This is a genomic window from Aeromicrobium wangtongii, from assembly GCF_024584515.1.
GTDB classification, from domain to species: domain Bacteria; phylum Actinomycetota; class Actinomycetes; order Propionibacteriales; family Nocardioidaceae; genus Aeromicrobium; species Aeromicrobium wangtongii.
Map to the genome: position 1 here is coordinate 1,064,338 of NZ_CP102173.1, position 57,058 is coordinate 1,121,395.

General features: G+C 69.7%; 53 protein-coding genes and 1 tRNA gene (2 of these 54 running past the window's edge). 35 read left to right on the forward strand and 19 right to left on the reverse strand.

What is annotated here, in order from left to right:
• From NQV15_RS05405 to NQV15_RS05445, 9 genes are all read left to right on the forward strand, one after another.
• On the forward strand, positions 1-573 hold the 3' portion of the coding sequence (locus NQV15_RS05405) for a Gfo/Idh/MocA family protein (protein ID WP_232398587.1). The gene continues 579 nt to the left of window position 1, outside the view; only the last 573 of its 1,152 coding nucleotides appear in the window; the start codon falls outside the window, past its left edge; its stop codon occupies positions 571-573.
• Entirely contained in the window at positions 570-1,565 is a 996-nt protein-coding gene (locus tag NQV15_RS05410) for a Gfo/Idh/MocA family oxidoreductase (RefSeq protein ID WP_232398588.1), read from the forward strand. The genes NQV15_RS05405 and NQV15_RS05410 overlap by 4 nt, the downstream gene beginning before the upstream one ends.
• Positions 1,562-2,350: a TIM barrel protein gene (locus tag NQV15_RS05415; protein WP_232398589.1), complete on the forward strand. Its 789-nt coding sequence runs from the start codon at positions 1,562-1,564 to the stop codon at positions 2,348-2,350. Before NQV15_RS05410 ends, NQV15_RS05415 begins: the two co-directional genes overlap by 4 nt.
• Positions 2,351-2,390: 40 nt before the next feature.
• Positions 2,391-3,584, forward strand: coding sequence for a phytanoyl-CoA dioxygenase family protein (locus tag NQV15_RS05420; RefSeq protein WP_232398592.1), 1,194 nt, complete (start codon positions 2,391-2,393; stop codon positions 3,582-3,584).
• Complete coding sequence (locus tag NQV15_RS05425) at positions 3,577-4,350, forward strand: SDR family oxidoreductase (RefSeq protein ID WP_232398593.1); 774 nt, start codon at positions 3,577-3,579, stop codon at positions 4,348-4,350. Before NQV15_RS05420 ends, NQV15_RS05425 begins: the two co-directional genes overlap by 8 nt.
• Positions 4,351-4,483: 133 nt before the next feature.
• Positions 4,484-5,059, forward strand: a complete 576-nt coding sequence (locus NQV15_RS05430) for an ATP-dependent Clp protease proteolytic subunit (protein WP_232399793.1) — start codon at positions 4,484-4,486, stop codon at positions 5,057-5,059.
• Positions 5,056-5,658 (forward strand): ATP-dependent Clp protease proteolytic subunit, encoded by a 603-nt coding sequence (locus NQV15_RS05435; RefSeq protein ID WP_232398594.1) that lies wholly within the window; start codon positions 5,056-5,058, stop codon positions 5,656-5,658. The genes NQV15_RS05430 and NQV15_RS05435 overlap by 4 nt, the downstream gene beginning before the upstream one ends.
• A 141-nt stretch (positions 5,659-5,799) precedes the next feature.
• Positions 5,800-7,071 carry an ATP-dependent Clp protease ATP-binding subunit ClpX gene (gene clpX, locus NQV15_RS05440; protein WP_232398595.1) on the forward strand — a complete coding sequence of 424 codons (1,272 nt, stop codon included), beginning with the start codon at positions 5,800-5,802 and terminating at the stop codon, positions 7,069-7,071.
• A 58-nt stretch (positions 7,072-7,129) separates the two neighbouring features.
• Entirely contained in the window at positions 7,130-8,281 is a 1,152-nt protein-coding gene (locus tag NQV15_RS05445) for a saccharopine dehydrogenase family protein (protein ID WP_232398596.1), read from the forward strand.
• 213 nt (positions 8,282-8,494) lie between these two features.
• Here NQV15_RS05445 and valS read toward each other — a convergent pair whose 3' ends face one another.
• Positions 8,495-11,098, reverse strand: a complete 2,604-nt coding sequence (gene valS, locus NQV15_RS05450) for a valine--tRNA ligase (protein ID WP_232398597.1) — start codon at positions 11,096-11,098, stop codon at positions 8,495-8,497.
• Between the two features lie 11 nt (positions 11,099-11,109).
• A complete protein-coding gene (locus tag NQV15_RS05455) occupies positions 11,110-13,230 on the reverse strand; it encodes an MMPL family transporter (protein ID WP_232398599.1) in 2,121 nt (706 codons plus the stop codon).
• Positions 13,231-13,358: 128 nt separating this feature from the next.
• Here NQV15_RS05455 and NQV15_RS05460 point away from each other — a divergent pair, with 128 nt between their 5' ends.
• The 4 genes from NQV15_RS05460 to NQV15_RS05475 are packed head-to-tail and all read left to right on the forward strand — an operon-like array spanning position 13,359 to position 16,594.
• Positions 13,359-14,696, forward strand: a complete 1,338-nt coding sequence (locus NQV15_RS05460) for a bifunctional folylpolyglutamate synthase/dihydrofolate synthase (protein ID WP_232398601.1) — start codon at positions 13,359-13,361, stop codon at positions 14,694-14,696.
• 5 nt (positions 14,697-14,701) lie between these two features.
• Entirely contained in the window at positions 14,702-15,049 is a 348-nt protein-coding gene (locus tag NQV15_RS05465; protein ID WP_232398604.1) for a DUF4233 domain-containing protein, read from the forward strand.
• A gap of 29 nt (positions 15,050-15,078) precedes the next feature.
• Positions 15,079-15,723: a metallophosphoesterase family protein gene (locus NQV15_RS05470; protein ID WP_232398606.1), complete on the forward strand. Its 645-nt coding sequence runs from the start codon at positions 15,079-15,081 to the stop codon at positions 15,721-15,723.
• Position 15,724: 1 nt separating this feature from the next.
• Entirely contained in the window at positions 15,725-16,594 is an 870-nt protein-coding gene (locus tag NQV15_RS05475) for a hypothetical protein (protein WP_232398608.1), read from the forward strand.
• A 24-nt stretch (positions 16,595-16,618) separates the two neighbouring features.
• Here the strand turns inward: NQV15_RS05475 and NQV15_RS05480 are convergent, their stop codons facing one another.
• From NQV15_RS05480 to NQV15_RS05500, 5 genes are all read right to left on the reverse strand, one after another.
• Positions 16,619-17,782 carry an ABC transporter ATP-binding protein gene (locus tag NQV15_RS05480; RefSeq protein WP_232398609.1) on the reverse strand — a complete coding sequence of 388 codons (1,164 nt, stop codon included), beginning with the start codon at positions 17,780-17,782 and terminating at the stop codon, positions 16,619-16,621.
• A gap of 4 nt (positions 17,783-17,786) precedes the next feature.
• A complete protein-coding gene (locus NQV15_RS05485; protein WP_232398611.1) occupies positions 17,787-18,632 on the reverse strand; it encodes a carbohydrate ABC transporter permease in 846 nt (281 codons plus the stop codon).
• Position 18,633: 1 nt separating this feature from the next.
• Positions 18,634-19,578, reverse strand: a complete 945-nt coding sequence (locus tag NQV15_RS05490; RefSeq protein WP_232398613.1) for a carbohydrate ABC transporter permease — start codon at positions 19,576-19,578, stop codon at positions 18,634-18,636.
• The gene (locus NQV15_RS05495) at positions 19,575-20,888 is read right to left on the reverse strand and encodes an extracellular solute-binding protein (protein ID WP_232398615.1); all 1,314 of its coding nucleotides are present in this window, start codon (positions 20,886-20,888) and stop codon (positions 19,575-19,577) included. Before NQV15_RS05495 ends, NQV15_RS05490 begins: the two co-directional genes overlap by 4 nt.
• A gap of 101 nt (positions 20,889-20,989) precedes the next feature.
• Positions 20,990-22,654, reverse strand: coding sequence for a glycoside hydrolase family 13 protein (locus NQV15_RS05500; RefSeq protein WP_404801326.1), 1,665 nt, complete (start codon positions 22,652-22,654; stop codon positions 20,990-20,992).
• A gap of 107 nt (positions 22,655-22,761) precedes the next feature.
• On the opposite strand from NQV15_RS05500, the gene ndk reads away from it, so the two are divergent.
• Entirely contained in the window at positions 22,762-23,169 is a 408-nt protein-coding gene (ndk, locus tag NQV15_RS05505; RefSeq protein ID WP_232398618.1) for a nucleoside-diphosphate kinase, read from the forward strand.
• A 38-nt stretch (positions 23,170-23,207) separates the two neighbouring features.
• On the opposite strand, the gene NQV15_RS05510 is transcribed toward ndk, so the two are convergent.
• A complete protein-coding gene (locus NQV15_RS05510; protein ID WP_232398621.1) occupies positions 23,208-24,149 on the reverse strand; it encodes a hypothetical protein in 942 nt (313 codons plus the stop codon).
• A 153-nt stretch (positions 24,150-24,302) separates the two neighbouring features.
• The gene (locus NQV15_RS05515) at positions 24,303-24,929 is read right to left on the reverse strand and encodes a hypothetical protein (protein ID WP_232398623.1); all 627 of its coding nucleotides are present in this window, start codon (positions 24,927-24,929) and stop codon (positions 24,303-24,305) included.
• A gap of 70 nt (positions 24,930-24,999) precedes the next feature.
• Here NQV15_RS05515 and NQV15_RS05520 point away from each other — a divergent pair, with 70 nt between their 5' ends.
• Both NQV15_RS05520 and NQV15_RS05525 read left to right on the forward strand, forming a co-directional pair.
• Positions 25,000-26,931 (forward strand): TIGR03960 family B12-binding radical SAM protein, encoded by a 1,932-nt coding sequence (locus tag NQV15_RS05520; RefSeq protein WP_232398624.1) that lies wholly within the window; start codon positions 25,000-25,002, stop codon positions 26,929-26,931.
• Between the two features lie 107 nt (positions 26,932-27,038).
• Positions 27,039-27,281 carry a hypothetical protein gene (locus tag NQV15_RS05525; RefSeq protein WP_232398626.1) on the forward strand — a complete coding sequence of 81 codons (243 nt, stop codon included), beginning with the start codon at positions 27,039-27,041 and terminating at the stop codon, positions 27,279-27,281.
• A gap of 6 nt (positions 27,282-27,287) precedes the next feature.
• Here the strand turns inward: NQV15_RS05525 and NQV15_RS05530 are convergent, their stop codons facing one another.
• On the reverse strand, positions 27,288-28,514 hold the full coding sequence (locus tag NQV15_RS05530) for an MFS transporter (protein WP_232398628.1): 1,227 nt from the start codon (positions 28,512-28,514) through the stop codon (positions 27,288-27,290).
• A gap of 41 nt (positions 28,515-28,555) precedes the next feature.
• On the opposite strand from NQV15_RS05530, the gene NQV15_RS05535 reads away from it, so the two are divergent.
• From NQV15_RS05535 to NQV15_RS05615, 17 genes are all read left to right on the forward strand, one after another.
• The gene (locus NQV15_RS05535) at positions 28,556-29,320 is read left to right on the forward strand and encodes a TIGR03936 family radical SAM-associated protein (protein WP_232398630.1); all 765 of its coding nucleotides are present in this window, start codon (positions 28,556-28,558) and stop codon (positions 29,318-29,320) included.
• Between the two features lie 167 nt (positions 29,321-29,487).
• Positions 29,488-32,058, forward strand: a complete 2,571-nt coding sequence (locus NQV15_RS05540) for an Rne/Rng family ribonuclease (RefSeq protein WP_232398632.1) — start codon at positions 29,488-29,490, stop codon at positions 32,056-32,058.
• A gap of 95 nt (positions 32,059-32,153) precedes the next feature.
• A complete protein-coding gene (gene rplU / locus NQV15_RS05545) occupies positions 32,154-32,459 on the forward strand; it encodes a 50S ribosomal protein L21 (RefSeq protein ID WP_232398634.1) in 306 nt (101 codons plus the stop codon).
• An 11-nt stretch (positions 32,460-32,470) separates the two neighbouring features.
• Entirely contained in the window at positions 32,471-32,749 is a 279-nt protein-coding gene (rpmA, locus tag NQV15_RS05550; protein WP_232398636.1) for a 50S ribosomal protein L27, read from the forward strand.
• 177 nt (positions 32,750-32,926) lie between these two features.
• Positions 32,927-34,465 (forward strand): GTPase ObgE, encoded by a 1,539-nt coding sequence (gene obgE / locus NQV15_RS05555; protein WP_232398638.1) that lies wholly within the window; start codon positions 32,927-32,929, stop codon positions 34,463-34,465.
• Positions 34,466-35,554, forward strand: a complete 1,089-nt coding sequence (gene proB / locus NQV15_RS05560) for a glutamate 5-kinase (RefSeq protein ID WP_232398640.1) — start codon at positions 34,466-34,468, stop codon at positions 35,552-35,554. It begins immediately after the preceding gene.
• A gap of 44 nt (positions 35,555-35,598) precedes the next feature.
• Positions 35,599-36,846, forward strand: a complete 1,248-nt coding sequence (locus NQV15_RS05565; protein ID WP_232398641.1) for a glutamate-5-semialdehyde dehydrogenase — start codon at positions 35,599-35,601, stop codon at positions 36,844-36,846.
• 40 nt (positions 36,847-36,886) lie between these two features.
• Positions 36,887-37,039 (forward strand): hypothetical protein, encoded by a 153-nt coding sequence (locus NQV15_RS05570; RefSeq protein ID WP_232398643.1) that lies wholly within the window; start codon positions 36,887-36,889, stop codon positions 37,037-37,039.
• Complete coding sequence (gene nadD / locus NQV15_RS05575; protein ID WP_255669810.1) at positions 37,036-37,668, forward strand: nicotinate-nucleotide adenylyltransferase; 633 nt, start codon at positions 37,036-37,038, stop codon at positions 37,666-37,668. Before NQV15_RS05570 ends, nadD begins: the two co-directional genes overlap by 4 nt.
• 16 nt (positions 37,669-37,684) lie before the next feature.
• Positions 37,685-38,038, forward strand: a complete 354-nt coding sequence (rsfS, locus tag NQV15_RS05580; protein WP_232398645.1) for a ribosome silencing factor — start codon at positions 37,685-37,687, stop codon at positions 38,036-38,038.
• Positions 38,035-38,679, forward strand: coding sequence for a histidine phosphatase family protein (locus NQV15_RS05585; protein WP_232398647.1), 645 nt, complete (start codon positions 38,035-38,037; stop codon positions 38,677-38,679). Before rsfS ends, NQV15_RS05585 begins: the two co-directional genes overlap by 4 nt.
• Before the next feature lie 76 nt (positions 38,680-38,755).
• Positions 38,756-38,828: transfer RNA gene (locus NQV15_RS05590), tRNA-Ala, on the forward strand.
• A gap of 72 nt (positions 38,829-38,900) precedes the next feature.
• Positions 38,901-39,647 carry a DUF5819 family protein gene (locus tag NQV15_RS05595; protein WP_232398649.1) on the forward strand — a complete coding sequence of 249 codons (747 nt, stop codon included), beginning with the start codon at positions 38,901-38,903 and terminating at the stop codon, positions 39,645-39,647.
• On the forward strand, positions 39,644-40,633 hold the full coding sequence (locus NQV15_RS05600; RefSeq protein ID WP_232398651.1) for an HTTM domain-containing protein: 990 nt from the start codon (positions 39,644-39,646) through the stop codon (positions 40,631-40,633). The genes NQV15_RS05595 and NQV15_RS05600 overlap by 4 nt, the downstream gene beginning before the upstream one ends.
• Before the next feature lie 114 nt (positions 40,634-40,747).
• Entirely contained in the window at positions 40,748-42,340 is a 1,593-nt protein-coding gene (locus NQV15_RS05605; RefSeq protein WP_232398653.1) for a choice-of-anchor G family protein, read from the forward strand.
• 83 nt (positions 42,341-42,423) lie between these two features.
• Positions 42,424-43,170, forward strand: a complete 747-nt coding sequence (locus NQV15_RS05610; protein ID WP_232398655.1) for a DUF5819 family protein — start codon at positions 42,424-42,426, stop codon at positions 43,168-43,170.
• Between the two features lie 8 nt (positions 43,171-43,178).
• On the forward strand, positions 43,179-44,225 hold the full coding sequence (locus NQV15_RS05615) for an HTTM domain-containing protein (protein ID WP_232398657.1): 1,047 nt from the start codon (positions 43,179-43,181) through the stop codon (positions 44,223-44,225).
• 16 nt (positions 44,226-44,241) lie between these two features.
• Here NQV15_RS05615 and NQV15_RS05620 read toward each other — a convergent pair whose 3' ends face one another.
• Both NQV15_RS05620 and NQV15_RS05625 read right to left on the reverse strand, forming a co-directional pair.
• Positions 44,242-45,408, reverse strand: coding sequence for an MFS transporter (locus NQV15_RS05620; protein WP_257125098.1), 1,167 nt, complete (start codon positions 45,406-45,408; stop codon positions 44,242-44,244).
• Between the two features lie 187 nt (positions 45,409-45,595).
• Complete coding sequence (locus NQV15_RS05625) at positions 45,596-47,536, reverse strand: M13 family metallopeptidase (RefSeq protein ID WP_232399795.1); 1,941 nt, start codon at positions 47,534-47,536, stop codon at positions 45,596-45,598.
• A 108-nt stretch (positions 47,537-47,644) separates the two neighbouring features.
• On the opposite strand from NQV15_RS05625, the gene NQV15_RS05630 reads away from it, so the two are divergent.
• Positions 47,645-49,066, forward strand: a complete 1,422-nt coding sequence (locus tag NQV15_RS05630) for a bifunctional cytidylyltransferase/SDR family oxidoreductase (RefSeq protein ID WP_232398660.1) — start codon at positions 47,645-47,647, stop codon at positions 49,064-49,066.
• A 4-nt stretch (positions 49,067-49,070) separates the two neighbouring features.
• On the opposite strand, the gene NQV15_RS05635 is transcribed toward NQV15_RS05630, so the two are convergent.
• Positions 49,071-49,451: a LapA family protein gene (locus NQV15_RS05635; protein WP_232398662.1), complete on the reverse strand. Its 381-nt coding sequence runs from the start codon at positions 49,449-49,451 to the stop codon at positions 49,071-49,073.
• Between the two features lie 78 nt (positions 49,452-49,529).
• Between NQV15_RS05635 and NQV15_RS05640 the strand changes: the two genes are divergently transcribed.
• A complete protein-coding gene (locus NQV15_RS05640) occupies positions 49,530-49,919 on the forward strand; it encodes a hypothetical protein (RefSeq protein ID WP_232398663.1) in 390 nt (129 codons plus the stop codon).
• Positions 49,920-49,937: 18 nt separating this feature from the next.
• Here the strand turns inward: NQV15_RS05640 and NQV15_RS05645 are convergent, their stop codons facing one another.
• The 6 genes in view from NQV15_RS05645 to NQV15_RS05670 are tightly spaced (at most 60 nt apart) and all read right to left on the reverse strand, a layout consistent with a single transcriptional unit that may run on beyond the window.
• Complete coding sequence (locus NQV15_RS05645) at positions 49,938-51,239, reverse strand: variant leucine-rich repeat-containing protein (RefSeq protein WP_232398665.1); 1,302 nt, start codon at positions 51,237-51,239, stop codon at positions 49,938-49,940.
• A gap of 60 nt (positions 51,240-51,299) precedes the next feature.
• The gene (locus tag NQV15_RS05650; RefSeq protein ID WP_232398667.1) at positions 51,300-52,253 is read right to left on the reverse strand and encodes a phosphatase PAP2 family protein; all 954 of its coding nucleotides are present in this window, start codon (positions 52,251-52,253) and stop codon (positions 51,300-51,302) included.
• Complete coding sequence (locus NQV15_RS05655; protein ID WP_232398669.1) at positions 52,250-53,722, reverse strand: hypothetical protein; 1,473 nt, start codon at positions 53,720-53,722, stop codon at positions 52,250-52,252. Before NQV15_RS05655 ends, NQV15_RS05650 begins: the two co-directional genes overlap by 4 nt.
• A 4-nt stretch (positions 53,723-53,726) precedes the next feature.
• A complete protein-coding gene (locus tag NQV15_RS05660; RefSeq protein ID WP_232398671.1) occupies positions 53,727-54,953 on the reverse strand; it encodes a CDP-glycerol glycerophosphotransferase family protein in 1,227 nt (408 codons plus the stop codon).
• A complete protein-coding gene (gene glf, locus NQV15_RS05665) occupies positions 54,943-56,121 on the reverse strand; it encodes a UDP-galactopyranose mutase (protein WP_232398674.1) in 1,179 nt (392 codons plus the stop codon). The genes NQV15_RS05660 and glf overlap by 11 nt, the downstream gene beginning before the upstream one ends.
• Positions 56,111-57,058 carry the 3' portion of a glycosyltransferase gene (locus NQV15_RS05670; protein ID WP_232398676.1) on the reverse strand. 45 nt of this gene lie beyond the right edge of the window, so the window shows 948 of its 993 coding nt (coding positions 46-993); its start codon lies off the right edge, out of view; its stop codon occupies positions 56,111-56,113. Before NQV15_RS05670 ends, glf begins: the two co-directional genes overlap by 11 nt.

Consider the following 57,058-nt stretch of genomic DNA (forward strand, 5'->3'; position numbering starts at 1 on the left):
AGCCACGCGGCCGATCTGGTCCAGCACGTCATCGCCGACTTCGACGAGCTCGTGGTCGACCGGGCCACGTTCATCCCGCAGCGGCGTGCGGCGATCCCCGGCGCGATGCACTACGAGAAGGGCGCCGGTGACCTCGGCGACGTCGAGAACGAGGACTACGTCAACGCGCTCTACCGGCTCAAGGACGGCTCGCGGGGCATCCTGGAGTCCAGCCGCACCGCCGTGGGCGAGCAGAACACCTACGGATTCGAGGTGCACGGCACCAAGGGCGCCCTCGCGTGGGACTTCCGCCGCATGAACGAGCTGCGCGTCTGCGCCGGTCAGGACTACCTGAACGGCTTCTACGCCACGGAGTACGCCGGACCGGGCGACGGCGAGCTCAGCTTCTTCCAGCCCGGCACCAACAACCCCATCGGGTTCGACGACCTCAAGGTCATCGAGGCGCGCCGTCTGGTCGAGTCGATCGCGACCGGCAAGCCGGTCGGCGCCACGATCCACGACGCGCTGGCCGCCGCCAAGATCCTGGACGCCATGGTGCTGTCCTCCGACGAGCGAAAGTGGGTCACCCTGTGAACCAGCGACTGAGAGTCGGCGTCGTCGGCGCCGGAGCGATGGGCGCCTCCCATGTCGGGACGCTCGCGGCCGGTGTCCCGGCCGCCCAGGTCACGCGCGTGTTCGACCTGGACACCGCGCGGGCCAAGGACGTGGCGAGCGCGGCGGGCGGCGAGGCAGCAGAATCCGCCGACGCCCTGATCGCCGACCCCGAGGTCGATGCGATCGTCATCGCGTCACCGGACTTCACACATGCCGATCTCGCGATCGCGGCCATCGAAGCCGGCAAGCACGTCATGTGCGAGAAGCCGCTCGCCGTCACGGCCGACGACGCCCGACGTGTCGTCGACGCCGAGGTGGCGGCCGGCCGGCGCTTCGTCCAGGTCGGCTTCAACCGCCGGTTCGATCCGGGCTTCCAGGATCTCAAGTCATCGATCATCGACGGATCGTTGGGCGAGGTGCGGGTCCTGCACGGCATCCACCGCAATGCGTCGAACGCGACCAGCACCGACGATGCCGGGCTCGTGACGGGATCGATGATCCACGAGTTCGACACCTTCCGCTGGCTGCTCGACGGCGAGATCATCGGCATCCGGGTGGAGTCGCCGGTCACCGAGGGTTTCCGCGATCCGCAGGTCGCCACGCTGTGGACCGACGGAGGGCAGATGATCACGGCCGAGGTATTCGTCAACGCTGGCTACGGCTACGACGTCCGGGTCGAGGTCGTCGGCACGGGCGGATCGGCGTCCCTCGAGCCCCGCACGCCGGTCATTCGCCGGATCTCGGGCCAGGGCGGCAGCGCCATCGGCAGCGACTTCGTGGCGCACTTTATCGAGTCGTACCGGCTCGAGCTGGCCGCGTGGGCGGACGCCGCCCTGCGTGGCGACGTCGTCGGCGCGAGCGCGTGGGACGGCTATGTGGCCAACCTGGTCGCCGGCGCCGGTGTGGCCGCGCTGGGCTCGGGCGCCCGGGAGACCGTCGACGTGCCGGAGCGTCCGGAGCTGTACGGGTGAGCTTCCAGCTGGCCGTCTGCTCCGAGATGGTCTTCACGGACCTGCCGCACCTCGAGCGCGTGGAGCGCATCCACGCGGCCGGGTTCGCGGCGGAGATCTGGGACTGGACGACCAAGGACGCCCCCGCGCTCGTCGCGACCGGGGCGGACTTCACGTCGATGACCGGATACGTCACGGGTGACCTGATCACGAGCGAGGGCGCCGACGACCTGCTCCGCACGGCCGAGCGGTCGATCGCCTTCGCACAGGCGATCGGGTGCCCGTCGCTGAACCTGCACGGCACGGGCCTCGGCGAAGGTGGTCTTCCTGTTCGCCCCGTCGAGGTGGTGACCGGTGACATGTGGCTGGCAGCCGGACGGACACTGTCGCGCATCGCCGAGCTGGGGGAGACCCACGGCGTGACGTTCGTGCTGGAGAACCTCAACACCGAGGTCGACCACCCCGGGACGCCGTTCGCGAGGGCCGCTGACACCGTGGCGCTGGTCGCAGCGGTCGACAGCCCGCACCTCAAGCTGAACCTGGATCTGTACCACGCTCAGATCGGCGAGGGGAATCTCGTCCAGCTCCTCCAGCGCGCCGCGCCGCACCTCGGCGAGGTGCAGGTCGCGGACGTCCCGGGACGCTGTGAGCCGGGCACCGGCGAGGTGCGCTGGCCGTTCGTGGCACGCGCGCTGGCCGATGCCGGCTACGAGGGCGTCGTCGCGATGGAGGCCTTCGCGATCGACCCGTCGGTCGAGGGCAGCGACCGGGCCCTCGAGGCCTTCCGCGAGGCCTTCACCGTCTGACCACCCGGCGTCGATCCGCCCGGACCCGAGGAGAGAACGCATGAAAGACACGATCCATGGCTTCCCTGCCCGGCCGCTGCGGCTGAGCGAGGCCGACTGCAGCGTCGACGAGTTCGCGGACGTCCTGGCCAGCACGACCGACCTTGCCGACTACCCGCATGCGGAGGGGGTCGAGCAAGGCGTCCTCGTGTTCGAGGCCGCAACGCTGCGGGCCGCCGCCGCGACGCCTGACGGAGCGATCGAGGTCGAGGGCGAGCTCGCCCGGGCGCTGAGCGACGGGCCCGGCATCGTCGTGCTCAAGGGCGCCTTCACCGATCACGACGTCGTCGACCGCGTCACGGCCGTGTTCGACGCGATCATCGAGGACGAGCGCCGCGCCGGCACCACGCCCGGCGACCACTTCGCGAAGCCCGGCGCCAACAGTCGTGTGTGGAATGCGCTCGAGAAGCTCGCGCTGCGCGACCCTGCCGCGTTCGCCGACTACTACGGCAACGACGTGATCGCGATGATCTCGCGCGCCTGGCTCGGGCCCGGCTACCAGGTGACGTCACAGGTCAACGTGGTCAGGCCCGGCGGGGTCGCCCAGGACCCGCACCGCGACTACCACCTCGGCTTCCTCGCGAACGACGTCGTCGAGCAGTACCCCGCGCACGTACACCTGCTGTCGCCCGTCCTGACGCTCCAGGGGGCCGTCGCGCACTCCGACATGCCGGTCGAGAGCGGCCCCACGATGTACCTGCCGCACTCGCACAAGTACGTCCCGGGCTACCTCGCCTGGCGCCTGCCGGAGTTCCGCGAGCACTTCGCCGAGCACCACGTACAGCTGCCCTTGGCCAAGGGCGATGCCGCGTTCTTCAACCCCGCCCTGTTCCACGGCGCCGGCAACAACGTGTCGTCCGACATCCAGCGCATGGCGAACCTCCTGCAGGTCTCGTCCGGCTTCGGCCGGGCCATGGAGGCGGTCGACCGTGGCCGGATGTCCAAGGCCGTCTACCCCGTCCTGGTCGCCCGCAAGGAGTCCGGAGTGGATGCCGCGACGCTCGGGCACGCCATCGCCGCCACCGCGGAGGGCTACCCGTTCCCCACCAACCTCGACCGTGACCAGCCCATCGGCGGTCTGACCCCGCTGTCGCAGGCCGATGTGCTGCACGAGGCGCTGGCCGGCGGGTGGACGTCCGAACGTCTCGACGCCGCGATCGACGCGTACACGGAGCGGCGCCGGACCGATGGCTGAGCCGCTCCTGGCCGACAAGGTCATCCTGGTCAGCGGAGGCACCCAGGGCGTCGGCGGCGGCATCGCCCGCGCGGCTGTCGCCGAGGGGGCGTCCGTCGTCGTCTCGGGCCGCCGCCGCGGCGTCGGCGAGGCTTTCGCCGACAGCCTCGGCGGCGATGCGATGTTCGTGGCGTGCGATGTCGCCGACGTCGAGCAGGCCCGTGCCGCCGTCGCCGCGACGATCCAGCGGCACGGACGCATCGACGGTCTGGTCAACGCCGCCGGGCTCACGAGCCGCGGATCCCTCCTGGACACGACGCCCGAGCTGTTCGACGCCCACGTCGCGGTCAACCTGCGCGGACCGTTCTTCCTGATGCAGGCCGCGGTCGCCGACATGGTGCGGCGGGGTGCGCCGGGCACCGTCGTCAACGTCATCACGATGTCGGCGCACGGCGGGCAGCCCCCCCTGGCGCCGTACTCCGCGACGAAGGCCGGGCTCGCGGGGCTGACCCGCAACGCCGCGCACGCCCACCGCTGGGACCGGGTGCGGATCAACGGCATCAACATCGGCTGGACCCAGACCGAGGGGGAGGACGCCGTGCAGCGCGAGTTCCACGACGCCGACGACTCGTGGCTCGAGCGGGCGAATGCGTCCCAGCCGATGGGCCGGCTCGGCCAGGTCGACGACATGGCAGCGTTGGCCGTCCTGCTGCTGTCCGACCGCAGCGGTGTCGTGACGGGCTCGATCATCGACTGGGACCAGAACGTCGTCGGAGCCTCCGACTGAGCCCGGGCGGGCATCGACGGCCGGACCGTCACGCTGTCAGCGAACAGCCGTGTCTTCGCGTGTGTTCGTCGGGCCCGCCGTCTAGGTTGGGGACGTGAACACATCTGACAGCTCCAGCCCACTGTCGCCGAGGATGGCCGGCGAGGCCGGCCCCTCGGATCTCGACGGACACATCTACCAGCGCCTGCTCAAGGAGCGCATCGTGTTCCTCGGCTCCGAGGTGCGCGACTCCAACTCCAATGCGATCTGCGCCCAGATGCTCCTGCTCAACGCAGAGGATCCGCAGGCCGACATCTACCTGTACATCAACTCGCCGGGTGGCTCGGTCGACTCCGGCATGGCCATCTACGACACGATGCAGTTCATCTCCAACGACGTCGCGACGTTCGGCATGGGCCTGGCCGCGTCGATGGGCCAGTTCCTGCTGGCAGCCGGCACCGCGGGCAAGCGGTACGCCCTGCCCCACGCGCGCATCATGATGCACCAGCCCTCCGGCGGCATCGGCGGCTCCGCCTCGGACATCAAGATCCAGGCCGAGCAGAGCGTGCTGCTCAAGAAGCAGCTCAACCAGCTGCAGTCGCTGCACAGCGGCCAGTCCATCGAGCAGATCGAGCTCGACTCCGACCGTGACCGCTGGTTCACGCCGGAGCAGGCCAAGGAGTACGGCCTGATCGACCACGTCGTCGCGAGCGCAGGAGACATCTCATGAGCTACTACATCCCGCAGTGGGAAGAGCGCACGTCGTACGGCTTCCGTCGCATCGACCCGTACACGAAGCTGTTCGAGGACCGCATCATCATGCTGGGCACCCCGATCAGCGACGATGTCGCCAACGCGGTCATGGCCCAGCTCATGTCGCTGCAGGCGATGGACCCCGACCGGGACATCAGCATCTACATCAACAGCCCCGGTGGCTCGTTCACCGCGCTGACGGCGATCTACGACACGATCCGCTATATCAAGCCCGATGTGCAGACGCTGTGCCTGGGCCAGGCGGCCTCGGCCGCCGCGATCCTGCTGGCCGCCGGCACCCCGGGCAAGCGCCTGGCGCTGCCCAACAGCCGCATCCTGATCCACCAGCCGTACACCGAGGGCACCGGCGGCCAGATCTCCGACCTGGAGATCCAGGCCAACGAGATCTTCCGCATGCGTGAGCTGATGGAGAAGATGCTCTCCGATGCGACCGGCAAGCCGATCGAGGAGATCAGCAAGGACGTCGACCGCGACAAGATCCTGACGGCGCAGCAGGCTGTCGAGTACGGCCTGGTCGACGAGGTCCTGGACACCTTGAAGGTCCCCGCGGTCTGACCTCCGGGTCGCGCAACTCGCACGATGACATCCGGTGCGTGACCGAGACGATGAAGGCTTTCGCCGCTACGGTGGGAACTACGTCTTCTCGGTCACGCTCCGGGCCCCTTGCACGACACCCGGTAGGAAAGGGAATCCCCCATGGCACGCATTGGTGAAACCGCCGATCTGCTCAAGTGCTCGTTCTGCGGAAAGAGCCAGAAGCAGGTCAAGAAGCTCATCGCGGGCCCGGGTGTGTACATCTGCGACGAGTGCATCGACCTGTGCAACGAGATCATCGAGGAAGAGCTCGCCGAGGGTGCTGAGCTGAGCCTGGGCGAGCTGCCCAAGCCGCAGGAGATCTACGACTTCCTCAACGGCTACGTGATCGGCCAGGACGGCGCGAAGAAGTCGCTGGCCGTCGCGGTCTACAACCACTACAAGCGGGTCCAGGCGCAGGCGGCGTCCGGGCGCGGCAAGGACGACCAGGTCGAGCTGGCCAAGTCCAACATCCTCATGGTCGGCCCCACCGGCTGCGGCAAGACCTACCTGGCGCAGACCCTGGCCCGCATGCTCAACGTCCCGTTCGCCATCGCCGATGCGACGGCGCTGACCGAGGCCGGTTATGTCGGCGAGGACGTCGAGAACATCCTGCTCAAGCTCATCCAGGCCGCCGACTACGACGTCAAGAAGGCCGAGACGGGCATCATCTACATCGACGAGGTCGACAAGATCTCGCGCAAGAGCGAGAACCCCTCCATCACCCGTGACGTCTCCGGCGAGGGCGTGCAGCAGGCGCTGCTGAAGATCCTCGAGGGCACGACGGCCTCGGTTCCTCCGCAGGGCGGGCGCAAGCACCCGCACCAGGAGTTCATCCAGATCGACACCACGAACGTGCTGTTCATCGTCGGTGGCGCGTTCGCGGGCCTCGACCAGATCATCGAGCAGCGCAGCGGCAAGATGGCACTGGGCTTCAGCGCCGCGCAGCAGGACATCGGCAAGACCGCCGAGCCGCACAAGCTGTACTCCAAGGTGCTGCCCGAGGACCTGCTCAAGTTCGGCCTGATCCCCGAGTTCATCGGCCGTCTGCCGGTCATCGCGGCGGTCGACAACCTCGACAAGGATGCCCTCGTGGCGATCCTGACCGAGCCGCGCAACGCCCTGACCAAGCAGTACGTCCGGCTGTTCGAGATCGACGGCGTCGAGCTGGAGTTCAGCCAGGACGCGAGCGAGGCGATGGCCGATCTCGCCCTGGCGCGGGGCACCGGCGCACGTGGTCTGCGCTCGATCATCGAGGCCGTCCTCGAGCCGGTGATGTACGAGATCCCCAGCCGCGACGACGTCGCCAAGGTCATCGTCAACGCCGCGACGGTGGCCGGCCACGAGGGCCCGCAGATCCTCACCCACGACGAGGCGGCCAAGAAGGCCTCCTGACCATCGGAGCCGGTCTTCTGGGGTCGCGCGAGGGCCACCGGCCGATAGGTTGGGGGCCATGGCTTCCGTCGACATCGCCCTGCTCGGTGCCACCGGTTTCACCGGTGCCCTGACCGCCGACTACCTCTCCACACACCTGCCGGACGGCGCGACATGGGCCGTCGCCGGGCGGAACCAGGCCAAGCTCGAGGCGGTCGCCGATCACGTCGAGGCCCAGGGTGGAGTCCGACCCGAGATCATCTCGGCCGACACCGGCAATGCCGACTCGATGGCAGCGCTGGCCCGCAGCACGCGGGTCCTGGTCACCACGGTCGGCCCGTACGTCCAGCTCGGTGAACCGGCCGTCAAGGCCGCCGCCGAGGCCGGCATCGCCTACGTCGACCTGACCGGAGAGCCGGAGTTCGTCGACCAGATGTGGCTGAAGTACCACGCCGTCGCCGAGCAGACCGGGGCCAAGCTCGTGCACGCCTGCGGCTTCGACTCCATCCCGTACGACCTGGGGGTGCTGTTCACGGTCGAGCAGATGCCCGAGGACGTGCCGATCGACGTCAAGGGCTACATCCGGGCCGGGGGCACCGCGTCCGGCGGGACCTTCCACTCGGCCGTCGGAGCCTTCTCCCGCCTGCGTGAGGCCCGCAAGGCCGCTGCCGAGCGCAAGCGGCTCGAGCCGCGCCCCGAGGGCCGCAGGATCCGCGGTGGCGGCTCCCTGGGCCGCGGCGCGGCGGGGAAGGGCTGGGCGATGCCGCTGCCGACGATCGACCCGCAGGTCGTCCTGCGATCGGCCCGCTCGCTGGACCGCTACGGGCCGGAGTTCACCTACTCGCACTTCGCCCAGTTCAAGAAGCTCCCGATGATGGCGGCCACCCTCGCCGGTGGCGCCGTCGTGCTGGCCGCCGCCCAGCTGGGGCCCACGCGCAGCGCGCTGTTGAAGCTCAAGGCGCAGGGCGATGGTCCGGACGAGGCCAAGCGGGCCTCGTCGTGGTTCAACCTGCGGCTCATCGCCCAGGGCGGCGGCCGCACCGTCACGACCGAGGTCAGCGGGGGAGACCCCGGGTACACCGAGACGGCCAAGATGCTCAGCGAGTCCGCGCTGTGCCTGGCCTTCGACGACGTCCCGAAGGTGTCTGGTCAGACGACGACCGCGGTCGCGATGGGGGACGCGCTGATCGAGCGCCTGCAGGCCGCCGGCATCACCTTCCGCACCCTCTAGCCCCCGCCCCTTGAGCTTGTCGAAAGGGAACGCCCCTTGAGCTTGTCGAAAGGGAACGCCCCTTGAGCTTGTCGAAACGCATCGCCCCTTGAGCCTGTCGAAAGGGCCTTTCGACAAGCTCAAGGGGCGGTGAGACGGTTAGGCCCCTTTCGACAGGCTCAAGGCTCAAGGGGCGGTTGCGCTCAAGGGGCGGTTGCGCTCAAGGGGCGGGGTTCACTCCGCCGGGGTGGGCACCGCTTCCACCGTGAAGCCGGTCGCGGCGTCGTCGGCGGTGAACGTCGGCTCGGCGGTGACCCGGCCGGCGGCGCGCACGTCGTCGAAGGCCGCTGCCAGCAGCTCCAGGTCGGCAGCAGTCGCGCTGACCGTCAGGGTGCCGATCTCGGTCTTCTGGCTGACCTTCGCGACCGACTTGGCACCGCGGATGTCTGCCAGCACGGTGGCTGCGACGGTGAGCACCGCCGGATCCTGCTCCGCCGTCACGAGGTCGACCGAGCTGTCGGGCCACTGGGCGCGGTGGATGGAGCCTTCCTGCCACCACGACCAGACCTCTTCGGTGACGTACGGCAGGAAGGGAGCCAGCAGGCGCAGCTGGACCGACAGGGCCAGCACGAAGGCGCTCTTGGCCGACGCCCCACCGGCGTCATCGCGGCGCGCCCGCTCCTTGACCAGCTCGAGGTAGTCGTCGCAGAAGTCCCAGAAGAACTTCTCGGTGACCTCCAGGGCGCTGGCGTAGTCGTACGCCTCGAACGCCGTGGTTGCCTCCGCGACGACGCCGCGCAGACGGGTCAGCATGGCCAGATCGATCGGTTCGACGACCTTCGACGGGTCGAGGTAGGACGCGTCCGCGCCCAGGCCGTACTGCTCCTCGGGGGCGAGCACGAACTTGCTGGCGTTGAGCACCTTCATCGCCAGGCGGCGCCCGACCTTCATCTGGGCCTCGTCGAACGGCGAGTCGGCGCCCGGCCTGGCCCCCGCGGCCCGCCAGCGCACGGCGTCGGCGCCGTACTTGTTCAAGATCTCGTCGGGCACGACGACATTGCCCTTGGACTTGCTCATCTTCTTGCGGTCCGGGTCGACCACGAAGCCCGAGAGGGCCGCGTGGGTCCACGGCACGCAGCCGTGCTCGAGGTGGGAGCGGACGACCGTGGAGAACAGCCACGTGCGGATGATGTCGTGCCCCTGCGGACGGAGGTCCATGGGGAACGTCTTGGCGAACAGCTCGGGATCGCGCTCCCAGCCGCACACGATCTGCGGTGTCAGGGAGGAGGTGGCCCAGGTGTCCAGGACGTCGGGATCGGCCATGAAGCCGCCCGGCTCGCCGCGCTGGGAGTTGTCGAAGCCCGGAGGAGCCTGCGATGCCGGATCGACCGGCAGGCTCGCCTCATCGGCCAGGATGGGGTCGTCGTAGACCGGCTCGCCGGCGTCGTCGAGGCGGTACCAGACGGGGAAGGGGATGCCGAAGAAGCGCTGGCGCGAGACCAGCCAGTCGCCGTTGAGCCCGTCGATCCAGTTCGTCAGGCGCGACTGCATGTACTCGGGAACCCAGTCGATCTCGTCGCCGCGGGCGATCAGGGCCTTGCGCAGGTCGGCGGAGCGGCCGCCGTTGGCGATGTACCACTGCCGCGTCGACACGATCTCGAGCGGCTTGTCGCCGCGCTCGTAGAAGTTGGCCATGCGCTGGGTGGCCTTGGGCTCGCCGTCCAGGTCGCCGGACTCCTTCAACGCCGCGACGGTCAGCTCGCGTGCGGTGAACGTCGTCTTGCCCGCCAGGCTCGCGTACAGCTCGAGCCCGGACGGATCGCTGATCCACGCCGGGGCGTCGGGCAGGATGCGTCCGTCGCGGCCGATGATCGTCCGGTTCGGCAGCTGGAGCTCACGCCACCAGATGACATCGGTCAGGTCACCGAACGTGCAGCACATGACGATGCCCGAGCCCTTGTCGGGCTCGGCGGCGCCGTGGGCCAGGACGGGGATGTCGACGCCGAACAGCGGCGAGCGCACCGTGGTGCCGAACAGGTGCTGATAGCGCTCGTCGTCGGGGTGCGCGATCAGCGCGACGCAGGCGCCGATCAGCTCGGGCCGGGTCGTCTCGATGTGGACGGGACCGTCGGCGCCGTGGAACGCGACCCGGTGGTACGCGCCGGGGTACTCCCGCGCCTCGAGCTCGGCCTGGGCGACGGCGGTCTGGTAGGTCACGTCCCACAGCGTGGGGGCGTCCTGCTGGTACGCCTCGCCACGCGCGAGGTTGCGCAGGAACGCGCGCTGCGACACGGTCTGCGACTCATCGCCGATCGTCGTGTACTTCTGCGACCAGTCGACGCTCAGGCCGAGCGTCCGCCACAGCGACTCGAAGACCTTCTCGTCCTCCTCGACCAGCTGGTTGCACAGCTCGACGAAGTTGCGGCGGCTGATCGGGATCTGGCGCTTGGGGTCGGGCTTCTCGGGGGGAGTGAACGACTCGTCATACGGCAGCGTGGGATCGCACCGGACGCCGTAGTAGTTCTGCACCCGACGCTCGGTCGGCAGGCCGTTGTCGTCCCAGCCCATCGGGTAGAAGACTTCCTTGCCGCGCATGCGCTGGTAGCGCGCGATGAGGTCTGTGTGCGTGTAGGAGAACACGTGACCGACGTGCAGGGAGCCCGAGACCGTGGGTGGGGGCGTGTCGATCGAGAAGATCTGCTCCCGGGACTTGGTGCGGTCGAAGGCGTACGTGCCCTGGTCGGCCCACCGTGCCGACCACGTCGCCTCGAGTCCCTCGAGGACGGGCTTCTCCGGGACGCCGGTCGCAGGGGCAGATGTGCCGAGTTCGCTAGTCACAACAGACAAGTCTAGGTGCGAGCAGCTTCACGCGGCGTGCTGGTCCTGTCCACCTCCTCGTGGACTTGGCCGTCGGTGCGGCCCAGAGCGCTCGGCCACCAGATGTTGCGCCCGAAGTCGAGGTTGAGCGCGGTGACCAGCACCGACCGGACGATGATGGTGTCGAGCAGCACCCCGACCGCGACCGCGAAGCCGAGCTCGGCCAGGAACACGACCGGCAGGGTGGCCAGGGCGGTGAAGGTGCCGGCCAGGACGAAGCCTGCCGAGGTGATCACCCCACCGGTCGCCGCGAGCCCGATGAGGGCCCCCTTGCGGGTGCCGTGCTTGAGGGACTCCTCCCGCACCCGGGTCATCAAGAAGATGTTGTAGTCGATGCCGAGCGCCACGAGGAACACGAAGGCGAACAACGGGAAGGACGAGTCGGTCCCCTCGAACCCGAACACGTGCCGGAACGTCAGTGCGCTGATGCCCATCGCAGCCGCGAAGGACACCACGACCGTCACGAGCAGCATCAGCGGCGCCGCGATCGAGCGCAGCAGCACGGCCAGGATCAGCAGGACCACGCCCAGGATGATGGGAATGATCAGCCGGTTGTCGGCGCCGGAGGCGGCTTGGACGTCCTTGTTGACCGCGGTGTTGCCTCCCACCAGTGCATCGGCGCCCGCGACGTCGTGCACCGCATCTCGCGCCCGGTCGATCGTGGCGAAGGCGTCGGCCGAGTCGGGGGCCGAGGTCAGCGTGCCCTCGAGATAGGCGACGGGGCTGCCGGCCGGGCTCAAGACCTGGACCGAGCTCGCGTCGATGCCCTCGACCCCGGAGAGCGCGTCCTTGACCGCGTCGGCGCGCGAGCCCTCGGCGATGACGGCGACGGGGGAGCCGGCGCCGCCCGGGAAGTGCTTCGCGAGCTCACGCTCCGCCAGCACCGACGGCTGCTCCTTGGTGAAGCTCTGCGCGTTGGTGAGCCCGTTGGCGTCGAGCTGGACGACGCCGAACGACAGGGCGACCAGGACCAGGGTCGTCGTGACCCAGACGGCGCGGGGGGCCTTGGCGATCCGTCGGCCGACCCGCGCCCAGATGCCGTTCTCGCTCTTGATCGGGTCGCCGAAGCGGGGCACGAACGGCCAGAAGATCCACCGTCCGAGGATGAGCAGCAGCGCCGGCAGCAGGAGCATCATGACCAGCAGGGCGCAGGCGATGCCGACGGCGCCGACCGGGCCGAGGCTGCTGGTCGAGTTCATCTCCGCGAACAGCAGGCACAGCAGGCCGATGATGACCGTGGCGCCGCTGGCCAGGATCGCCGGGGCCGCGCGGTGCAGGGCGTGGGCCATCGCCTCGTGCCGGTCCTCGTAGCGGTGCAGCTCCTCGCGGTACCGGGCCACGAGCAGCAATGCGTAGTCGACTCCCGCGCCGAGCACCAGCACGCTGAGGATGCCCGCACTCTGCGCGTTGACCGTCAGGTCGGCGTGCTTGGCCAGCAGGTAGACCAGGCCCTGCGCGCTGAAGACCGCGCCCACGCCACACAGCAGGAAGAGGATCGCCAGCTGCAGGCTGCGATAGGTGACGAGCAAGATGATGAACACGATCGCGACGGCCGCGAGCAGCAGGATGCCGTCGATGCCGGCGAAGGCCTCGGCCTGGTCTGCGCCGAGTGCCGCGGGACCGGCGATGCGCACGTCGAGGCCGCCGGCGTCCCGGTCGGCGATCGATCTGATGTCGTCGACCCGGTCGGGCAGGTCCTCCCACCCGTCGCTGCTCATACGGATCGTCACGAGGACCTGCAGGGCCTTGCCGTCGTCGGCCGGGATCGGTCCCGTCACCTCGGTGACCGAGTCGACCCCCTTGATCCGGGCTGCGTCGGCCGTCGCCTTGGCGACGTCGGCAGGGGTGATGCCCGCGTCACGCACGTAGAGCACGACCCCCGGGATGTCGTTGGGGTCGGAGAAGGCCTTCGATCTCTCGATCACCTTGGTGGACTCGGCGTCGCCGGGCAGCCAGGATGCGGCGTCGTTGTCCTGGACGCTCGTGAGCTTGGCGCCGAGGGAGGCCAGCGCGAAGATCATCACCAGGCCGAGGGCCGTCACCACCCACTTCGCCCAGCGGTGCGTGGCCCATCCCGCGATGCTTCGGTTCATGTGCCCTCCTAGGGACAGCCCCGAATGATGGTCATTTGTGATCTTCACCACTATGCCGCGCGGCGCCGACATTTTGAACATCGGTGGTGACCCTGAGCCGTCCCTGAGGTGCTGCGATACTGGGCGGGATGACACCTACGTACGCGGAGGTCGAGCGCGCGCTCCTCGGCCGGTGGCCCGAGACCCGTCTCGAGCCCTCACTGGACAGAATCACGGCGCTGTGCCGTCTGCTGGGTGACCCCCAGGACGCCAGCCCGGTCATCCACCTGACCGGTACCAACGGCAAGACATCGACGAGCCGGATGATCGACACCCTGCTGCGCGCCCTCGACCTGAGGACGGGGCGCTTCACCAGCCCGCACCTCCAGTCGATGACCGAGCGCATCTCGCTGGACGGCGTGCCGCTGACGCAGGAGCAGTTCGTCGATGCGTTCGCCGATGTCGCCGCCTACGCGCAGATCGTGGACGACTCCTCGGATCATCCGCTGTCGTTCTTCGAGATGACCGTGGCGATGGCCTATGCCGCGTTCGCGGACGCCCCCGTCGACGTCGCCGTCGTCGAGGTCGGCATGGGCGGCTCGTGGGACGCCACGAACGTCGCGACCGGCCAGGTCGCCGTCGTGACGCCGATCGGCGTCGACCACGCCGCCTACCTGGGGGATCGTCCCGAGATCATCGCGGTGGAGAAGGCCGGGATCATCAAGCCCGGCTCGCACGCGGTGATCGCCGAGCAGACGCCGGAGGTCATGGACGTCCTCATGCGCCGCGTGCTGGACGTCGGTGCGATCGCGCTGCGCGAAGGTGTCGACTTCGGGGTCAACGACCGGGTCACCGCGATCGGCGGCCAGCAGATCAGCCTGCAGGGCCTCTCCGGTGGCTACGACAACATCTTCCTGCCGCTGCACGGGGCGCACCAGGCCCACAACGCGGCCTACGCGCTGGCCGCGGTCGAGGCGTTCACCGGCAGCAAGCAGCTCGACGGCGACCTGGTGCGCGCGGCCTTCGCCGCGGTGAGCTCACCCGGGCGCCTGGAGGTCGTGCGCCGCAGCCCCACGGTGCTGCTGGACGCGGCCCACAACCCGCACGGCGCGACCGCGGCGATCGAGGCGATCCAGGACGCGTTCTCGTTCAGCCCGCTGATCGGTGTGGTGGGGGTCATGGGCGACAAGGACGTCGAGGAGATGCTGCGCATCTTCGAGCCGGTCATGGCCGAGATCGTGGTGACGCAGAACAGCACCGCCCGGGCCATGCCGGTCGAGGAGCTGGCCGAGATCGCCGGCGACATCTTCGGTGAGGAGCGGGTCGTGGTGGCCAAGCAGCTGCCCGATGCGCTCGAGCGGGCCGTCTCGATGGCCGACGGCGGCGAGGGCGGTGACGACTCCATCGGCAGCGGGGGAGTCCTGGTGACCGGATCGGTCGTCACGGTGGGCGAGGCCCGCGTCCTGCTGGGCGGTCAGGTCTCATGAGGGGCATGTGCGCGGCGATGCTGTCGCTGGAGGCGATCATCCTCGGCCTGAGCGTGCCGGTCATGATCTCGGTCGAGGACGTCCACAAGACCGCCGCTCTGGTGCTGGGGCTGGGACTGGCACTGCTGTGCATCCTGGTCGCCGGCTCCCTGCGGCGTCCCCAGGCCTATCTGGTCGGGCACGCGATCCAGGTCGCGGCGATCGCCATGGGCTTCCTGGTGCCGATCATGTTCTTCGTCGGACTCATGTTCGCCGCGCTGTGGTTCGGCGCGTTCTTCCTGGGGCGCAAGATCGAGGACGACAAGGCGCGCTGGGCCCGCGAGGCCGCCGAGGCGGACGACGAACCACGGTGACCGGCGTCTCCCGGGAGTAGGCTCAGCAGATGGTCCGGGTCCTGGCAGTCTCCGACGAGGAGGTCCCCGCGATGCGGTCGCGGGTGCGCGACCTGCAGGTCGACCTGGTCCTGGGGGCGGGTGACCTGCCGTGGGACTACCTGGAGACGCTGGTGGAGCTCGTCGGGGCACCGGCTCTGTTCGTGCCCGGCAACCACGAGCCCCACATCGGCCGCGGGACGCCCACCGCGCCCCGCGGGATGGTCAGCGTCGACGGCTCGGTCCAGACGGTCGCCGGGCTGCGCATCGCCGGTCTCGGCGGGTGCGTGCGCTACAACGACGGCGAGCACCAGTACACGCAGCGCGAGTACCACCAGCGCGCCCGCCGGCTGCTGGCGCTCGCCGGCGGCACCGCGCCGGTCGACGTCCTGCTGACCCACGCCCCGCCCCTCGGCCTGGGCGACGAGGACGACCCCAGCCACGTGGGCATCGAGGCACTGCACGAGGTGCTGGAGGTGCTGCGACCGACGTGGCACCTGCACGGGCACATCCACCCGTTCGGGATGCTCAAGGCCGACCGGCAGGTGGGGCCGACGACGATCCGCAACGTCATCCCGTGGCGGGTCATCGACATCGAGCCCCAGGCGGTGGTGAGCTCGTCCTCGTCGGTCGGACGATCGGGTCAGGAGGACTGAGATGGTCAGCAGCTCCGGTTCACCGCGTGTCGACGCCGAGAGCGACTACATGCGGGCCAGGCGCCACCAGGTGCTGTCCGCGCTCGCAGCGCGGCTGCGCAACGACACCGAGGACGTCCAGGCGATGTCGTTCGACGAGGTCGTTGCGGCGCTCGGGCGGCGCGGTGAGCACTACGTGGGCACGAAGGTCATCCCGCTGGACGCGATCGTCGGCTCGGTCGACAAGGCCCGCGACTTCGATCGCCGGTTCCGGCCGACCTCGCGGACGAGCCGGGAACGGTGGGAGCGGCTGGCCCGGGCCAGCCGCACCGGCGAGGTCATCCCGCCGATCGACGTCTACCAGATCGGTGACTACTACTTCGTCCGCGACGGCCACCACCGTGTCTCGGTCGCCCGCAGCCTCGGGGTGGACCTCATCGAGGCGCGGGTGACGGCGATCGAGACCTTCCTCGCGCCGGTCGGGATCGACGACCGGGCAGACCTGGAGCTGAAGTACTGGCGACGCATCATGCTGCAACGGGTGCCGTTCACCGGCGAGGCCCGCGCCGCGGTCGCCGTCGACGAGCCGACCGACTACGGCGTCATCGCCGAGACGGTCGAGGCCTGGGCCACCCGCACCATGCACGCCGAAGGCGCGTACATGGACAAGCAGACGATGGCCAAGCGGTGGTACGCCGAGGAGTTCAAGCCCGTGGTGAAGATGATCGAGGAGGCCGGAGTCCGCGGGGACGACGAACGGCCTGCCGCGGCGTACCTGCGGATCGCGGGGGAGCGCTACCGCCTCATCCGCGAGCACGAGTGGAACGCCGAGGTCATGGCGGCCGTCAGCAAGGGCCGCCGCAAGCGTCGCCGCCCCGACACCACCCGCTGAGCTCCCCTCCGGTCTGGCCGGCGGTCAGAGGCCCACTGTCAGGTTCTCGCCGCTGGACGGGTCGAACAGGTGCATCTTGTCGGTGTCGATGAACAGCGTGGCGTCGTCGTCCTCCTTGACCGTGCTCGACGCGTCGAGCGAGACCACCAGCTGGGTGCGCAGGGAGTCGCTGTCGGACTCGCGGGCCAGCTCCCTGAGCTGGTCCTGCACCTTCGCCTCGGCCTCGAACGGGACGTAGGCGTACTGCTGGTCGCCGAGCCACTCGCGGACGTCGATGTGGGCCTTGAAGGTTCGGGAGGTGTCGACCTCGTCATGGTGCAGGACCGAGACGTCCTCGAAGTGCTCGGGACGGATACCGGCCATCAGCAGGCCCTTGCCGGCCGTGCGCTCGGCCTTGGCGGCCGGCAGCGGGAACGTGCCGAAGGGCAACTGGATCTCGCTGCCCTCGACCGTCGCCGGCAGGAAGTTCATCGGCGGGGAGCCGATGAATCCGGCGACGAACAGGTTGACCGGCTGCTCGTACAGCTCGCGGGGCGTGGCGAGCTGTTGCAGGATGCCACGCTTCATGACCGCCACCCGGTCGCCGAGCGTCATGGCCTCGGTCTGGTCGTGGGTCACGTAGACCGTGGTGATGCCGAGCTGCTTCTGCAGCCGCGCGATCTCGGTGCGCATCTGGCCGCGCAGCTTGGCATCGAGGTTGGACAGCGGCTCGTCGAACAAGAACGCCTGGGCGTCGCGCACGATCGCGCGTCCCATCGCGACCCGCTGGCGCTGGCCGCCGGACAGGTTGGCGGGCTTGCGCTGCAGGTGCTCGTCGAGGTCGAGGGTCTTGCTGGCCGCGCGGACCTTCTCGTCGACCTCCTTGTCCGGCATCTTGGCCAGGCGGAGCGGGAACGCGATGTTCTCGTAGACGGTCAGGTGCGGGTACAGCGCGTAGTTCTGGAAGACCATCGACAGGTTGCGGTCGCGCGGGGCCAGGTCGTTGACCCGTTTGCCGCCGATGATCATGTCGCCGGAGGTGATGTCCTCCAGGCCCACGATCATCCGCAGCAGCGTGGACTTTCCGCAGCCGGACGGGCCGACCAGGATCATGAACTCGCCGTCGGCGACGTCGATGCTGACGTCGTTGACCGCCGGGAACCCGTCTCCGTACTTCTTGACGATGTGCTTCATCTCGATGGCTGCCATGAGATCAACCCTTCACTGCGCCGGCGGTCAGGCCGGCGACGATCTTGCGCTGGAAGAACAGGACGAGGATGACGATGGGAACCGTGGCGACCACGGCACCCGCGGCCAGCAGTGACGCCGGCCGGTTGAACGGATCGGCCCCGACGAAGAACGACAGGGCGGCGGGGATGGGACGGGCGCGTTCGGTCGACGTCAACGAGATGCCGAACACGAAGTCGTTCCAGGCGAAGAAGAACGTCAAGATGGCCGCGGTGAACACACCGGGTGCCGCCAGCGGGACGATGACCTTGCGGAACGCCTGCCACGCGGTGGCGCCGTCGACCTGGGCGGCCTGCTCCATCTCCCACGGGATCTCCCGGAAGAAGGCGGACAGCGTCCAGATCGCCAGCGGCAACGTGAAGGACATGTAGGGAATGATCAGGCCGAGCCAGGTGTCGTAGATGCCGAAGGTGCGCCACATGTCGAACAGCGGGCCGACCAGCGAGACCACCGGGAACATCGCGATGACCAGCGCGGTGGTCAGCACGAACTTCTTGCCCTTGAACTCCAGGCGTGCGATGGCGTACGCCGCGAGGGTCGCGATGATCACCGACAGGAGCGTCGCGATGAGCGAGATGCCCACCGAGTTGATGATCGCCCGGCGGAACTGCTCGTCCTGCAGGACGTCGGTGTAGTTCGACCAGCCGGCCCCTCCGCCCTTGGACGGGAAGAAACCAGGGCTGCCGTTGGTGACGGCCTGCTGGGACTTGAACGACAGCGAGATGATCCACGCCACGGGCAGCAGGCACCAGATGAGGATCAATGCGCAACCGACGATGGTGCCGATGTTGGCCTTGAGGCTCTTGCCCATGTCAGCTCTCCTGCCGTGCGTCGGCCAGATTGACCCGGAACAGCTTGACGATCACCGCGGCCACCACCAGCACCGACAAGAACAGGAGCACCGACAGCGCCGAGCCGATGCCGAGCTGGAACTGCTCGATGACCTGTCGGTAGGTCAGGAACGAGATCGACTCCGTGCCGTTGGCGCCGGCGGTCATCACGAAGATGTTGTCGAAGATGCGGTACGCGTCGAGGGCGCGGAACAGCACGGCGACCATGATCGCGGCCCGCATGTTGGGCAGGATCACCTTGTAGAGGCGCTGCCACCAGGTGGCGCCGTCGACCTTGGCCGCCTCCAGCATGTCGTTGGACACCTGGGCCAGACCGGCCAGCAGCAGCAAGGACATGAACGGCGTGGTCTTCCAGATCTCCGAGGCCATGATGGCCACCATCGAGCTCCAGTACTGGCCGAACCAGTTGAAGTCGTCACTGGTGAACGGCAGCCAGCTGTTGACGAAGCCATTGGTGTTGGAGAACGCGAACTGCCACGCGAAGCCCGAGACCACGGTGATGACGCCGTAGGGGATCAGGATCGAGGTGCGGATGACGCCCCGCGCGAAGATCACCTTGTGCATGACCATCGCGAAGGCGAAGCCGATGACCAGCTCGACGGCGACCGTGACGATCATGATCATCACGGTGTTGCCGGTGTCGCGCCAGAACAGCGGATCGCTCAGGGCGGTGGCGTAGTTGGCCAGCCCGACGAACTCGCGGGCGTCCGGGTCGGTCAGCGAGTAGTTGAACAGCGACAGGTAGAGCGCGCGCAGCATCGGGAACGCGGTCACCAGCAGCATCAGCACCAGCGCCGGCGCGACCAGCTTGCGTGCCAGTCTGTTCTCGGCCCGCGAGCGGTCCGAGTCCGGCGGGCGGGCGTCGTCGGCCGGGTCGACGGCCGTCTGTACGTAGGTCGTGGTCACAGCAAGGCCTTCCCCTTCAGAATCTGGTTGAGGAAGTCAGCAGACTTCTTGGGTGTGCCGGCGGTGACGGACGTCGGCGAGTGCCAGCGCGACTGCAGGGCGCTCGAGATCTGGCTGTAGAACGCGCTCTTGGGGCGCGGGCCGCCGGAGTCGACACTCTGGCTGAACAACGACAGCAGATCCGGGGGGTATGCCTCCTTCAGCTCGTCGGAGTCGTACACCGACTGCCGCGAGGGCATGAGGCCCTCGTTGATGGCGAGCTCGGACTGAGCCTTGGCGTCGGTCACGCAGACCGCCGCCCGCTGGGCGAACTCCGGGTGCTTGGAGTACGCACCGACGCCGATGTCGATGCCGCCGATGGGCGGCCGGGACTCCTGGCCCTCGACGGTCTCGGGATACTTCGCCCACCCCAGGTCCTCGAACTCGGCCTTGTCCTTGGGGCCGCCGGGCTTGCCGATCAGCCCTTCGTAGTTCTTGTAGACGAAGGTCCAGTTGGTCATGAACTCCCCGGCGCCCTGGGCCGGGAACATCGCACCGAGGCTCGTCCCCTCGTTGGACGTGGTGAAGTCGGGCTGCTTGGCGGTCGACTTGGCCAGCTTCTCGATCACGGCCGCGGCGTCCTTGCCGGCCTGCGAGTTGATCGTGACCTTGGCATCGCGCCCGGCCTCGACTGTCGAGGGATCCAGGATGTTGCCGCCGGCGCCCTGGATCAGCGAGTTGATCCACACGACGTACGCCTCGTACTTGTTGGCCTGCACGCCGATCGTGCCGTCGTGGTCGGCCGCGGCGTCGATGATCTGGTCCCAGGTCACCGGCTGGTTCATGTCGAGACCGGCGGCCTTGGCGAGGGACTTGCGGTACCAGAGCACCTGGGTGTTGGCCCACTGCGGCGCGGCGACGACCTCGTCGTCCCAGGTGGCCGTCTCCGCGGCACCCTTGAGGACATCGCTGTCCAGGACCTGGTCGGCCTGCTCGCCCTCGAACGGCAGGAGCCACTTGGCGTTGGCGAACTCCGCGACGAACACCGGGTCGAGGCTCATCAGGTCGGTCGAGCTGTCCTCGGCGGCCAGCCGGCGGGCCAGCTGCGTGCGCTGGTCGGTCGCGCTGGACGGCAGCAGCTGGACCTTGATCGTGTACTCGTTGGTGCTGCACCTCTTGGCCAGCGCGTTCAGCGTGTCCTGGCCGTCGGGGTTGACGTACCAGTTCAGCGACGGCTTGGCGCTGTCCCCGCCGCACGCGCTCAGCACGCTCATGCTCAGGGCCGCCAGGGCGATGCCTGTGGCAAGTCTGCGAATCGGTCGAACGGTCATGCTGCTCCCCTTCACGGCGAGCCCGGAACCACGACGTGACGCGGATCACAGGGCCGAGTCGAAGGTAACGCTGCCGCGGTGCCAGTGCAACTGCTCGTCGCTCAGCCGTTGAGCCAGACTGTCTCGTCCGGGTCCACCTGGCCTGCGGTGCCGGGGGTTCCGGTCCTGGCCAGGATCTGCGCGCCGGCCGGCAGGGGAAGCGGCGAGCCGCCCGGATTGGCCAGGACGGTCACCGCCCCCTCGTCCGACTCCACCCTGAAGGCCAGCACGTCGTGGGGCTGGTCGTCGAGCCACACGAGCCTGCCCCGTCCGAGCCGGTGCTTGCGGCGCAGGGCGAGCAGCTGGCGGTACAGCTCGAGCGTCGACCCGGGGACGTCGCGCTGCCGGTCGACGGCCAGATCGGCGTACTCGGGCGGCTGGGGGAGCCATGACCGCCCGCCGGGCCCGAACCCGTACGAGGGCGCGTCGCCCTCCCACGGGATCGGCACCCGGCACCCGTCACGTCCCTTCGACTTCCCGTCGGTCCGGGCGAACGTCGGGTCCTGCCGTGCCTCGTCCGGCAGCTGCGTCGCCTCGGGCAGACCCAGCTCCTCGCCTTGAAACAGGTAGGCGGACCCGGGCAGGGCCAGCATCACGGCGGTGGCCGCGCGCGCCCGCCGCAGGCCGAGGGCGGCGTCGGGCTGGGGATCGTCCGCGCCGATGCCCTCGATCCGCTGCAGCCCGGGTCGTTGCGGGTAGCCCAGCCGGGTCGCGTGCCGGACGACGTCGTGATTGGACAGCACCCAGGTCTGCGGTGCGCCGACGGCGTCCGCCTGGGCGAGTGAGTCGGTGATCGCCGCCCGCTGGTCGGCCGTCAGCCACGGGGTCATCAGGTACTCGAAGTTGAACGACTGGTGCAGCTCGTCGGCGCGGACGTACTGGGCCAGCGCGGGGCCGGGCAGCACCCACGCCTCGGCGCACAGGATGCGGTCGGCGTCCTGGCCCTCGATCGCGTAGGAGTCGGCCAGCCGGCGCCAGCTGCGGTAGATCTCGTGGACGCCGGGCTGGTCCCACATCGGAGCCAGCGCGGTCGCGTCGACGTTCGCGTCCAGCGTCAGGTCGGTGTCGGGCAGGTTCTCGTACTTGACCAGCCCGTGCGCGACGTCGATGCGGAATCCGTCCACGCCGCGGTCGAGCCAGAAGCGAAGGACGTCCTCCAGCTCGTCACGCACCTCGGGGTTGGTCCAGTCGAAGTCGGGCTGGGACCGGTCGAACATGTGCAGGTACCACTGCCCGGGGGAGCCGTCCGCCTCGGTGATGCGCGTCCACGCCGGACCGCCGAACATGCTGGTCCAGTTGTTCGGCGGCAGACGTCCGCCGTCCGAGCCGTCGCGGAACAGGTACCGCGCCCGCTCCGGGCTGCCCGGCGGGGACGCCAGTGCCGCCTGGAACCACGGGTGGTCGCTGGAGGAGTGGTTCGGGACGATGTCGACGATGACGCGCAGACCCAGCTCGTGGGCCCGGGCGGTCAGGGCGTCGAAGTCGGCCAGGGTCCCGAACAGCGGGTCGACGTCGCGGTAGTCGGCCACGTCGTAGCCGCCGTCACGCTGGGGGGACGTGTAGAAGGGCGAGAGCCACACCGCGTCGACGCCCAGGTACGTCAGGTGGGGGAGTCGCTGGGTGATGCCGGGCAGGTCGCCGATCCCGTCACCATCGGAGTCGGCCCACGAGCGGGGATAGATCTGGTAGATGACCGCATCGCGCCACCACTGCTGTCCTGGGCGCACCACATCGTCCCCTTCCGGGCGCCCGAAGTGCGCCGTCACGTCCAACGTACGCAGGGCCGCCACGGGCGTCCACGTGTGTATCGGCTGGCGCAGGCTAGATTTGATCCATGGCCCAACGCACACTCGTCCTGATCAAGCCCGATGCCGTCCGTCGTGGACTCGTGGGGCAGATCCTGTCCCGGTACGAGGAGAAGGGCCTGACGCTCGTCGCGATGGAGCAGCGCACGATCGACGCTGCCATGGCGGACGCCCACTACGCCGAGCACGTCGAGAAGCCCTGGTACCCGCCGCTGCGCGAGTTCGCGACGTCCGGACCGCTGGTGGCGCTCGTGCTCGAGGGTGACGAGGCGATCTCGGTCGTCCGCCGGCTGAACGGCGCGACCGACGGACGCCAGGCGGAGCCCGGCACGATCCGCGGCGACATGTCGCTGTCCAACCGCGAGAACATGGTCCACGCCTCGGACTCCGAGGAGTCGTCCGCCCGCGAGACCGCCCTCTGGTTCCCCGACCTTTGAGCCTTCGACCGATCTTTCTGCGTTTCGGTAGCCGCAGGTCATCCCGCTCGGGGACGGAACTTTCTGCGTTTGCGCTGCTCTGACGGCGTCAACGCCGAAAGATCGGTCCGCGGGCCGTCCCAGCCGAGGGCTCGGGCCATCCGCACCAGCTGATCGGCGACGGTGCGCTGCTCGCGGCGGGTCGCGTACGACGAGAAGATCAGCAGGCGGTCGCCACCGATGACGATCTCGTTGGCGCGGACGAGATCGGCGCTCCACCGCTCGACGGCGTGATGGGGGATGCCGTGCACCTCGGCCGACATGCCGAGCCCGTCCCACGACGCGTCGAGATAGTGCCGGCCGGTCGGTCCGCGCACGACGCGCTGACGGCTCGGACGGGGCAGCCCCGCGAACTGGCAGATCTCGCCGAAGTCGCGCTCCGGCAGCGACTGGACGCCGCCTGCGGCGTCGAGGATCGACTCCACGATCAGCGCACGGTGTCGGCACGGGCCACGCCGGGACAATGCCTCACGCAGGTGCCGGGTCGTGGTGAGCCCCTGCTGGACCCCGGCGATGACGATGGCCCGGGCGCGCCGCTCGTTCGACGTCCAGCTGGCGGCGTCGACCAGGCTCCGGGCGGTGCGGGTGCGCCGGGGGTCGTGCTGCGGGTGCACGTCGCGGTCGTCGAGCCGGGTGCTCCACCGCACCTCCAGCCCCGGCAGTGACGGTCGCCGGGCACCGGACGGGAGGACGATCTGCGGCCGTTCTGCCTCGAAGCCGTCGAATCCGTCCAGGCCGAGAGCGGTGAGCCCGCCCAACGCTGCACCCGGCGCGGCGGAGGCGAGGGCGACGGCCAGGTGCTGGTCGGGAGTGATGGGCCCGTTGTGGAGCAGGACGACGCCTCGGCAGGGCTTCTGCCACAGCCCGCGGTCCACGTTGTTGCGGACCTTGCCGAGCCCGAAGCGGGCCACCGCATCCGACATCCTGAGCACATCGTCCATCGCCCCACGGTGCGCGGGGCAGGACGCTGCCGCCGGCCGGAACGCGTGCCCTGTGGACGAGTCGCGCGGCCACCCATCCTGTGGGGGGACGGATCTTTCGGCCTTTGCGGTGCCGGGGCTACCGAAACGTCGAAATATCGGTCCCCGCGGGGATCAGGCGAAGGTCTCGGGGACCAGGCAGTGGACGACGTCGTGGAACTGTCCTCGGACCTCTTCGGGCAGCCAGATGACGTGATTGGACACCGAGGCCATGTCGACGTCATCGGTCAGCGTGACGACGTCGACGACCTGGCGCGGGTTGTCGCGGTCCCGCTCCTCCAGCTGCACCAGTGAGATCCGCATCGTCACGCCGAAGGGATTGGGGTTCACGACGCCGATGCCCCAGAAGTCGGCCGGGTCGTCGGTGGCCTTCTGCTCCAGGTCGATCATGACGGTCTTGACGTCCTGCTCGAGGGCCGGGTAGTCGATCTCCTCGACCGCGGCCAGCTCGACCTCGACGCCGCGGACCTGCCGGGCGCCCTGCCCGTCGAAGCGCAGCACGTCCACCAACGTCCCGCCGGCCGGGAGGACGGCACGGCCCAGGTGGGAGCCGTTCACGGTGATGACCGAGACGTGCGGCAGCTCGTGGCCGTACATGTTGCGCGGCGTCAGGCGCAGCGTCGGCTGCACGGAGACCTCGGTGTTGTTGGTGATCGTGAGGGTCTGGTCGAGGGACCCGTCCGTCGCGATCGGCGTGTACCGGACGGTGAACGGTGGGGGCTGGCGCTGACGTCGTCTCACGCCGCCGAGCCTAGCGGGCGCCGGCGGGACGGTTTTCGTGTGTGGGGACGCAACGCCTACCCTTGAAGGTATGCCTGTCGACTCGTTGTTCCCGCGCCTGGAGCCCCTTCTCCCGTCCGTCGGGAAGCCCATCCAGTACGTCGGTGGTGAGCTCAACGCCACCAGCAAGGACTGGGACGTGGCCGAGGTCCGCTGGGCGCTGATGTACCCCGACGCATACGAGGTCGGCCTGCCGAACCAGGGCGTCCAGATCCTGTACGAGGTCCTCAACGAGCGCGACTGGATCCTGGCCGAGCGCACCTACGCGGTCTTCTCCGACATGGAGAAGGTCATGCGCGCCAACGACATCCCGCAGTTCACCGTCGACGCGCACCGCCCGGTCCGCGCCTTCGACCTGATGGGCATCTCGTTCTCGACCGAGCTGGGCTACACCAACTTCCTGACCGCGATCGACCTGGCCGGCATGCCGTTGCACGCAGTCGACCGCGGCGACGACGACCCGATCGTGATCGCCGGCGGGCACTCGGCATTCAACCCCGAGCCCATCGCCGACTTCATCGACGCCGCCGTGCTCGGCGACGGCGAGGAGATCGTGCTGGCCATCAGCGCGGTCGTGCGCGAGTGGAAGGCCGAGGGACGCCCCGGCGGCCGCGACGAGGTGCTCCTGCGGCTGGCCAAGTCCGGCGGTGTCTACGTGCCGAAGTTCTACGACGTGAGCTACCTGCCCGACGGCGGCATCCAGAGCGTCGTGCCCAACCGTCCCGGCGTCCCGTGGCGCGTCGCCAAGCACACGCTGATGGACCTGGACGCCTGGCCGTACCCGAAGAATCCCCTCGTGCCGCTGGCCGAGACGGTCCACGAGCGGTTCAGCGTCGAGATCTTCCGCGGCTGCACGCGCGGCTGCCGGTTCTGCCAGGCCGGGATGATCACCCGCCCGGTGCGCGAGCGCTCGATCGAGGGCATCGGCCAGATGGTGCAGAACGGCCTGGAAAAGACCGGCTTCGAGGAGGTCGGCCTGCTGAGCCTGTCCAGTGCCGACCACACCGAGATCGGCGAGGTCGCCAAGCAGCTCGGTGACCGCTACGAGGGCACCAACACGTCGCTGTCGCTGCCGTCGACGCGCGTCGACGCCTTCAACATCACGCTGGCCAACGAGTTCAGCCGCAACGGCCGGCGCTCCGGCCTGACGTTCGCCCCCGAGGGCGGCAGCGACCGGCTGCGCAAGGTCATCAACAAGATGGTCTCCGAGGACGACCTGATCCAGACGGTCGCCGCGGCGTACTCGCACGGCTGGCGCCAGGTGAAGCTGTACTTCATGTGCGGTCTGCCCACCGAGACCGACGAGGACGTCATGCAGATCGGCGAGCTGGCCAAGCGCGTCATCCAGACCGGGCGCGAGGTCTCCGGCCGCCACGACATCCGGTGCACCGTGTCGATCGGCGGATTCGTGCCCAAGCCGCACACCCCGTTCCAGTGGGCCTCGCAGCTCGACCACGAGACGACCGACGACCGGCTGCAGAAGCTGCGCGACTTCGTCCGCGCCGACAAGCGCTACGGCAAGGCCATCGGCTTCCGCTACCACGACGGCAAGCCCGGAATCATCGAAGGACTCCTGTCCCGCGGTGACCGCCGCGTCGGCCGGGTCATCGAGGCGGTGTGGCGCGACGGAGGACGCTTCGACGGCTGGAGCGAGCACTTCTCGTACGAGCGCTGGGCCGACAAGACCGCCGAGGCGCTGGCCGACGAGCCGGTCGACCTGGACTGGTACACGACCCGCGAGCGCGAGTACGGCGAGGTGCTGCCCTGGGACCACCTGGACGCGGGCCTGGACCGTGACTGGCTGTGGGAGGACTGGCAGGACGCGATCGACCCGAACGGCGCGATCGAGGTCGAGGACTGCCGCTGGACGCCGTGCTTCGACTGCGGCGTCTGCCCGCAGATGGACACGGAGATCCAGATCGGCCCCACGGGCCGCAACCTGCTGCCGCTCAGCGTCGTCTGAGCCGGGCGGGACTGAGGTAGCCGGGCGCGGTCTGAGGTACCGCGCCCGGGACGAAGTTAGGGACCGCGCCCGATGTGGCGGCGGTGCCTCAGCGACGAGTGTCGGTGATGTCGAAGGAACTCCTCGAAAGGACCGACATCATGTACAACGACTTCACCGTCCAGCTGGAGCAGCAGCGCCGCGAGCACGAGCTCGCCGAAACCCTCGAACACCGCCGGGTCGCCGCCGAGCGAGCCGTCCAGCAACAGGGCAGCCGCCTCGGGCTCCTCGCCTTCTGGGCCAGGAGTGCTCGCGCCAACCGCGCCAACCGTGCCGCCGGCGGTCTTCCGGTCGGCCCGGTCAGGTCCTGATGGGGCTCAGGCCCGGTCCGGTGTCCTCGGTGCGCCGGCCAGCGTGTCCTCGAGCATGACCGGCCGGGCCACCACCGTCCCGAACACCGCGATGAGCCCACCCAGCACGATCAGCCCGATGAGGGAGGCGTCCCAGGAGCCGGTCAGGTCGTGCAGCGCGCCCACCCCGAACGGCCCGAGCCCTGCGATCAGGTAGCCGAAGCCCTGGGTCGCGACCGACAGGGCGGCGGTGCCGGCCGTCGTGCGGGTGCGCCGGGCGATCATCGTCAGGGTCCACGTGAACGCGCCGCCCCCCAGGCCCAGCAGCACCGCCCACAGCCACGGAACCGTCGAGGGCGCCAGCAGCACCCCCAGCCAGCCGGACACGGTCACCGCGGAGAACGCCCAGGGCAGGTACGGGCGGTCGCCGATGCGTCCGATCAGCCAGGGCAGCGCCAGCGTCAACGGAATCCCCACGCCGCTGATGACCCCCAGCAGGGTGCCGGCGTAGCCGTCCGAGACCCCGCTGTCGGTGAGCATCTCGGCGAACCAGCCGAACTGGGCGTAGGCGCCCGCGGACTGCGAGGTGAACAGCAGCACCATCGACCACGCCACCGGCGAGCGGGCGATGGCGCGCAGCGGCAACCGTTCGGTCGAGGGCGGCCCGGCATGCACATCGCGTCGCAGCATCAGGAGCCACGGAACCAGGGCGATCGCGGCCAGGGCGGCCCACAGACCGATGCCCGGTCGCCAGCCCCCGAAGGCGTCCGACAGGGGGACGGTCGCGATCGACGCCGTGGAGGCCCCCGCCATGAGGGCCGCCCCGTACAGCGAGCTGACCAGGGGGATGCGGTCGGGGAAGTGCGCCTTGACCAGCGGCGGGAGGATCACGTTGCCCACCGCGGCGCCGGCCAGCGCCACGACGCTGCACAGGATGAACACGGTCCCGTCGTGGACGACCGAGCGCACCACCAGTCCCACCAGGATCATCGCCAGCACGAGCGTCGCCGCGTGGTGCAGCCCCAGTCGGCGGACCGCGGCGGCCGATCCGACGCCGAAGACGGCGAAGCACACGACCGGCAGGGTCGTCAGGATGCCGCCGACGGTCGCGCTCATGCCCAGGTCGTCGCGCAGTTGCTCCAGGACCACGCCGACGCTGGCGACCGCGACCCGCAGGTTCGCCGCGAGCAGGACGATCGCGGCGCCGACCAGCAGGCGGCCGCCTGCGGAGGGCTGCGGGGGAGAGGTCGTCACCGGGCCCATTGTGCCGTTGTTCGCGCGGGTAACATCGACGGGTGACGACCCTCGAGGGAACCCCGAATCCCGAAGCACCGAACCCGCAGCTGCCGATCGTGCAGAAGCTGCGCATCCGTTACGCCAAGCGCGGTCGCCTCCGGTTCACCAGCCACCGCGACTTCGCCCGCGCGTTCGAGCGGGCGGTCCGCCGCGCCGGCATCCCGATCGGCTTCTCGTCGGGCTTCACCCCGCACCCCAAGATCTCGTACGCGAACGCCTCGCCCACCGGTGCGGCCAGCGAGGCGGAGTACCTGGAGATCGGCATGACCAGCCCGTGCGACGCCGACGAGGTCCGCCGGCTGCTCGACGAGGCCCTGCCCCCCGGCCTGGACATCGTCGACGTCGTGGTCGCGCGGCCGGGAGCGCTTGCGGACCGGCTGGAGGGCAGCGAGTGGCAGATCGTCCTGCCCGGTGTCACCGGCGAGCACGCGCAGTCCGCGGTCGACGGGTTCCTGTCCGCGGACGAGGTCCTGATCGAGCGGATGATGAAGAAAGGGCTCCGGACGCTCGACTGCCGCGCCGCGGTGCTGCGACTGTCTGCGCGTTCTGGCGAGACTCAGGCAGGGGCATGTGCGATACTGGACGTGGTCGTGCGACACGACACACCGTCGATACGACCAGACGACGTTCTTGCCGGACTCCGGTCCAGCGGGGGCCTCGAGCTCGAGCAGACGCCCATCGCGACTCGCTTGGCCCAAGGTCCTCTCGACCCGGAAGAAGGCTCGGTAGGCGATCCACTTGCCTTCGACCGCGACGCATCCTGATCGGATGCCGACCGCGGCGGCAGGTGTGGGAGTCGATGTGACAAACCGGAGCACGCCGTCACACCCAGGCGCGTGGCGCAGGGGTTGACCGAACTTAGAGGTCCGCACCGCCGGGCCGCATACGTGCCCCGGGCCGATCCAGATCGGCGCAGGGCGAAGGAGAGCGCATGCTCGACGACAACGAGACACAGAACGACAGCACCCCCGAAGCGCCGCGCACTCGTCGCAGGGCCGCCGGACGGCCTGCAGGCCCGCCGGCGGCGGTGAGCTTCGCGGCGCCGGTCGCCCCGCCGGCCAAGCGCGCGGCGAAGAAGGCCGCCGCCGAGCCGGCTGACGACGACGTCGTCGAGGTCCGGGTCAAGAAGGCCCCGGCCAAGCGTCCGGCCAAGAAGGCCGCCGCGAAGCCTGAGCCCGAGACGCTGCCGCTGGACCAGGACGAGGCGGACGAGCCCGAGGCAGAACACGCCCCGGCGCCCACGACGCCCGCCCCGGGGGCGACCGCTGCGATGTTCCAGGCCCCCGAGCCCGGTCTCGCCCCGGCCCGTCCCAAGCCCGTCGAGGTCGACGAGAGCAGCGTCGATGACGCCGATGACGGCGACAGCGACGACGAGGAGGACCCGGACGCGCCGCGTCGCCGCCGCCGCAGCCGTGGCGGCCGCCGCCGGCGCAAGGGCGAGACGGACACCGACACCGACGAGTCGTCCGAGGACGACAGCGACGAGACCGAGGACGACGGCAACGGCGGCACCCGCCGGCGCCGCCGCCGGGCCCGTGCCGGCGAGGGCGCCGACACGCAGCCCGATGACCCCGAGAACACCGTGGTGCGCGTCCGCAACGGCCGCAGCGCCGAGGACGAGATCACCGGCGTGCAGGGCTCGACGCGCCTCGAGGCCAAGAAGCAGCGCCGCCGCGAGGGCCGCGAGGCCGGCCGTCGCCGCGCCCCGATCGTGTCGGAGGCCGAGTTCCTGGCCCGCCGCGAGTCGGTCAAGCGCGAGATGGTCGTGCGTCAGCGCGACGACTACACGCAGATCGCCGTCATCGAGGACAACGTCCTGGTCGAGCACTACGTCGCCCGCGAGTCGCAGACCTCGATCATCGGCAACGTGTACCTGGGCAAGGTCCAGAACGTCCTGCCGAGCATGGAGGCCGCCTTCGTCGACATCGGCGCCGGGCGCAATGCCGTGCTCTACGCGGGTGAGGTCGACTGGACGACGCTCGGCAACGGCAAGGCCCGCAAGATCGAGGACGCGCTGTCGCCCGGCCAGACCATCTTGGTGCAGGTCAGCAAGGACCCGATCGGTCAGAAGGGTGCCCGTCTGACCAGCCAGGTCAGCCTCCCGGGCCGGTTCCTGGTGCTCGTCCCCGGCGGCCAGACCAGCGGCATCTCGCGCAAGCTCCCCGAGAACGAGCGCACCCGGCTCAAGACCCTCCTCAAGGAGGTCCTGCCCGAAAACACCGGCGTCATCGTGCGCACGGCCGCCGAGGGTGCCACCGAGGAGCAGCTGACGCGCGACGTCACCGCCCTGTCGGCGCGCTGGGAGGTCATCGAGGGCAAGGTGGCCGCCGGCAACGCCCCCGAGCTGCTGTACTCCGAGCCCGATCTGATGATCAAGGTCGTCCGTGACCTGTTCAACGAGGACTTCCACGGCCTGGTCGTCGAGGGCGATGACGCCTGGGACATGATCAAGGGCTACATCGACCACGTCGCCCCCGATCTGGCCGATCGGGTCAAGCGGTGGGACAACCCCGAGGTCGACGCCTTCACGTCGTACCGCCTCGACGAGCAGATCCACAAGGCGCTGGACCGCAAGGTCTTCCTGCCGTCGGGTGGCTCCCTGGTCATCGACCGCACCGAGGCCATGACCGTCGTCGACGTCAACACCGGCAAGTACACCGGCTCCGGAGGAAATCTGGAGGAGACGGTCACCAAGAACAACCTCGAGGCCGCGGAGGAGGTCGTCCGTCAGCTGCGGCTGCGCGACATCGGCGGCATCATCGTGGTCGACTTCATCGACATGGTGCTGGAGAGCAACCGCGACCTGGTGCTGCGACGCCTCGTCGAGTGCCTCGGCCGTGACCGCACCCGTCACCAGGTGGCAGAGGTCACCTCGCTGGGTCTGGTGCAGATGACCCGCAAGCGCATCGGCACCGGCCTGCTGGAGTCGTTCAGCCACGAGTGCGAGCACTGCCACGGTCGCGGCGTCGTCATCCAGGACGTCCCGGTCGAGCCCAAGCGCGACGAGCCCCGACGCGGATCGCGCGGCGGCCGCGGAGGCAACGGCGGCGGTGGACGTGGCACCAGCGGCAGCAACAACAACGGCGGCGGCAACCGTGGTGGCGGCCCGAAGCCGGAGGAGCCCAAGGCCGATCAGCCGAAGGCCGAGCAGCCGGCGGTCGAGCAGCCTGCTGTCGAGCAGCCCAAGGCGGAGGTTCCCAAGCCCGAGGTCCCGAAGCCTGCTGCCGTCGAGCAGTCGAAGCAGACGGAGCCGACGTCGCAGGACGCCCCGGTCGCGGCACCCGTCGCCCCGGCCGCCGAGGCGCCTGCCCCTGAACCGGCCGCGCAGCCCGAGGCCTCAGCACCCGCTGAGAAGCCCGCAACGACCCGACGGACCACGCGCAAGCGTGGCTCCGCCACCAAGCCCGCCGGTCCTCCGGCGCCCCCCGAGTCGCGCCCTTTAGACGGTGGTGGCAACGGGGGAGATGACCCCGTTTTGACCAGCGAGGGTCAGGCTCCGTAAACTAGTCCTTCGGTGCGCTGTGCGCCCCGTTCTTGTGCCGTCCTACAGGTCTTGTGGGTCGCGCCCCCAGATGTGAAATGAGTGAGGATTCCGTGGTGTACGCAATCGTGCGCAGTGGCGGCAACCAGCAGAAGGTTGCTGTCGGCGACGTCATCGAGATCGACAAGGTCACCCAGGCCGAAGGTGAGTCTCTCTCCCTTCCCGCCGTGCTGTTCGTTGACGGCGAGAAGGTGACGGCCGACGCCGACTCCCTGGCCAAGATCACCGTCACGGCTGAGGTTCTCGGCCTGACGAAGGGTCCCAAGATCGTGATCCAGAAGTACAAGAACAAGACCGGCTACAAGAAGCGTCAGGGTCACCGTCAGAAGTACACCCAGGTGAAGATCACCGGGATCAAGTAGAGGACTGAGACATGGCACACAAAAAGGGCGCAGCGTCCACCAAGAACGGCCGCGACTCCAATGCACAACGACTGGGTGTGAAGCGCTTCGGCGGTCAGCTCGTCAACGCCGGCGAGATCATCGTCCGTCAGCGTGGCACCCACTTCCACCCCGGCACCAACGTCGGTCGTGGCGGCGATGACACGCTCTTCGCGCTGTCCGCCGGTTCGGTCGAGTTCGGCCGTCGTCGTGGACGCAAGGTCGTCAACATCGTCCCGGCCGACCTCGTCGTCGCCAGCCCGGCCGAGTAGCAACACCCGAACACTGCACTACCCGATTCACTTCACGAATCAGCTCAGTTTCACGAAGGGGCCGTCCGCTGGTGCGGGCTGGCCCCTTCGTCCCTTTATGGACAACCTTTGTTTGCGGCCCAGGGCCGCTACCAGAGTTCACGGCCCCTCGGGGGCCCAGCACGAGAGGACCGGCCGGTGGCTGTCCCCAGCTTCGTCGACAAGGTGACGCTTCACGTCGCGGGAGGATCCGGTGGCGACGGCGTCGCATCGGTGCATCGCGAGAAGTTCAAGCCGCTCGGTGGTCCCGACGGCGGTAACGGCGGCAACGGCGGCAGTGTGATTCTTGCCGTCGGTGCCGATGTCACCACCCTGATCGACTACCACCACGAGCCGCATCGCCGCGGCACCAACGGCGCCCCCGGTGCCGGCAGCAACCGCAGCGGCAGCAATGGCGAGGACCTCGTCCTGCGCGTCCCCGACGGCACCGTCGTGCGGGACGAGTCCGGTGAGGTGCTGGCCGACCTGATCGGGCCCGGCACCGAGCTGGTCATCGCCGCCGGCGGCCGTGGCGGCCTCGGCAACGCCGCGCTCGCATCGTCCAAGCGCAAGGCCCCGGGCTTCGCCCTCAAGGGCGAGCCGGGCGACGAGCGCACGATCACCCTCGAGCTCAAGGTCGTCGCCGACATCGGTCTGATCGGCTTCCCGAGCGCGGGCAAGTCCAGCCTGATCGCCTCGCTGTCGCGCGCGCGTCCCAAGATCGCGGACTACCCGTTCACGACGCTCGCGCCCAACCTGGGCGTCGTCACGGCCGGCTCGACGACGTTCACGGTCGCCGACGTCCCCGGACTGATCGAGGGCGCCAGCGAAGGACGTGGCCTCGGCCACGACTTCCTGCGTCACGTCGAGCGCTGCGCCGCACTGGTGCACGTCATCGACTGCGCGACCGTCGACCCGGGCCGCGACCCGCTGACCGACCTCGACGTCATCGAGGCCGAGCTCAAGGCGTACTCCGAGGCCACCGGCAGCGACCTGCTGGACCGTCCGCGGCTCGTGGCGCTGAACAAGACCGACGTCCCCGATGCCAAGCAGATCGCCGAGTTCGTCCGTCCCGAGCTCGAGGAGCGGGGTCTGGACGTCTACGAGGTGTCGGCCGCGAGCCACGCCGGCCTGCGCGAGCTGTCGTTCGCGATGGCCGAGATCGTCGCATCGCGTCGCGCGGCGACGCCGGTCGCCGAGGTCACCCGCATCGTGCTGCGCCCCAAGGCCGAAGCCGGTGTCGGTCGTGAGTTCACGATCACCCAGGTCAACGGCCAGTGGGTCGTGCGCGGTGAGAAGCCCAGGCGCTGGGTGCGTCAGACCGACTTCAGCAATGACGAGGCCGTCGGCTTCCTCGCCGACCGGCTCAACCGGCTGGGTGTCGAGGACGAGCTGCTCAAGCTGGGTGCCGCCGCTGGCGACGACGTCGTCATCGGCGACGAGGCCGATGCGGTCGTGTTCGACTTCGACCCGCAGATCACCGCCGGTGCCGAGGTACTCGGACGCCGCGGCGAGGACCTGCGCATCGATCAGTCCGATCGCCGCACCAATGTGCAGCGCCGCGAGGAGCTCGCCGCCCGCAGGGCGTTCGAGGCCGAGCAGCGTGAGGCGCGGTCGCAGACCCGCGAGCCCGACTGGAGCTTCCCCGAGGACGATCCGGCGCTGGACGGAGACCTGGGCGACGAGGACAAGATCTAAGTGACTCGCATCGTCGTCAAGGTCGGCTCGTCGTCGCTCAGCTCGGCGAGCGGCGGCCTCGACGGCGAGCGGGTCGACGCACTGGTCGATGCGCTCGCCGCAGCGCGTGAGCGGGGCGACGAGATCGTGCTGGTCAGCTCCGGCGCCATCGCCGCCGGGCTGGCGCCGTTGGGCCTGACCCGTCGACCCCGCGACCTCGCGACCCAGCAGGCGGCGGCCAGCGTCGGCCAGGGCGCGCTGATCGCCCGGTACGCGGAGCGGTTCTCCAGTCACGGCCTCGTGGTGGGCCAGGTGCTGCTGACCGCCGATGACGTGACCCGGCGCAGTCACTACCGCAATGCCTTCCAGACCTTCGCCCGGCTGCTCGAGTTCGGTGTGGTGCCGATCGTCAACGAGAACGACACCGTGGCCACCAGCGAGATCCGCTTCGGCGACAACGACCGGCTCGCGGCGCTGGTGTCGCACCTGGTCCACGCCGACCGCCTCGTGCTGCTGTCGGACGTCGACGGGCTGTACAGCGGAGATCCCCGGCTGCCGGACTCGCACGTCATCAGCGACGTCCGCGGCGAGGACGACCTGGCAGCCCTCGACATCGCGCGGCCCAGCGCGTCCGCGATCGGCACCGGCGGCATGGTCACGAAGGTCGAGGCCGCGCGGATCGCGACCGGCGCCGGCATCCCGGTGCTGCTGACCTCGGCGGCCCACGCCGCCGCTGCGCTCGAGGACGGTCCGGTCGGCACCCGGTTCCACGCCACCGGCCGCCGGCGCCCGACCCGGTTGCTGTGGCTGGCGCACGCGAGCCACACCCAGGGACGGGTGAGCCTGGACGCGGGCGCCGTGCGTGCCGTGGGGCTGCGCAAGGCCTCGCTGCTGCCCGCCGGCATCACCGCGGTGAGCGGGACGTTCTCGGCGGGGGACCCGATCGACATGGTCGGTCCCGATGGCGTCGTGATCGCCCGCGGCATCATCAACTACGACAGTGCCGAGCTGCCCGAGCTGATGGGCCGCTCCACGCACGAGCTCGCCGCCGAGCTGGGCGCGGAGTACGAGCGCGAGGTCGTCCACCGCGACGACCTGATCCTGGTCTGACCGGCGACCCCGGCCGCGACGGGCAGCGGCCTAGGATTGTCCTCATGAAGGACCAGGTCCACTCCGCTGCCCGCCGCGCCCGCATCGCCGCCGCCACCCTCGCCGCCACGAAGCGGGTCGACAAGGACGCCGCGCTGCACGCGATGGCCGACGCGCTCGTCGACCGCACCGCGTCGATCCTGGCGGCCAATGCGCTCGACGTCGAGACGGCCACGGCCGCGGGCACGGGCGAGAACGTGATCGACCGCCTGCGCCTGGACGCCGACCGGGTGGCCGCGTTCGCGCAGGGCATCCGTGACGTGGCCGCCCTGCCCGACCCCGTCGGTGAGATCGTCCGCGGCTCGACCCTGCCCAACGGCCTGCGCATGCAGCAGGTGCGCGTCCCCATGGGCGTCATCGGGATGATCTACGAGGGACGCCCCAATGTCACCGCCGACGCCGCCGCGATCTGTCTCAAGGCCGGCAGCGCGGTCCTGCTGCGTGGCTCGTCGTCCGCAGCCCGGTCGAACGCCGCGATCATCGACATCATGCGCGACGCCGTCGCCGTGACGGGGCTGCCGGCGGACGTGATCCAGCAGATCTCCGCCGACGACAGGTCCTCGTCGACCCACCTGATGCAGGCGCGGGGGCTGGTCGACCTGGTGATCCCGCGCGGGGGAGCCGGGCTGATCCAGGCCGTCGTCGAGCAGTCGACCGTCCCGGTGATCGAGACCGGCATCGGCAACTGCCACGTCTACGTCGATGCCGACGCCGATCTGGACATGGCCCTGGCGATCGTCATGAACGCCAAGACGCAGCGCACCAGCGTGTGCAACGCCGCCGAGTCGCTGCTGGTGCACAAGGCCGTCGCGGACGCCTTCGTGCCGCGCGTGGTCCGCGCGCTGCAGGACGCCGGCGTCACGGTGCACGGCGATCCCGCGTTCTGCGACGCCGATGCGGACGTCGTGGCAGCGACCGATGACGACTACGCCACGGAGTACCTGTCGCTGGACATCTCGGCGCGGGTCGTGGAGTCCATCGACGAGGCGATCGCCCACGTGCGCACGTTCTCCTCGGGGCACACCGAGGCGATCGTCACCTCGTCGCTGGCGGCCGCGCAGCGATTCACCGCAGGCGTCGACTCGGCCGCGGTCATGGTCAACGCCTCCACCCGGTTCACCGACGGGGCCGAGCTGGGCTTCGGCGCGGAGATCGGCATCTCCACGCAGAAGCTGCACGCCCGCGGCCCGATGGGCCTGGCGGAGATGACCACGACGACGTATGTCGTCACCGGCGACGGTCACGTGCGCTGACGCCTCGCCGGCCGTCAGACCGCACTGATAACCTGTGGCCATGCATTCGTTTCTCGTCGCCGCCGAAGAGTCCGAGCACCAGCTGCGTGACATCGGAATCGATCCCTTCGGGGTGGGCGCGATCGCGCTGGTCATCCTGATCGTCCTCGTCCTCGGACTGCTGGCCTTCGGCAAGGGCCGCGAGCACTCCTGACGCCCGTGAGCCGCCGCCGCGTCGGGATCATGGGCGGCACCTTCGACCCGATCCACCACGGTCACCTGGTCGCCGCGAGCGAGGTCCAGGCATGGTTCGACCTCGACGAGGTCGTGTTCGTGCCCACCGGCCAGCCATGGCAGAAGGCTGACCGCGACGTGTCGCCGGCCGAGGACCGTTATCTGATGACGGTGATCGCGACCGCCGCGAACCCGCGGTTCAACGTCAGCCGGGTCGACATCGACCGCGGCGGCCCGACGTACACGATCGACACCCTGCGCGATCTGACCGCCCTGCACCCCGGCGCCGATCTGTACTTCATCACCGGCGCCGACGCGATCGCCGCGCTGCTGACCTGGCGCAATCACGAGGAGCTGTTCGGGCTGGCCCACTTCGTCGGGGTCACCCGGCCCGGCCACGAGATGGATGACACGACGCTCAAGGGACTGCCGGAGGATCGCATCACGATCGTCGAGATCCCGGCCCTGGCCATCTCGTCGACCGACTGCCGACAGCGCGTCGCCCGCGACGAGCCGGTCTGGTACCTCGTCCCGGACGGCGTCGTCCAGTACATCGGCAAGCACGATCTCTATCGCCTGCCACCCACCACCGAGGACCCGTCCTCATGAACAGCTTGGACCTGCCATGACCGCCACCGATCGCGCCGTCGAGCTGACCCGCGCAGCGGCCGAGGCCGCCAGCGACAAGCTCGCCCAGGACATCGTCGCCTACGACGTCTCCGAACAGCTCGCACTGACCGATGTCTTCCTGCTCTGCTCGGCCTCCAACCCGCGGCAGGTCAAGGCGGTGCAGGACGCCGTCGAGGAACGCATGATCGAGCTCGGCGTCAAGGCCGTGCGCCGTGAGGGCGAGCGGGAGGGCCGCTGGGTCCTGCTGGACTTCCAGGACATCGTCGTGCACGTGCAGCACCAGGAGGAGCGCGTCTTCTACGCGCTGGAGCGGCTCTGGAGCGACTGCCCGGTCGTCGCGCTCCCGTGACCCGGCAGGTCGTCCTGTGGCGGCACGGGAGGACGAGCTGGAACGTCGCCGGCCGGGTCCAGGGGCAGAGCGACATCCCGTTGGACGAGATCGGTCACGAGCAGGCCAGATCGGCGGCCCTGCGGCTGGCGGCCCTGCGGCCCGACCGCATCATCAGCTCCGACCTGCAGCGCGCGTGTGACACCGCCGCGTACCTCGGCGCGGCCACGGGTGTCGAGGTGGAGCTGGACGAGCGTTTTCGCGAGCTGAACTTCGGCGCCCGCGAGGGCCTGACGTGGCGCGAGTCCTGGGACCAGATGCCCGAGGGCATGCAGGCCTGGGTCGACGGTGACGAGACCAAGATTCCCGGCAGCGAGACCCACCAGCAGGCCGGCGAGCGGTTCTCCGCGGGTCTGCGGGCGGCGCTGCCGTCGGTGCCCAAGGACGGGATCCTGGTCGTGGTCGCGCACGGTGCGGTGCTGCGCACCGGCATCTGCGCCTTCCTGGGCATCCCGCAGGCCCACTGGGGCACCTTCGGTGCGCTCAACAACTGCGCGTGGTCGGTGCTGGAGGAGACTCCGTGGCGTCCGGACACGCAGTGGCGGCTGACCGAATGGAACGCCGGGACGCTCCCGGAGCCGGTCCTGTCCGACGAGGAGTGACCCGGTTTGGGGAACCGATCGGGCACCCGGTAAGGTTGGCGACGCCTTCACAGGGGGCGCAGAACAACAAAACAGCGGGGCATTGGCGCAGTTGGTAGCGCGCTTCCATGGCATGGAAGAGGTCAGGAGTTCGAATCTCCTATGCTCCACCCGTAGCAGGAAATGAAGGCCCGATCACGATGTGATCGGGCCTTCGTCGTTCTCGTTGGTAGCGTGTGCCCGTGCCACGCCCGACCCTGCGATCCTGCTTCATCGCGGTGGCCGTGGCGATCGTCGGGCTGCACCTGGCTGCCGTGACCTTGGCGGCCCTCCCGCCCAACCGCTACTCGGACGCGGCCCGCGGCCAGACGGCGTACCTGAATCCGTACTTCACCCAGAACTGGCGGCTGTTCGCGCCGAGCCCGATCGCAGAGGACCGCAGCCTGCGCTTCCAGGGTGCGTACCTGGACGCCGACGGCCGGCCGGCACGCACCCCGTGGGTGGACTGGACCGCGGTGGAGCTCGACCTGGTGCGGCACAGGGTGGTCGGCGGCCGGGCCGGCTACGTCACCAACAAGCTGGTTCCGTCGTTGCGCTCGAGGACGTCGGCGATGGACACCGGCCAGCAGCTCGTGGTCACCGGGGCGCCGCAGGCGGACCCGCCGAGCTGGGATGCGCTGACCCGCGCGCTGCGGAGCGCCGGCACGCCGGCGGCGTCCCTGCGTGGCTTCCTGCGATACGAACGGGCGGCGACACAGCTGGGCACCGATGTGCTGCAGTCACGGTTCCCGCAGCTGGACCTGACCGCGGTGCGGTACTCGGTGCGCCGGCAGGGGGTCGTGCCCTATGCGGCCCGCGGCGGGTCGCAGGCCGAGCGTGATGCCGCCCGGCCCGCCACCACGGACGACGTCGGCGGATGGCGGCGTCCCACGCCCGGCTCGTCCGCCGAGCGCACGGCCGTGCGCGGCTTCGACCGGAGGCACCGGTGATCGCGCGCGCGATGGGCTGGCTCACCGACGAGAAGCACTCGACCTACGGCCTCTCGGTCACCCGGATGATCCTGGGATTCATCGTCGCGAGCCAGCTGATCGTCAACTGGCCCGATCGCCACTACACGTGGGGCGACGGCTCACGCTGGACCGACGAGGTGCTGTCCAGCCGCGGCTGGCCGTCGTTCCTGGGGATGTTCACGCAGCTCGGGGGAGTGGCCTTCGACCTGGCCTATCTCGCGACGATCGGGTTCGGCGTCCTGATGATGCTGGGCCTGTACACGCGGGCGTCCTCGTTCATGACGCTGCTTTTGTGGGTCTCGTTGTACGTCAGCAACCCGTTCGTCGGATCGGGCGGCGACGCCATCTTGCGCATGGTGCTGCTGTACATGTGCCTGACGGACTCCGGTCGTCACTGGTCGCTGGACGCCCGGCGGCGCAGTCGCCGCGAGCAGGTGCGCCTTTCGACAGGCTCAAGGGCCGGCGTCGTCCCGGCGTGGATGAGCAACACGCTGCACAACCTGGGCATCATCCTGATCGTGCACCAGGTCGTGATGGTGTACCTCGGATCGTCGTTCTGGAAGGTGCAGAGCCCGGTCTGGAAGGACGGGACGGCGGTCTACTACCCGCTGCAGACCGATGCGTACTCGCCGTGGCACGACGTGCTCCAGCCGCTGTACGCCAATGCGACCCTGATCGCCGGTGCCACGTACGCCGCGGTGCTCGTCCAGATGTTCTTCCCGGTGCTCCTGCTCTACCGCCCCACCCGGTTCCTGGCCCTGATCGCCGTGACCGGGATGCACCTGGGGATCGGGCTGCTGATGGGCATCATGTACTTCTCCCTGGTGATGATCGCGGTCGACATGATCCTGGTCAGCGACGGGTCCTGGGAGCGTGCGCAGGCATGGCTCCGCGCCCGCCGGCGGGGCGTCGTTGCCGATCCGCCGCCCACGACCACGCGTGATCTGCGCCACATATCGTCGTAACGAGCGTCACAAACCGAGAGTATGTAAACTCCAGTTGCATCACGTGGGCGCAGCCCACGCGGGTCCGACACTCCCAGTGCGCAGCACCGGAACCCAGCCAAGGAGCACCCACAGATGAAGAAGCTTGCCAGGAACACCTTGGCGCTCGGAACGGCGACGCTGATCGTCACCGCCGGACTCTCGTTCTCCGCCAACGGCGCTGAAGAGCGATACACATACAAGTCATACGCAGAGGCCCAGTACATCTCGGCCAGTGGCGCGCTGCTCGGATCTGCCCTGGTCGATCCGCTCGCTGACTTCCTCGAAGGCGGCGGGCTGGGCGCGGACACGAAGTCCGCCGGTGCCGTGGCAAAGGTTGACTCAGCGGCAGGTACGCCGGAGGTCGTGGGTCCCAACTACACCTCGAGCCCGATCGACTTCCTCAACCAGCTGACCGGTCCGGCTGGTGACCTCCTGGGTGCTGGCTCCGTCGGAGCGGTCGGTTCGTACGCGAAGTCTGACAAGCGGGATTCGACGGCTGCCTCGGGCGCCGTGACCAACGACGGACTGGTCGACCTGGACACGGCTTCAGCCAGCAGCTACGGACACGCCAAGCTCCAGCTGGCCGGCCCGGGCTCCCCGCTTGCACCCCTCGCGGCGCTCGCCAACGTCACGCTTGACCTGGGAGCGCTCGGCTCCGAGACGTCGAACGTCAACGGCACCCCGGTTCACCGTACGGAGATCGCTGGCGGACAGCTCGTCCTCGACGTTCCTGCGCTCGGTCAGGTCCTCGATCCTATCCTCGGACTGACATCCGGACTAGGCAGCATCGGCCTTGTCGGCGGCGTCCCGGAGACGGTCGATGCTCTGTCGACCCTCACCGGCAAGGGGGTGAAGATCGACCTCAAGGCGGGCAAGATCACGGTCGACATCGACGCCCTGCTGATCAGTACGACCGGCAAGAACCTCAACGGCCAGCCGGCCAACACGCCGCTCCTACCTGTGATCATCGACGGTGTCGTCAAGCAGTTGCCGGAACTCACGACTGGCTTGAGCAAGAACCTCCTCCCCACCCTTCGTGACAACCTGACGATCGGTGGCGTCCCGCTCAAGGATCTGCTGGCACCGGTCGTCGCACTCGTCCAGCCGATCCTCGACGCTGCCGTGACCCCGTTGCTCGCCGATCTGGCCAGTTCGATCGCCGATCCGATCACGCAACTGTTCGATGCCCTGACACCGCTTGTCGACCTTCGGATCAACGTCCAGGAGAAGGACGCTGGCAGCTATCGGGAGTCGATCGCTGCGCGCCTGCCCACGTCAGCTGGCGTGCTCTCCACAACGGCAGTGCGCGTGGCTTTGCTGAACACATCTGGAGCGCCGGCGTTGGCGGTCAACCTCGGCAACTCGCTCGTAGGCCCCAGCAGCCGCACCGCGGTGACGCCGACGCCGTCACCGACCAACTCGGACGCCGCGGCCGGCGACGCGGACTCGCCCAGCAGTGACAACGACTCGGACTCCGATGGCTCCGACGCCGATGGTGCAGCGGCCGGCGACGGCTCCGACTCGATCGCCGACGCCGATGCGCAGGCCGATGCCGACGTGACGACGACGCTGCCCTCCACGGGCGCATCGAACCTGCTCCCGTTCTGGCTGCTGGGCATCGCCCTGCTGCTGTTCGGTGGCGCCGTGCTCGTCAATGAGAAGCGTCGCCTGAGCGCGTCGATCTGACCGATCTGACACGACTGCCGGTGGCCCGTAGGGGGTTGCCGGCAGTCGTGCGTCCCGGTCCCGTCACTTCCAGGAGGGTCAGCGTGCCGACTTCGCCCCAGCAGGACGAGTCCGCGCGCCCGCGGCACCGCTGGGTCGTCGAGGTGCTGCTGGCGCTCGTCGCGGTGCACTCGGTGATCCTGGCGCTGTGGCTGGCGCCGGCGGGCCCTCTCCGGGACGCCGTAGGGGGCAACAGGCTGGCCAGCTACGTCGACCCGTACTTCCAGCAGGGCAGGGACGTCGTCGGGGTCGGCAGGCACCAGGTGGACGACTCGTTCAGTGTCCGCGCGTTCGTGGTGCCGGACGATGGCGGCAAGGGCACGGCGACCGAGTGGGTCGACCTCACGCAGCTGGACGCCCGCGCCACCCGGCACGACGTGACGGCGCAGCGGGCTCGCCTGGTCGCCCGCCGGCTGGCGACCAATCTGAACCTGGCCATGCTCGACCTGAACGACGCGCAACGCCGCATCATCGGCGACCTGACTGCGGAGGACCTGCCCAGCGGCATCCGGATCTCGCTGGAGAAGTCCGGCGGCGACCCGGCCGCCGTGCGCGTGTTCCAGGCCTACCACCAGATGGCGACCCAGTTCGCCTCGCTCTACGCGCAGGCGCAGTGGGACGGACGGGTCGACCGCGTGCAGTTCAGGACGGGACGGCGCACCGTACCGCCGGTCGCAGGCGAGGCCTCACCGGACGACGTCGACGCCGCGATGGTCTCCTACGGGTGGAGGCCCACGTTCCGCGGCTCGCTCGAGGCCCGCGAGGCCTTTGACTCCTTCGTGACGAAATGATGTCGGTCATGGCGTCAGGGCTCGTCCGGAGCGTGCAGGAGGTCCGAGGACACATCGATGACTGGGCCGTCGGCGACAAGCACGCCCTCCGTGCGGCGGCGGCCTGCCGGATCGGGACGGGCCTGGCCGTGCTGGGCCTGCTGCTGTCGAACTTCTCGACCCGCGACCTTTGGGTCGGGCAGGGCTCGGTCTGGGCCGAGCCGGCCCGGGCGATCAGCCGGTTCCCCGAGCTGGCCCTGCTGGACGGGGTCAGCCCGGACATCCTGACGCTGGTCTACGTCGTCACGATGCTGGCCGCGCTGGCCTTCGCCCTGGGCTGGCACGCCAAGGCGGCCAATGTCGTCACGTTCGTCGGCTTCATCGCGATCGTTGGGCAGAACCCGGTCGTCGGGGCACCGGGGGACCACCTGATCCGCCTGACCCTGCTGTGGATGCTGTTGATGCGCTCGGCCGACCACTGGTCGCTGGACGCGCTGCGCCAGACCAGCCGGCTGGCCGCCGGGAAGCGGGCCGCGCGCGAGGAGGACGCCCTTCCCGTCTGGCTGTCGACCGGCCTGCACAACGTGGGTCTGCTCGCGCTGGGCGCCCAGATGGTCCTGAGCTCGATGGCCGCCGGCCTGGACAAGGTCGCCGAGCGCCCGTGGCAGCAGGGGACCGCGCTGTACTCGACGATGCAGCTGCCGGAGTTCCGTCCGTTCCCGGCGCTGTCGGACCTGCTGAGCCACAGCACCGTCCTGCTGGCCCTGCTGACGTACGGGGTGCTGCTGTCGCAGCTGTTCTTCGGTCCGCTGCTGTTCAACCCGTGGACGCGCCGGGTCCTCATCGTCGTGGTGGGCGGCGTCAACCTGGTGCTGGCGCTGGTGTTCGCGCAGCCGTGGAGCGCGCTCAGCACGATCGCGGTGGCGCTGCTGTTCGTGTCCGACGAAACGTGGGAACGCGTCGAGCACTGGTCCATCGAGCGGGGCTACGACGTGCTCGACCTGTCCGATGCGGTGCGCTACAACGTGGTGCTGCCGGCCGTCGACTGGGTGAGGTTCACGCTCGTGCGCCGCTGAGGCCGCGCCCGACCGGTCAGGACGTCTGCGCGGCCACGCGCCGCCCGGCCAGGATGAGCACGACCACCGGAATGGTCAGGACGGCCGCTGCCACGTTGAGGGTGCCGAACCCGCTCAACGCGACGACCAGGCCCGCCAGCAGGCCGCCCAGCGCGCCCGCGATGTTCATCGCGAGGTCGGAGAAGCCCTGGACGAGCGGGCGGTCCTGGACGGCCAGCGAAGCGGTCAGCGCGGATGCGCCGGCGATCACCGAGGCGGACCAGCCGATCCCCAGCAGGGTCAGCCCGATGGTGATCTGCACCTGCGACCCGCCGGAGGTGCCGGCGACGGCTGCCGCGACCACCAGGATCGACTGGCCGAGCAGGATCGTCCGGTCCTGCCCCCAGGTGTCGCTGAGCCAGCCCATGAGCGGGGAGAGCGCGAACATCCCGGCGATGTGCAGGCTGATGGTCAGGCCGATGATCTTCAGCGATGCGCCGTGGTCCTCCATGTGGACGGGGGTGAGGGCCATGACGGCGACCATCACGGCATGCGACGACGCGACGACCCACACCGCCGTGAGCGTGCGTCCCCGCAGGTGGGGGAGTGCCGCGCGGACGCCCTGCTGGGGCTTCGGCGCCCCCGCCGCGCGCACCAGCGGATCGGGACGCAGCAGCACGAACGTCAGCACGCCGGCAACGGCGAAGCCGACCGCCGAGAACAGCATGGGGCCGGCCAGGTCGGGCAGGCCGACGGCATCGGCGACGTCCGCACCCGGGCCGGTCAGGTTCGGGCCGATCACGGCGCCGATCGTCGTCGACCACACGACGATCGACAGCGACCGGCCGATGTGTGCCGGTTCTGCCCGGTCCGTCGCCGCGAACCGGGACTGCAGGTTCGCAGCGGTGCTCCCGCCGAACAGCAGCAGGCCCAGCAGGGCCAGCGGCAGCAGCTCGGTGGCGGCGGCCCACACCGTCACGGCGGCACCGGCGGCCCCGGCCAGCCAGCCGGTCGTCAACGCCGGGCGTCGTCCGCTCCGTGCCGCGAGCGATGACAGCGGGATCGTGAACGCGGCGGCGCCCAGCGTCAGCATCACCACGGCCATGCCGGACCACGCCGACGACCCGGTGATGTCCTTGAGCAGCAGTCCGCTGACCGCCAGCCCCGACCCGTTGCCCAACCCACCCACAACCTGCACCAGCACCAGAACAGCCACAATCCGCCGCTGGACCGGGTCAGTAGGAGGTCGTACTGAGGAGCTCACCCCGGCAATCTAGCGCTGCCCAGTCCGTCGACCGTCACCATAGGCCGAGCGAGCGCAGCGAGCGAAGGCAGCCGCCCGGGCGAAGCCCGGCCGCGACGAAGTCGCGGGGACGACGAAGTCGTGCGGCCTACCAGATGCTGACGCGCTGCTCCTCGTCCAGCCACAGCCCGTCCTCGGGCGTGACGTCGAAGGCCGCGTAGAAGGCGTCGATGTTGCGCACGACCTGGTTGCAGCGGAACTCCGGGGGTGAGTGCGGATCGACTGCCAGGCGGCGCAGCGTCTCGGCCGGACGCACCTTGGACTGCCAGGCCTGGGCCCAGGAGATGAAGAACCGCTGGTCGGGGGTGAGCCCGTCGATCGGCTCGTCGGAGGGCTGGGTGAGTCGGAAGGCCTGGTATGCGATGCCCAGGCCACCGAGGTCGCCGATGTTCTCGCCGATCGTCAATGAGCCGTTGACGTGCTTGCCCTCTGCGCCGGCGGGGGACAGCTCGTCGTACTGTGCGATGAGGGCTGACGTCAGCTTCTCGAAGGCGGCCCGGTCGTCGTCGGTCCACCAGTTGCTCAGGGCTCCGGTGCCGTCGTACTGCGATCCCTGGTCGTCGAAGCCGTGCCCGATCTCGTGTCCGATGACGGCGCCGATGGCCCCGTAGTTGACCGCGTCGTCGGCATCGGCGTGGAAGAACGGGGGCTGCAGGATCGCGGCCGGGAAGACGATCTCGTTCATCGTCGGGTTGTAGTAGGCGTTGACGGTCTGCGGCGTCATGTACCACTCGTCCCGGTCGATCGGCGAGCCGATCTTGGCCAGCTCGCGATCGGTCTCGACGGCGATGGAGCGGCGCAGGTTGCCGAGCAGGTCGTCCGGCGCGGTCTCCAGCGCCGAGTAGTCCTTGAACTGGTCGGGGTGACCGATCTTGGGGTTGAACGAGTCGAGCTTGTCGTGCGCGCGCTTCTTGGTCTCGGCACTCATCCACGGCAACGCGGTGATGCTCTGGCGGTAGGCCTCGAGCAGATTGGTGATCAGCTCGGTCATCCGCTCCTTGGACGCGGGCGGGAACTCGCTGCGGACGTAGATCTTGCCCACCGCCTCGCCCATCGCGCCCTGGACGAAGCCGACGCCCCGCTTCCAGCGGGGACGCAGCTCGTCGGTGCCGCTGAGCGTCCGGCCGTAGAACTCGAAGTTGGCGGCGACGAAGTCCGACGACAGATAGGCAGCCGCGCTGTGGACGACCTGCCAGCGCAGCCAGTCCTTCCAGGCCGCCAGCTCGTCGGCGGAGTCCTGCGCCGCGGCGAGCAGCGTCTGCAGCCCCTCGAGGAAGGAGGGCTGGGAGACGACGACCTCGGCGAGGACGGCAGGCGGGACCTTCGCGCCGGCCGACCACGAGGCCCAGTCGAAGGACGGAGCCAGCGACTGGAGCCCGCCGGTGTCCAGCAGGTTGTAGGTCTTCTGGGCGTCACGGCACGCGACCCGGTCCCAGTGGAATGCCGCGATGCGCGTCTCGAGGTCCATGATGCGGGCGGCGCGCCCGGCGGCGTCGTCGAGACCGGCCAGGCCCAGCACGGTGGTGATGTGGGTGACGTAGGCGGCGCGGATGTCGCCGTACTCGTCCTCGCGGTAGTACGACTCGTCGGGCAGGCCGATGCCGCCCTGACCGAGGTGCGCGATGTACCGGTCGGGCTGGCCGCGGTCGGGGGCGATGTACATGCCGAAGACGCTGCCGACGCCTTGGCGGTCGAGCACGCCGAGCGTCGTGACGAACCCGGGGACATCCGTGATCGCGTCGACCTGGGCGAGCTCGCCGGCCAGCGGTGAGGCGCCGAGCGCCTCGATGCGCTCCTCGTCCATGAAGCTGGCGTACAGATCGCCGATCTTGCGCTGCTCGTCGTCCTGGGGCGACTCGGCGGCGGTCTCGATGATGCTGCGGACCTTGGCCTCGGCCTCGTCGGCCAGGTCCACGAAGGATCCGGCCGTGGCGCGGTCGGGCTTGATCTCGGCGGTCTCGAGCCAGCGCCCGTTGACGTGCCGGAACAGGTCGTCCTGGACGCGGACGGCGGGATCGAACTGGAACATGTCTATGCCGTGGCTCACGCCGACAGGCTACACACGACGACAAGACCGCGTCGGTGCGTCGCGCCGACCGGGCGCCTGCCGGGACCTCGCGGACGGTAACCTCTTCGGGTGACCGAACTGCGCAACGTGGCCGTCATCCTTGCAGGTGGAACCGGGACCAGGGTCGGGCTGTCGATTCCCAAGCAGCTGATCAAGATCGCCGGCAAGACCATCATCGAGCACACGATCGCCGCCTTCGAGGCGTCGCCGTTGATCGACGAGATCGTGATCCTGATGACCCCCGGTCACCTGGACCCGGTGCGCGCGATCGTGCAGAACGGCGGATACGGCAAGGTCACCCAGATCGTCGAGGGCGGTCAGACGCGTAACGAGTCGACCAGCCGGGCGCTGGAGGCACTCGGCACGCAGGAGTGCAACGTCCTGTTCCACGACGCCGTGCGCCCGCTGGTGTCGCAGACCATCATCGACGACGTCGTCGCTGCACTCGGGACGCACCGCGCGGTCGACACGGCGATCCCGTCCGCGGACACCATCGTGCAGGTGCACGACACCCCGGCCGGCGAGACCGAGACGATCGAGGACGTCCTGCAGCGCTCGCTGCTGCGCCGCGGGCAGACCCCGCAGGCCTTCCGGCTCTCGGTCATCCGTGAGGCGTACGAGCTGGCCTGGAAGGATCCCGACTTCACGGCGACGGACGACTGCACGGTCGTGCTGCGCTACCTGCCCGAGGTGCCGATCGCGGTCGTCAAGGGTCACGAGCGCAACATGAAGGTCACCGAGCCGATCGACGTCTACATCGCCGACAAGCTCTTCCAGCTGCACTCCGCGGACACCCCCGACGAGCTGACCGACGACCAGTACCGGGAGGCGCTGGCGGGCAAGACCATGGTCGTGTTCGGCGGTTCGTACGGCATCGGTGGCGACATCGCCGAGCTCGCCCGGGGCTTCGGAGCGGACGTGCACACCTTCTCCCGCTCGTCGACGAACACGCACGTCGACCGCCGCGAGGACATCAAGGCCGCTGCGGCCGCGGTCCTGGAGAAGACCGACCGGATCGACTTCGTGGTCAACACCGCAGGCGTCCTGCCGATCGGTGACCTGGCCGACGCGACCGAGGAGACCATCTTCTCGGCGACCGAGATCAACTACCTGGCGCCGATCTACATCGCGCAGGAGTTCTACCCGCACCTGGCCTCGTCCGCCGGATCGTTGCTGCTGTTCACGTCCTCGTCGTACACCCGCGGGCGCAAGGGCTACTCGCTGTACTCCTCGGCCAAGGCCGCCGTCGTCAACCTGACGCAGGCGCTGGCCGACGAGTGGGCCGGTGAGGTGCGGGTCAACTGCGTGAACCCCGAGCGGACCGGCACCCCGATGCGCACCAAGGCCTTCGGCGAGGAGCCGGAGGGCACCCTGCTGAGCTCGATGGTGGTCGCCCGCCAGTCGCTGGACGTGCTGCTGTCGCACCAGACCGGCCACATCTTCGACATCCGGCGCGAGGACGGGCCGGCGGCGATCGGCGGCGGCAGCTAGCCCTTCATCGCTTGGCGTTGTGACGCAGCGCGGTGCGCAGCTGGACGATCCGCACGACGCCCGGCACGGCCACGACGAGCGCGCCGATGACCGCGGACAGCAGGAGGGCGACGGCCAGCGACACCTGCCCCTCCCAGCCGAGGAACTGGATCGTCACCTTGTTGGAGTTCTGGGCGATGAAGACCAGGAACAGCACCGCGAGCACAGCCGCGGTGATCAGGCCGATCCACAGCTCGCTGGCGCGGGTGCGCTTGACGCGCCCCTTGCGGTCGAGGCCGGCGGTCCGACGCTCATCGGGGGCGGACGGCTCGGGCGGAGCGGTGGGCTCCGCCACGTCACGGGGACGCTCGAGGGGTGAGTCCTCGGGCGGAACGGGGTTGGTCATCGCTCCATCGTGCCAGCATCCGGCGCGGACCGCCCGGCTCGGCGGGCCGTGCGCGGTGGCGCCGATAGGCTCCCGGCTGTGAAGACGTTCATCAACATCATGCTCGGTGTCGTGGTCATCGCCCTGATCGCGGCCGTCTACCTGATGATCAAGACCTCGGGCGGAGACGGCGAGTCCGAGGCGGCACCGGAGCCCGATGCGATCGTCCAGATGTCCACGGGTGGTGTGGTCGACAACATCGAGCGCCGGCTGGAGTCGAGGACGGGACGGGACCTGAAGGTCCGCTGCCCCAAGAAGGTGGACTCCGCGATGGGCACCCGCTTCCGGTGCAGCGTCCGTGAGGCCGGGGGCACCGAGAAGATCGCGCTGGCCACTGTCGTGATCGACGGCCCGGACGGTGACTTCAGCTGGACCTCGTCGTCCGACGAGCTCCGCGCCCCGGCCCCCGCGCCGACGCCGACGGCGTAGCGCGGGGACCGGCGACGGTCAGAGGCAGTTCTGGGCGTAGTACATGCCGACCTTCTGCGCAGCCTTGCTGTAGTCGGAGATGAGATCGCTCATCTTTCCGGCGGTGTCGGCCGTCGGGTTCTTCAGCGTCTCGAAGTAGTCGCGCATGACGGCGACATCGGCCTTGACCTCGGTCGGCGCGGACTGCTCGGCCCGGCCGTAGGCTGCCGCCATCTCGGTCGTCATCTTCTGGATGCCGGACATGCCGGGCGATCCGCCCTTGTCGGTGTCGAGCATGTCCAGGCTTGACTCCTGGATCTCCTTCATGGTCGAGCAGAACGCCGGCGAGGCGCCGCCCGATGCCGGCGGCGCGATCGTCGACGGCACACCGGGCGTCGGGGTCGGGACGGTGGGAGGAGCAGCGTCCTGTTCCTCGTCGTCCTCGTCGTCCTTGTCGGACGTGTACGGCGCCTTGGTGTGGTTGGTGTCGGACGCGGAGATGCTGGGCTGGTCATCATCGTCGCCGAACACCTGGGTGGCGCCGAAGGCGGCGCCACCGATCAGGAGGATCACCGCGGCCACCACGGCCACGACGATTCCCAGCGGCGCACCCGCGCCCTTCCCGTCGCCGTCGGTGGTACCGGGCTGGGCGCTGGTCCCGGCCGGCGGCACCGAGCCGAATGCGGCGGTCTGGGACGTGGCGGGGTAGCTGGGGTACTCGGCGGCCGGCTGCGCGGGGAAGACGGCCGTCGGCTCGGCTGCGGACGCGGCGGGTGCCGCGGCGGGGATCAGGACGGTCGGCTCAGGCGTCGGCGTCGGCGTCGGCGTCGGCTCGGGCGTCGGGGTCGGCTCGTGCGTCGGCTCGGGCGTCGGAGTCGGCTCGGGCGTCGGTTCGGGCGTCGGAGTCGGAGTCGGCTCGGGCGTCGGTTCGGGCGTCGGAGTCGGAGTCGGCTCGGGCGTCGGTTCGGGCGTCGGTGTCGGGGTCGGTTCCGGAGTCGGTTCGGGCGTCGGCTCGGGAGTGATCACCGCGGTCGGCTCCTCCACCGGCGGCTGCTGGACCGGGACGGGGGCGGCCACCGGGGCGGCCGGGGGAGCAGGAACAGCCGGGGCTGCCGGGGCTGCCGGGGCTGCGAGGCTTGCAGCCTGCGCGGCACGCGCGGCAAGGGCCGCGTTCACGGTCGGATCTCCGCGCTCTCCCAACCACTGCAGCAGTCCGTCGTAGGCCGACGGGTTGAAGACGATGGCCGGCCACGTGCTGCGGTCGGCCTGCGCCAGCTCCGCCAGGCGTGCCGGCGTCGTGGCCGGGTCCTGCGCCTCGCGGATGAGATCTGCTGATGACATGTGTGTTCCTTCCCCTGGGAGCGCCGTCACCTGACGAGCTGGTCGCAGAATATCTGTCTCCTACGCAGCGCGCGCGTCAACCCCGTCAGGCGTCACAGGCCGATGTGCCCGTTCCCACCAGGCGCAGCCGATCATCACGGCCGCCGCGAGTGCCCACCCGGCCAGGATGTCGATGACATAGTGCTCGGCGTAGTAGATCAGCGCCGTGCCCATCAGGAGTGGATACAGCAGCAGGAGCCAGCGCCACGCACTGCGCAGGCGCACCAGGCCGTACAGCGCGATCAACATCGCGAGGCCTCCGTGCAGCGACGGCATCGCGGCCACCGGGTTGCCGACCTTGGCCAGGACGACGTGGAAGCCACCCAGCCCCAGGTCGTCCCAGCCCCGCCCGGTCAGCCGGGGGAGCCGTTCGGCGATGTAGCCCTCCTTGGCGGCCAGCCACGGGGGCGCCATCGGGTAGAGGACGTAGATCACGAGGGCGGCGAAGTTGATCACGATGTACCGGCGCATCCACGGCACCCATGCGGCCCGGTCCCGCAGCCACAGCACGACGGCCAGGGTCAGACCGGCCACGAAGTGGGTGAAGTAGACGGTCGTGAGGATCTCGTCGTACCAGCGCGGCGGCGTGCTGCCAGTGCACGGCGACGCGCACAGGGCGTCCTGCAGGCGGGCGGTCGGCAGCTCGCCGCCGCCGATCCACGTGTCGAACCGGATCGGCATCGTCCAGTGCACCGGCATCGGCAGGAGCTCGTCGGACAGGCCGCGGCTGTACAGGTAGAGCACCAGCAGCGCGAAGGCCGGCCACCAGTCGCGCGGGAAGGCCAGGTGGGCCCGCCAGGGAGCACGGATGTTGAACGCGATGGTGGCCAGCCACAGCCAGGCGAACAGCTGGAAGGGATCGGTCGGCACACCGATCAGCACGATGTTCGCCGCAAGCGCCACCGCCAGGACCGTCAGCGCCGGTGCGCGCCAGGCCCACGGTGTCGTGGTCCGTGTCTCGACCTCGGTGCTCATGGGCACTCCGGGAACGGCGCGAGGCGCCGTTGCTGGGTCCGCTCCAGCCAGATCGTCCGCCCGCAGACGTCCGCCACCTTGCGGTAGTGGCGTTCCAGGACGGTCTGCGCCGTGGTGGGATCGACGCCCCACGAGCGGATGCCGGACCAGTCGACGAACCACGTCGGCCGGTCGGGACCGGACAGCACGCCGGACATGACGCGCAGATCGGAGTCGCGGGTGCGCACAGGCAGGCTCCACAGGTACGGGTAGGGGCTGGTCATGTCGGCATTGGTCAGCACATTGGGCTGGCCGTAGGCGACGACGGCCGTGTCGGAGGGGTCACCTGATTGTCTCAGCCAGTGCCCGACCGTCTCGGCCAAGGCTCCGTCCTCGGGTGGGGAGACCACGGTCCACAGGACGTTCCCGCAGGTCATGATCACCGTGAAGGCGGCGACGGCCACGCGGACCCGCGGACGGACCATGTCGACCAGCAGCCCCGCCGCGAGGGCGGAGGCCGGCACCAGCTGGAACAGGTAGTGCGCCCAGTAGCTGCCGCCCAGGAGGGCCGCACCGCAGACGAAGGCGATGACCGCCAGCGTCGCCAGCAGGACGGGGTCTCGGCCGCGCAGCCCGTGCCAAGCGGTCAGCGCGGCGATGATCGCCAGGCCGCCGGCCAGCCACGTGCCGATCAGGAGCAGCAGCCGGTCGGTCGTCGCGCTCGACGCCGAACGCCGGATGACTTCTCCGGCCTCGGCCCGGAACGTCACCAGGGCGTCGAACAGGTCGGGGACGGAGGTCCCGCGGGTCGCGGCCGCGGCCAGGGCCAGGCCGATCGTCACGACGAAGGCGACTGCCGCGAGCGCGACGACGGCGGCTGCCTGCCGGCGTCGCCGGGGCTGCTGCCAGGCGATCGCGGCCGCGAGCACGAGGGCGAAGACCGCGCCGTCGATGATCGTCTGCTTGATGAGCACCGAGCAGGCGGCCATCACCCCGGCGCCGAGGGCCGCCGGCCACCAGCGGCGATCGGGCCTCAGCAGCGCCTGCGCGGCCAGGGCCAGGCCCCAGGCGACGAACGCCGAGGCGAGCATCTCCCCATTGGTCCGGGGCACCCCGAACCAGTGCGCGGTGCTGAACAGGGCTGCGGCCGCGGCGGCCCACCGGGCGGCACGGTCGCCGGCGGCCAGATGTGCCGTGCGCGCGACTCCCAGCACCATCAGGATGCACGCCGCGAGTCCCACCAGCCGCAGGGCCAGGAGCGACCCGGACAGCTCCATGATCCAGATCAGCAGCGGCGGCCGGTCGACCCAGAACGCCCCGTACAGCGAGGTGCCGTGGTCCCACCCGGCACCGACGAGCAGGAAGCCGGCCTCGTCCCGTCCGGCGGGCTGGCCCAGGTACAGCAGGCGGACGCCGACCATGACGACGATGACGGCCCCCAGGAACACCGGGAGGGACGTGGTGGGGCGCCGCACGCGCAGGTCGGCCACGGTCTCAGGGACCGGTGGCGCCGGCCAGGCGTCGCGCAGCCCACTCGCGGTCCCGCAGCGCCATGGCGTCCTCGCAGGCCGCGATGAAGCGGGCCGTCGCCACGCCGGGCGTCGGGTCGCCGAGGTAGTGCTCGACCAGCGCGGTCCGGGCGGCAGCCGTCGGATCGGTCGTGAGGTGCTCGGCGACCAGCGCGGCGAAGTCGTCGTGCGGCGCGACCAGCGGCAGGACGTCCATCAGTGCGCTGGGGGGATACGGGACCGTCGGGGTCGTCACGAGCATGGGCTTGCCGGTGGGCAGCCAGTTCAGGGTCACGGCGGAGACGTCCGTGACGAGCAGGTCGGCATCGGCGAAGGACTGCTCGAGCGGGACGTCGGTGTCCACGCGATCGGCGAGCTCACGCACCGCGGCGTCGGCGGCGGCGTACGAGGGCCGGATGACGCCGTTGAGCGGGTGCGGGCGGTAGACCACGCGGTAGGTGCCCGACAGGGCGCGGACCAGGGTGGCGCCGTGCGTCTCGAGCGAGCCGTACGACACCGAGGGCTGTGAGGCCTCCCAGGTCGGGGCGTACAGCACCGTCGGACGTCCGTCCGGGTCCGGCGACGGCTTGACGGGCGCGGCGCCGTCGAGCTGCGGCTGGCCGATCAGGACGCTGTGCGCGGGCGCGTCGTACAGCATCACCGCGGTGGCGGTGCGCTCCAGCGCGGCCTGCCCGGCGAGGAAGCAGAAGTCGTAGGCCTTGATCTGGTTCGAGACCGAGACGCCCTTGTCGCTGTCGCCGTGGCCCAGGTAGACGTGCACGAGCGAGGTGAACCGCAGGCTCTCGAAGTTGATCGGGTCGTGGTTGACGTACAGGGCGAGCTTGACGTCGGACATCGACAGGATCTCGTCGAGCTGGCCGTACCGCGCGAGGGTGACGCAGTCCAGGCCGGTCTCGTCCCGCACGACCCGTGCGGTGCGCGAGTCCTTGAAGACGCACACGACCGGGTGGACGCGGTCGAGTGCGGTCAGCGCGTGGAACCACGGCCGCAGCTGGTAGACGCTGTCCAGGGTGGTCGGGAAGTACAGCATGATCTGCTGCTCGAAGCCGCGACCCAGCCGGGACTCGTCGGTGAGCTTGTCCGGCATCCCGGCCGGCAGGAAGCGGGAACGGCGCAGCCGCCCGATGGCCCACACCCGCAGGCGCTGGACCAGTCCGACACGTGGCCCGGTTCCGGAGCTCCTAGATGCCATGGTCGTCCAGCGCGGCGCCGTCGGTGAAGTGTGGTGCGAGCTTGTTGTCGAACATGCTGAGCGCCGAGCCGATCGCCATGTGCATGTCGAGGTACTGGTAGGTGCCGAGCCGGCCGCCGAACAGGACGTCCTTCTCGTTCTTGGCCAGCTCGCGGTAGGCCAGCAGGCGCCGCCGGTCCTCGGGGGTGTTGATGGGGTAGTACGGCTCGTCGCCGGCGCCCGCCGCCCGGCTGAACTCGCGCATGATGACGGTCTTGTCGGTGCGGTAGTCGCGCTCGGGGTGGAAGTGGCGGAACTCGTGGATGCGGGTGTACGGGATGTCGGTGTCCGCGTAGTTCATGACCGGGGTGCCCTGGAAGTCGGCGACCGGCAGGACCTCGGTCTCGAAGTCCAGGGTGCGCCACGACAGGTCTCCGTGCGCCGAGGCGAAGTAGCGGTCGACCGGACCGGTGTACACGATCGGCAGCCGGCCGACGGTCGCGGCCTGGTTGAACGGCTGGGACTCGTCGAAGAAGTCCGCGCCCAGGGTGACGGTGATGTTCGGGTGATCGGCCATCCGCTCGATCCACGCGGTGTAGCCGTCGACCGGCAGTCCCTCGTAGGTGTCGGAGAAGTAGCGGTTGTCGTAGGTGTAGCGGACCGGCAGGCGGCTGATGATGTCGGCGCCGAGCTCGCGCGGGTCGGTCTGCCACTGCTTGGCGGTGTAGCCCCGGATGAATGCCTCGTAGAGGGGCCGGCCGATCAGGGAGATCGCCTTCTCCTCCAGGTTCGCCGGCTCACCGGTCAGCTGCGCGGCCTGCTCCGCGACCCACGCGCGGGCCTGGTCGGGGGTGTACGCGGCGCGCTGGAACTGGTTGATCGTGCCCAGGTTGATCGGCATCGAGAAGACCTCGCCGCGGTACGTCGTGTAGACGCGGTGCTGGTACGACGTGAAGTCCGTGAACCGGTTGACGTACTCCCACACCCGCTGGTTGGAGGTGTGGAACAGGTGCGCGCCGTAGCGGTGGACCTCGATGCCCGTCTCGGGGTCGATCTCGGTGTAGGCATTGCCGCCGATGTGGTCGCGGCGGTCGATGACCTGCACCTTCAGGCCGAGCTCACGGGCGCACCGGTCGGCGATCGTCAGCCCGAAGAACCCCGAGCCGACGATGAGCAGGTCAGCGGTCATGGTTGCCGCCCCGGGAGGAGGCCGGGCCGGCTGGCACCTCGGCCGGGTCCATCGGCCGCCAGGAGGTGTCGCGCCACAGCGCCCGGTTGGCACGGAAGCCGCGGGCCAGGTCGCCGACCCCCTTCACGGTGTGCTGGACGACCACGAGGCGAAAGACCTCCTTGGCGAGCGTGAGCGCCGTGCCGAGCCCGAAGCCGAGGCGGTTGAGCTTGCCGTACTGCGCGAAGTACTTGCCCACGTAGGCACGGTTGCGGATGACGTGGAAGCGGAACAGTGCGCTGCCGTCGTTGAGGTGGCGGATGCCGAGGTTGACCTGCTTCTGCTCGCGCTTGCGCTTGAGCACGAAGGCGTCGACGTAGACGACGTCGGTGTGCTGCGCGGCGAGCCAGGCGTAGGTGGCGTCGTCCCAGGAGATGAAGAACCGCGGATCGGGCAGGCCGATCGTGCGGACGACATCAGCGTGGATCAGCATCCCCTCGAACGTCCCGGAGTTGGTGATCGCATAGCCCTCGCGGCCGAACTGCTTGCCGCTGTAGGGCAGCGGCACGCCGAGGAACTCGTTGAACTTGGCCTGCCAGTAGAACGGCGAGCCGTCGAAGTCGTAGCGCCGGCCGTGGATGACCTTGAAGCGCTCCATCCACGGCGCGAACCGGGCGATCGCGTCGGGGAGGATCTCCACGTCGTCGTCCATCAGCCACACCCAGTCGGCACCCTGCTCGAGGGCCACCTTCGTGCCCTCGCTGAAGCCGCCCGAGCCGCCGGTGTTGGTGTCCAGCCGGTGGTTGACCAGCACGCCCTCGGGGAACCGGGAGGCGGCAGCGGCGATGACGTCCTGGGTGTCGTCGGTGCTCGCGTTGTCGACCACGATGATGCGGTACGGCGGCGTGTCCATCGCTGCGGCGCTCGCGAGGAGCTCTGCGAGGAAGGTCGATCGGTT

What these genes read in the sequence shown, in the direction of transcription:
- rpmA (WP_232398636.1), top strand. Translation starts at nt 32,471, where the DNA reads ATGGCACACAAAAAGGGCGCAGCGTCCACCAAGAACGGCCGCGACTCC.
- rsfS (WP_232398645.1), top strand. Translation starts at nt 37,685, where the DNA reads ATGACCGCCACCGATCGCGCCGTCGAGCTGACCCGCGCAGCGGCCGAG.
- NQV15_RS05445 (WP_232398596.1), top strand. Translation starts at nt 7,130, where the DNA reads ATGGCTTCCGTCGACATCGCCCTGCTCGGTGCCACCGGTTTCACCGGT.
- NQV15_RS05635 (WP_232398662.1), bottom strand. Translation starts at nt 49,451, where the DNA reads ATGACCAACCCCGTTCCGCCCGAGGACTCACCCCTCGAGCGTCCCCGT.
- NQV15_RS05520 (WP_232398624.1), top strand. Translation starts at nt 25,000, where the DNA reads ATGCCTGTCGACTCGTTGTTCCCGCGCCTGGAGCCCCTTCTCCCGTCC.
- NQV15_RS05485 (WP_232398611.1), bottom strand. Translation starts at nt 18,632, where the DNA reads ATGGGCAAGAGCCTCAAGGCCAACATCGGCACCATCGTCGGTTGCGCA.
- NQV15_RS05435 (WP_232398594.1), top strand. Translation starts at nt 5,056, where the DNA reads ATGAGCTACTACATCCCGCAGTGGGAAGAGCGCACGTCGTACGGCTTC.
- glf (WP_232398674.1), bottom strand. Translation starts at nt 56,121, where the DNA reads ATGACCGCTGACCTGCTCATCGTCGGCTCGGGGTTCTTCGGGCTGACG.
- NQV15_RS05525 (WP_232398626.1), top strand. Translation starts at nt 27,039, where the DNA reads ATGTCGAAGGAACTCCTCGAAAGGACCGACATCATGTACAACGACTTC.
- clpX (WP_232398595.1), top strand. Translation starts at nt 5,800, where the DNA reads ATGGCACGCATTGGTGAAACCGCCGATCTGCTCAAGTGCTCGTTCTGC.
- NQV15_RS05455 (WP_232398599.1), bottom strand. Translation starts at nt 13,230, where the DNA reads ATGAACCGAAGCATCGCGGGATGGGCCACGCACCGCTGGGCGAAGTGG.
- NQV15_RS05425 (WP_232398593.1), top strand. Translation starts at nt 3,577, where the DNA reads ATGGCTGAGCCGCTCCTGGCCGACAAGGTCATCCTGGTCAGCGGAGGC.
- NQV15_RS05465 (WP_232398604.1), top strand. Translation starts at nt 14,702, where the DNA reads ATGTGCGCGGCGATGCTGTCGCTGGAGGCGATCATCCTCGGCCTGAGC.
- NQV15_RS05565 (WP_232398641.1), top strand. Translation starts at nt 35,599, where the DNA reads ATGAAGGACCAGGTCCACTCCGCTGCCCGCCGCGCCCGCATCGCCGCC.
- NQV15_RS05480 (WP_232398609.1), bottom strand. Translation starts at nt 17,782, where the DNA reads ATGGCAGCCATCGAGATGAAGCACATCGTCAAGAAGTACGGAGACGGG.
- NQV15_RS05540 (WP_232398632.1), top strand. Translation starts at nt 29,488, where the DNA reads ATGCTCGACGACAACGAGACACAGAACGACAGCACCCCCGAAGCGCCG.
- NQV15_RS05460 (WP_232398601.1), top strand. Translation starts at nt 13,359, where the DNA reads ATGACACCTACGTACGCGGAGGTCGAGCGCGCGCTCCTCGGCCGGTGG.
- NQV15_RS05605 (WP_232398653.1), top strand. Translation starts at nt 40,748, where the DNA reads ATGAAGAAGCTTGCCAGGAACACCTTGGCGCTCGGAACGGCGACGCTG.
- NQV15_RS05650 (WP_232398667.1), bottom strand. Translation starts at nt 52,253, where the DNA reads ATGAGCACCGAGGTCGAGACACGGACCACGACACCGTGGGCCTGGCGC.
- NQV15_RS05420 (WP_232398592.1), top strand. Translation starts at nt 2,391, where the DNA reads ATGAAAGACACGATCCATGGCTTCCCTGCCCGGCCGCTGCGGCTGAGC.
- NQV15_RS05570 (WP_232398643.1), top strand. Translation starts at nt 36,887, where the DNA reads ATGCATTCGTTTCTCGTCGCCGCCGAAGAGTCCGAGCACCAGCTGCGT.
- NQV15_RS05495 (WP_232398615.1), bottom strand. Translation starts at nt 20,888, where the DNA reads ATGACCGTTCGACCGATTCGCAGACTTGCCACAGGCATCGCCCTGGCG.
- NQV15_RS05645 (WP_232398665.1), bottom strand. Translation starts at nt 51,239, where the DNA reads ATGTCATCAGCAGATCTCATCCGCGAGGCGCAGGACCCGGCCACGACG.
- NQV15_RS05470 (WP_232398606.1), top strand. Translation starts at nt 15,079, where the DNA reads ATGGTCCGGGTCCTGGCAGTCTCCGACGAGGAGGTCCCCGCGATGCGG.
- NQV15_RS05625 (WP_232399795.1), bottom strand. Translation starts at nt 47,536, where the DNA reads ATGTTCCAGTTCGATCCCGCCGTCCGCGTCCAGGACGACCTGTTCCGG.
- ndk (WP_232398618.1), top strand. Translation starts at nt 22,762, where the DNA reads ATGGCCCAACGCACACTCGTCCTGATCAAGCCCGATGCCGTCCGTCGT.
- NQV15_RS05510 (WP_232398621.1), bottom strand. Translation starts at nt 24,149, where the DNA reads ATGGACGATGTGCTCAGGATGTCGGATGCGGTGGCCCGCTTCGGGCTC.
- NQV15_RS05660 (WP_232398671.1), bottom strand. Translation starts at nt 54,953, where the DNA reads ATGGCATCTAGGAGCTCCGGAACCGGGCCACGTGTCGGACTGGTCCAG.
- NQV15_RS05615 (WP_232398657.1), top strand. Translation starts at nt 43,179, where the DNA reads ATGGCGTCAGGGCTCGTCCGGAGCGTGCAGGAGGTCCGAGGACACATC.
- NQV15_RS05430 (WP_232399793.1), top strand. Translation starts at nt 4,484, where the DNA reads ATGGCCGGCGAGGCCGGCCCCTCGGATCTCGACGGACACATCTACCAG.
- NQV15_RS05475 (WP_232398608.1), top strand. Translation starts at nt 15,725, where the DNA reads ATGGTCAGCAGCTCCGGTTCACCGCGTGTCGACGCCGAGAGCGACTAC.